The organism is Flavobacterium celericrescens, assembly GCF_011392075.1.
GTDB classification, from domain to species: Bacteria; Bacteroidota; Bacteroidia; order Flavobacteriales; family Flavobacteriaceae; genus Flavobacterium; species Flavobacterium celericrescens.
On record NZ_JAAJBV010000002.1, the window covers coordinates 346,030 to 403,700 of the forward strand.

The 57,671-nt window shown below is 32.1% G+C and carries 60 protein-coding genes and 2 tRNA genes (2 of these 62 only partly in view); 28 read left to right on the top strand and 34 right to left on the bottom strand.

What is annotated here, in order from left to right; all coding sequences use genetic code 11:
• The 11 genes from ftsY to G4L40_RS04380 all read right to left on the bottom strand — a co-directional run.
• On the bottom strand, positions 1 to 559 hold the 5' portion of the coding sequence (ftsY, locus tag G4L40_RS04330; protein ID WP_166235923.1) for a signal recognition particle-docking protein FtsY. 395 nt of this gene lie to the left of the window's left edge; only the first 559 of its 954 coding nucleotides appear in the window; its start codon is at positions 557 to 559; its stop codon lies beyond the left edge, outside the window.
• A gap of 124 nt (positions 560 to 683) precedes the next feature.
• On the bottom strand, positions 684 to 836 hold the full coding sequence (locus tag G4L40_RS04335) for a DUF4295 domain-containing protein (protein ID WP_113988621.1): 153 nt from the start codon (positions 834 to 836) through the stop codon (positions 684 to 686).
• Positions 837 to 844: 8 nt separating this feature from the next.
• Positions 845 to 1,027: a 50S ribosomal protein L33 gene (gene rpmG / locus G4L40_RS04340; protein WP_008253902.1), complete on the bottom strand. Its 183-nt coding sequence runs from the start codon at positions 1,025 to 1,027 to the stop codon at positions 845 to 847.
• 21 nt (positions 1,028 to 1,048) lie between these two features.
• Positions 1,049 to 1,291, bottom strand: coding sequence for a 50S ribosomal protein L28 (gene rpmB / locus G4L40_RS04345; RefSeq protein WP_008253904.1), 243 nt, complete (start codon positions 1,289 to 1,291; stop codon positions 1,049 to 1,051).
• 79 nt (positions 1,292 to 1,370) lie between these two features.
• Entirely contained in the window at positions 1,371 to 2,618 is a 1,248-nt protein-coding gene (locus tag G4L40_RS04350; RefSeq protein ID WP_166235924.1) for a CinA family nicotinamide mononucleotide deamidase-related protein, read from the bottom strand.
• A gap of 31 nt (positions 2,619 to 2,649) precedes the next feature.
• Entirely contained in the window at positions 2,650 to 2,994 is a 345-nt protein-coding gene (locus tag G4L40_RS04355) for an Hpt domain-containing protein (RefSeq protein ID WP_166235925.1), read from the bottom strand.
• Position 2,995: 1 nt separating this feature from the next.
• Positions 2,996 to 3,607 carry a fumarylacetoacetate hydrolase family protein gene (locus G4L40_RS04360; RefSeq protein ID WP_166235926.1) on the bottom strand — a complete coding sequence of 204 codons (612 nt, stop codon included), beginning with the start codon at positions 3,605 to 3,607 and terminating at the stop codon, positions 2,996 to 2,998.
• Positions 3,608 to 3,676: 69 nt separating this feature from the next.
• Complete coding sequence (locus tag G4L40_RS04365; protein ID WP_166235927.1) at positions 3,677 to 4,447, bottom strand: 3'-5' exonuclease; 771 nt, start codon at positions 4,445 to 4,447, stop codon at positions 3,677 to 3,679.
• 38 nt (positions 4,448 to 4,485) lie between these two features.
• Positions 4,486 to 5,052 (bottom strand): DUF2306 domain-containing protein, encoded by a 567-nt coding sequence (locus tag G4L40_RS04370; RefSeq protein WP_235922585.1) that lies wholly within the window; start codon positions 5,050 to 5,052, stop codon positions 4,486 to 4,488.
• Between the two features lie 65 nt (positions 5,053 to 5,117).
• A complete protein-coding gene (locus tag G4L40_RS04375) occupies positions 5,118 to 6,068 on the bottom strand; it encodes a YARHG domain-containing protein (RefSeq protein ID WP_166235929.1) in 951 nt (316 codons plus the stop codon).
• Between the two features lie 10 nt (positions 6,069 to 6,078).
• Positions 6,079 to 6,957, bottom strand: a complete 879-nt coding sequence (locus G4L40_RS04380) for a PPK2 family polyphosphate kinase (RefSeq protein ID WP_166235930.1) — start codon at positions 6,955 to 6,957, stop codon at positions 6,079 to 6,081.
• Positions 6,958 to 7,040: 83 nt separating this feature from the next.
• Between G4L40_RS04380 and G4L40_RS04385 the strand changes: the two genes are divergently transcribed.
• From G4L40_RS04385 to G4L40_RS04405, 5 genes are all read left to right on the top strand, one after another.
• Positions 7,041 to 7,862, top strand: coding sequence for a DUF6929 family protein (locus tag G4L40_RS04385; protein ID WP_166235931.1), 822 nt, complete (start codon positions 7,041 to 7,043; stop codon positions 7,860 to 7,862).
• Positions 7,863 to 7,925: 63 nt separating this feature from the next.
• Complete coding sequence (locus tag G4L40_RS04390; protein WP_133607877.1) at positions 7,926 to 8,459, top strand: RNA polymerase sigma factor; 534 nt, start codon at positions 7,926 to 7,928, stop codon at positions 8,457 to 8,459.
• Between the two features lie 2 nt (positions 8,460 to 8,461).
• Complete coding sequence (locus G4L40_RS04395; protein ID WP_166235932.1) at positions 8,462 to 9,358, top strand: hypothetical protein; 897 nt, start codon at positions 8,462 to 8,464, stop codon at positions 9,356 to 9,358.
• Between the two features lie 37 nt (positions 9,359 to 9,395).
• Positions 9,396 to 10,523, top strand: coding sequence for a carboxypeptidase-like regulatory domain-containing protein (locus G4L40_RS04400; protein ID WP_166235933.1), 1,128 nt, complete (start codon positions 9,396 to 9,398; stop codon positions 10,521 to 10,523).
• A complete protein-coding gene (locus G4L40_RS04405; protein ID WP_166235934.1) occupies positions 10,513 to 10,860 on the top strand; it encodes an FEKKY domain-containing protein in 348 nt (115 codons plus the stop codon). The genes G4L40_RS04400 and G4L40_RS04405 overlap by 11 nt, the downstream gene beginning before the upstream one ends.
• A gap of 40 nt (positions 10,861 to 10,900) precedes the next feature.
• Here G4L40_RS04405 and G4L40_RS04410 read toward each other — a convergent pair whose 3' ends face one another.
• The 10 genes from G4L40_RS04410 to G4L40_RS04455 all read right to left on the bottom strand — a co-directional run bounded on the left by G4L40_RS04410 (position 10,901) and on the right by G4L40_RS04455 (position 21,090).
• Entirely contained in the window at positions 10,901 to 12,535 is a 1,635-nt protein-coding gene (locus G4L40_RS04410) for an ABC-F family ATP-binding cassette domain-containing protein (RefSeq protein ID WP_166235935.1), read from the bottom strand.
• A 127-nt stretch (positions 12,536 to 12,662) separates the two neighbouring features.
• Complete coding sequence (locus G4L40_RS04415; protein WP_235922587.1) at positions 12,663 to 13,352, bottom strand: alpha/beta hydrolase; 690 nt, start codon at positions 13,350 to 13,352, stop codon at positions 12,663 to 12,665.
• 146 nt (positions 13,353 to 13,498) lie between these two features.
• Positions 13,499 to 14,113, bottom strand: coding sequence for a DEAD/DEAH box helicase (locus G4L40_RS04420; RefSeq protein WP_166235937.1), 615 nt, complete (start codon positions 14,111 to 14,113; stop codon positions 13,499 to 13,501).
• 76 nt (positions 14,114 to 14,189) lie between these two features.
• Positions 14,190 to 15,353, bottom strand: a complete 1,164-nt coding sequence (locus tag G4L40_RS04425) for a sigma-54-dependent transcriptional regulator (protein WP_166235938.1) — start codon at positions 15,351 to 15,353, stop codon at positions 14,190 to 14,192.
• A gap of 85 nt (positions 15,354 to 15,438) precedes the next feature.
• The gene (locus G4L40_RS04430) at positions 15,439 to 16,737 is read right to left on the bottom strand and encodes an ABC transporter permease (protein ID WP_166235939.1); all 1,299 of its coding nucleotides are present in this window, start codon (positions 16,735 to 16,737) and stop codon (positions 15,439 to 15,441) included.
• A 2-nt stretch (positions 16,738 to 16,739) separates the two neighbouring features.
• Positions 16,740 to 17,660 carry an ABC transporter ATP-binding protein gene (locus tag G4L40_RS04435; RefSeq protein ID WP_166235940.1) on the bottom strand — a complete coding sequence of 307 codons (921 nt, stop codon included), beginning with the start codon at positions 17,658 to 17,660 and terminating at the stop codon, positions 16,740 to 16,742.
• A gap of 159 nt (positions 17,661 to 17,819) precedes the next feature.
• Positions 17,820 to 18,938: a molecular chaperone DnaJ gene (gene dnaJ / locus G4L40_RS04440; protein WP_166235941.1), complete on the bottom strand. Its 1,119-nt coding sequence runs from the start codon at positions 18,936 to 18,938 to the stop codon at positions 17,820 to 17,822.
• 58 nt (positions 18,939 to 18,996) lie between these two features.
• On the bottom strand, positions 18,997 to 19,536 hold the full coding sequence (locus G4L40_RS04445; protein ID WP_394367761.1) for a nucleotide exchange factor GrpE: 540 nt from the start codon (positions 19,534 to 19,536) through the stop codon (positions 18,997 to 18,999).
• Between the two features lie 108 nt (positions 19,537 to 19,644).
• Entirely contained in the window at positions 19,645 to 20,550 is a 906-nt protein-coding gene (locus tag G4L40_RS04450; protein ID WP_166235943.1) for a TIGR01777 family oxidoreductase, read from the bottom strand.
• An 84-nt stretch (positions 20,551 to 20,634) separates the two neighbouring features.
• Positions 20,635 to 21,090 carry a DUF4442 domain-containing protein gene (locus G4L40_RS04455; RefSeq protein WP_166235944.1) on the bottom strand — a complete coding sequence of 152 codons (456 nt, stop codon included), beginning with the start codon at positions 21,088 to 21,090 and terminating at the stop codon, positions 20,635 to 20,637.
• Between the two features lie 235 nt (positions 21,091 to 21,325).
• Between G4L40_RS04455 and G4L40_RS04460 the strand changes: the two genes are divergently transcribed.
• The 4 genes from G4L40_RS04460 to G4L40_RS04475 all read left to right on the top strand — a co-directional run bounded on the left by G4L40_RS04460 (position 21,326) and on the right by G4L40_RS04475 (position 25,256).
• Positions 21,326 to 21,655: a PadR family transcriptional regulator gene (locus G4L40_RS04460; RefSeq protein ID WP_166235945.1), complete on the top strand. Its 330-nt coding sequence runs from the start codon at positions 21,326 to 21,328 to the stop codon at positions 21,653 to 21,655.
• 5 nt (positions 21,656 to 21,660) lie between these two features.
• Positions 21,661 to 23,409 carry a PspC domain-containing protein gene (locus tag G4L40_RS04465; protein WP_166235946.1) on the top strand — a complete coding sequence of 583 codons (1,749 nt, stop codon included), beginning with the start codon at positions 21,661 to 21,663 and terminating at the stop codon, positions 23,407 to 23,409.
• 3 nt (positions 23,410 to 23,412) lie between these two features.
• Positions 23,413 to 24,138: a head GIN domain-containing protein gene (locus G4L40_RS04470; protein ID WP_166235947.1), complete on the top strand. Its 726-nt coding sequence runs from the start codon at positions 23,413 to 23,415 to the stop codon at positions 24,136 to 24,138.
• 281 nt (positions 24,139 to 24,419) lie between these two features.
• A complete protein-coding gene (locus G4L40_RS04475) occupies positions 24,420 to 25,256 on the top strand; it encodes a GIN domain-containing protein (RefSeq protein WP_166235948.1) in 837 nt (278 codons plus the stop codon).
• 65 nt (positions 25,257 to 25,321) lie between these two features.
• Here the strand turns inward: G4L40_RS04475 and trxB are convergent, their stop codons facing one another.
• The gene (gene trxB / locus G4L40_RS04480; RefSeq protein ID WP_166235949.1) at positions 25,322 to 26,269 is read right to left on the bottom strand and encodes a thioredoxin-disulfide reductase; all 948 of its coding nucleotides are present in this window, start codon (positions 26,267 to 26,269) and stop codon (positions 25,322 to 25,324) included.
• A 134-nt stretch (positions 26,270 to 26,403) separates the two neighbouring features.
• Positions 26,404 to 26,478 (bottom strand) — tRNA-Pro (locus tag G4L40_RS04485).
• A gap of 189 nt (positions 26,479 to 26,667) precedes the next feature.
• On the opposite strand from G4L40_RS04485, the gene udk reads away from it, so the two are divergent.
• Genes udk through G4L40_RS04510 form a run of 5 tightly spaced genes read left to right on the top strand, consistent with a single transcriptional unit; the run spans position 26,668 to position 33,627 of the window.
• Positions 26,668 to 27,276, top strand: a complete 609-nt coding sequence (gene udk / locus G4L40_RS04490; protein ID WP_166235950.1) for a uridine kinase — start codon at positions 26,668 to 26,670, stop codon at positions 27,274 to 27,276.
• Complete coding sequence (locus tag G4L40_RS04495; RefSeq protein WP_166235951.1) at positions 27,276 to 27,632, top strand: FtsB family cell division protein; 357 nt, start codon at positions 27,276 to 27,278, stop codon at positions 27,630 to 27,632. Before udk ends, G4L40_RS04495 begins: the two co-directional genes overlap by 1 nt.
• A 21-nt stretch (positions 27,633 to 27,653) precedes the next feature.
• A complete protein-coding gene (locus tag G4L40_RS04500; RefSeq protein ID WP_166235952.1) occupies positions 27,654 to 29,018 on the top strand; it encodes a methylmalonyl-CoA mutase subunit beta in 1,365 nt (454 codons plus the stop codon).
• Positions 29,018 to 31,144, top strand: a complete 2,127-nt coding sequence (gene scpA, locus G4L40_RS04505) for a methylmalonyl-CoA mutase (protein WP_166236023.1) — start codon at positions 29,018 to 29,020, stop codon at positions 31,142 to 31,144. The genes G4L40_RS04500 and scpA overlap by 1 nt, the downstream gene beginning before the upstream one ends.
• An 11-nt stretch (positions 31,145 to 31,155) precedes the next feature.
• Positions 31,156 to 33,627, top strand: a complete 2,472-nt coding sequence (locus G4L40_RS04510; protein ID WP_166235953.1) for a toll/interleukin-1 receptor domain-containing protein — start codon at positions 31,156 to 31,158, stop codon at positions 33,625 to 33,627.
• A 26-nt stretch (positions 33,628 to 33,653) separates the two neighbouring features.
• Here G4L40_RS04510 and G4L40_RS04515 read toward each other — a convergent pair whose 3' ends face one another.
• Positions 33,654 to 34,214, bottom strand: coding sequence for a hypothetical protein (locus tag G4L40_RS04515; RefSeq protein ID WP_207785323.1), 561 nt, complete (start codon positions 34,212 to 34,214; stop codon positions 33,654 to 33,656).
• 74 nt (positions 34,215 to 34,288) lie between these two features.
• Between G4L40_RS04515 and G4L40_RS04520 the strand changes: the two genes are divergently transcribed.
• The 7 genes from G4L40_RS04520 to G4L40_RS04550 all read left to right on the top strand — a co-directional run bounded on the left by G4L40_RS04520 (position 34,289) and on the right by G4L40_RS04550 (position 40,962).
• Positions 34,289 to 35,416, top strand: a complete 1,128-nt coding sequence (locus tag G4L40_RS04520) for a methionine aminotransferase (RefSeq protein WP_166235954.1) — start codon at positions 34,289 to 34,291, stop codon at positions 35,414 to 35,416.
• 159 nt (positions 35,417 to 35,575) lie between these two features.
• Complete coding sequence (locus G4L40_RS04525) at positions 35,576 to 36,340, top strand: ParA family protein (RefSeq protein WP_166235955.1); 765 nt, start codon at positions 35,576 to 35,578, stop codon at positions 36,338 to 36,340.
• An 8-nt stretch (positions 36,341 to 36,348) separates the two neighbouring features.
• Complete coding sequence (locus G4L40_RS04530; RefSeq protein WP_166235956.1) at positions 36,349 to 37,248, top strand: ParB/RepB/Spo0J family partition protein; 900 nt, start codon at positions 36,349 to 36,351, stop codon at positions 37,246 to 37,248.
• A gap of 41 nt (positions 37,249 to 37,289) precedes the next feature.
• Positions 37,290 to 37,811 carry a DUF5683 domain-containing protein gene (locus G4L40_RS04535; RefSeq protein ID WP_207785324.1) on the top strand — a complete coding sequence of 174 codons (522 nt, stop codon included), beginning with the start codon at positions 37,290 to 37,292 and terminating at the stop codon, positions 37,809 to 37,811.
• Positions 37,812 to 37,855: 44 nt separating this feature from the next.
• Positions 37,856 to 38,566: a 4-hydroxy-tetrahydrodipicolinate reductase gene (dapB, locus tag G4L40_RS04540; protein ID WP_166235958.1), complete on the top strand. Its 711-nt coding sequence runs from the start codon at positions 37,856 to 37,858 to the stop codon at positions 38,564 to 38,566.
• A gap of 100 nt (positions 38,567 to 38,666) precedes the next feature.
• A complete protein-coding gene (gene lepB, locus G4L40_RS04545; protein WP_166235959.1) occupies positions 38,667 to 40,223 on the top strand; it encodes a signal peptidase I in 1,557 nt (518 codons plus the stop codon).
• Between the two features lie 127 nt (positions 40,224 to 40,350).
• Positions 40,351 to 40,962, top strand: coding sequence for a WbqC family protein (locus G4L40_RS04550; RefSeq protein WP_166235960.1), 612 nt, complete (start codon positions 40,351 to 40,353; stop codon positions 40,960 to 40,962).
• Here G4L40_RS04550 and G4L40_RS04555 read toward each other — a convergent pair whose 3' ends face one another.
• The 5 genes from G4L40_RS04555 to G4L40_RS04575 all read right to left on the bottom strand — a co-directional run bounded on the left by G4L40_RS04555 (position 40,963) and on the right by G4L40_RS04575 (position 45,975).
• A complete protein-coding gene (locus G4L40_RS04555; RefSeq protein ID WP_166235961.1) occupies positions 40,963 to 42,000 on the bottom strand; it encodes an endonuclease/exonuclease/phosphatase family protein in 1,038 nt (345 codons plus the stop codon).
• A 3-nt stretch (positions 42,001 to 42,003) separates the two neighbouring features.
• Positions 42,004 to 42,867 (bottom strand): rhomboid family intramembrane serine protease, encoded by an 864-nt coding sequence (locus tag G4L40_RS04560; protein ID WP_166235962.1) that lies wholly within the window; start codon positions 42,865 to 42,867, stop codon positions 42,004 to 42,006.
• A 35-nt stretch (positions 42,868 to 42,902) separates the two neighbouring features.
• Complete coding sequence (locus tag G4L40_RS04565; RefSeq protein WP_166235963.1) at positions 42,903 to 43,700, bottom strand: rhomboid family intramembrane serine protease; 798 nt, start codon at positions 43,698 to 43,700, stop codon at positions 42,903 to 42,905.
• On the bottom strand, positions 43,697 to 45,550 hold the full coding sequence (gene mutL, locus G4L40_RS04570; protein WP_166235964.1) for a DNA mismatch repair endonuclease MutL: 1,854 nt from the start codon (positions 45,548 to 45,550) through the stop codon (positions 43,697 to 43,699). Before mutL ends, G4L40_RS04565 begins: the two co-directional genes overlap by 4 nt.
• 351 nt (positions 45,551 to 45,901) lie before the next feature.
• A tRNA-Met gene (locus G4L40_RS04575) sits at positions 45,902 to 45,975 on the bottom strand.
• Between the two features lie 149 nt (positions 45,976 to 46,124).
• Between G4L40_RS04575 and G4L40_RS04580 the strand changes: the two genes are divergently transcribed.
• Both G4L40_RS04580 and G4L40_RS04585 read left to right on the top strand, forming a co-directional pair.
• Positions 46,125 to 46,517: an START-like domain-containing protein gene (locus G4L40_RS04580; protein ID WP_166235965.1), complete on the top strand. Its 393-nt coding sequence runs from the start codon at positions 46,125 to 46,127 to the stop codon at positions 46,515 to 46,517.
• A 47-nt stretch (positions 46,518 to 46,564) separates the two neighbouring features.
• Entirely contained in the window at positions 46,565 to 47,404 is an 840-nt protein-coding gene (locus G4L40_RS04585) for an aminotransferase class IV (protein WP_166235966.1), read from the top strand.
• Here the strand turns inward: G4L40_RS04585 and G4L40_RS04590 are convergent.
• The 5 genes from G4L40_RS04590 to G4L40_RS04610 form a co-directional block, all read right to left on the bottom strand.
• Positions 47,397 to 47,957, bottom strand: coding sequence for a YqgE/AlgH family protein (locus tag G4L40_RS04590; RefSeq protein ID WP_166235967.1), 561 nt, complete (start codon positions 47,955 to 47,957; stop codon positions 47,397 to 47,399). The genes G4L40_RS04585 and G4L40_RS04590 overlap by 8 nt on opposite strands.
• A gap of 117 nt (positions 47,958 to 48,074) precedes the next feature.
• Positions 48,075 to 48,353 carry an HU family DNA-binding protein gene (locus G4L40_RS04595; protein WP_111567791.1) on the bottom strand — a complete coding sequence of 93 codons (279 nt, stop codon included), beginning with the start codon at positions 48,351 to 48,353 and terminating at the stop codon, positions 48,075 to 48,077.
• A 177-nt stretch (positions 48,354 to 48,530) separates the two neighbouring features.
• Positions 48,531 to 49,478, bottom strand: a complete 948-nt coding sequence (gene fmt / locus G4L40_RS04600) for a methionyl-tRNA formyltransferase (protein ID WP_166235968.1) — start codon at positions 49,476 to 49,478, stop codon at positions 48,531 to 48,533.
• The gene (locus G4L40_RS04605) at positions 49,478 to 51,364 is read right to left on the bottom strand and encodes a RecQ family ATP-dependent DNA helicase (protein WP_166235969.1); all 1,887 of its coding nucleotides are present in this window, start codon (positions 51,362 to 51,364) and stop codon (positions 49,478 to 49,480) included. Before G4L40_RS04605 ends, fmt begins: the two co-directional genes overlap by 1 nt.
• 39 nt (positions 51,365 to 51,403) lie before the next feature.
• On the bottom strand, positions 51,404 to 51,943 hold the full coding sequence (locus G4L40_RS04610) for an AAA family ATPase (protein ID WP_166235970.1): 540 nt from the start codon (positions 51,941 to 51,943) through the stop codon (positions 51,404 to 51,406).
• 126 nt (positions 51,944 to 52,069) lie between these two features.
• Here G4L40_RS04610 and G4L40_RS04615 point away from each other — a divergent pair, with 126 nt between their 5' ends.
• From G4L40_RS04615 to G4L40_RS04635, 5 genes are all read left to right on the top strand, one after another.
• The gene (locus G4L40_RS04615; protein WP_166236025.1) at positions 52,070 to 52,354 is read left to right on the top strand and encodes a DUF493 family protein; all 285 of its coding nucleotides are present in this window, start codon (positions 52,070 to 52,072) and stop codon (positions 52,352 to 52,354) included.
• A gap of 6 nt (positions 52,355 to 52,360) precedes the next feature.
• Positions 52,361 to 53,062: a DUF4290 domain-containing protein gene (locus G4L40_RS04620; protein WP_166235971.1), complete on the top strand. Its 702-nt coding sequence runs from the start codon at positions 52,361 to 52,363 to the stop codon at positions 53,060 to 53,062.
• Positions 53,063 to 53,066: 4 nt separating this feature from the next.
• Complete coding sequence (murA, locus tag G4L40_RS04625) at positions 53,067 to 54,377, top strand: UDP-N-acetylglucosamine 1-carboxyvinyltransferase (protein WP_166235972.1); 1,311 nt, start codon at positions 53,067 to 53,069, stop codon at positions 54,375 to 54,377.
• A 70-nt stretch (positions 54,378 to 54,447) separates the two neighbouring features.
• Positions 54,448 to 55,215 carry a sulfite exporter TauE/SafE family protein gene (locus G4L40_RS04630; RefSeq protein WP_166235973.1) on the top strand — a complete coding sequence of 256 codons (768 nt, stop codon included), beginning with the start codon at positions 54,448 to 54,450 and terminating at the stop codon, positions 55,213 to 55,215.
• A 397-nt stretch (positions 55,216 to 55,612) separates the two neighbouring features.
• A protein-coding gene (locus G4L40_RS04635; RefSeq protein WP_166235974.1) for a LamG-like jellyroll fold domain-containing protein crosses the window boundary here: on the top strand, positions 55,613 to 57,671 show its start. 2,873 nt of this gene lie beyond the right edge of the window; only the first 2,059 of its 4,932 coding nucleotides appear in the window; its start codon is at positions 55,613 to 55,615; the stop codon falls past the right edge of the window.

The window sequence follows — 57,671 nt, forward strand, 5'->3', positions numbered from 1 at the left end:
CCACAGATGCTGGATCACTTCCCATTTGTTGTTTTACTATTGGCACACCTACTCTATCAGCCCATATTTGCAGTTGATCAATAGCTGCAGCTCTAAAAGTATCTGCGGCACCAAGAACTACTTTATAACCTGCTTTTTTGAATTGATATGCTAATTTTCCAATTGTTGTAGTTTTTCCAACACCATTAACTCCAACTACCATGATTACGTATGGCTTTTTATTTGTTGGTATTGCAAACTCAGTAGCTTCACCTGAGTTAGTCTCAGATAATAAGCTAGCAATTTCTTCACGAAGAATTCCGTTCAATTCATCGGTTCCTAAATATTTATCTTTGGAAACTCGTTCTTCTATTCTTTCAATGATTTTAAGTGTTGTATTTACACCTACGTCAGAAGACACTAATATTTCTTCTAAGTTATCAAGAACCTCATCGTCAACCTTAGATTTTCCAGCGACAGCTTTAGTAAGTTTAGAAAAAAACGATGTTTTAGTTTTTTCTAAGCCTTTATCTAAAGTCTCTTTTTTATCAGAAGAGAATATTTTTTTAAAAAAACTCATAGAATTTGGTTTGATTATTTATTCAAGAGATTGACAACATCAAAATCTTAATACAGCAACAAATGTAAAAATAAAAAAGCTACTTTCAAACGAAAGTAGCTTATCTATATAATTGTTTTATGAATTATTTCTTTTTCAAGAATTCATCAACTAATTCAGGAGCCATCACAGATTCAACGAATGTGTAAGCGCCAGTTTTTGGAGACTTAACCATTTTAATAGCTTTGGTTAATCTTTTAGAAGCTGTTTGTAAAGTTGCTACGGTTTTCTTTGCCATGACTTATCTTATTTAATTTCTTTATGTACAGTTACTCTCTTTAAGATTGGATTAAATTTTTTAATCTCTAATCTATCTGGAGTATTTTTTTTATTTTTTGTAGTAATGTAACGAGATGTTCCAGGAACTCCTGAAGTTTTGTGCTCTGTACATTCTAAAATAACTTGGATTCTATTACCTTTCTTTGCCATTTTGATATATATTATTGCGGATTATACAGATTTAACAAATCCGTTTGCTTTTGCATTTTTCAATACAGCAGCAATTCCATTTTTATTAATAGTTTTTAATGCAGCAGTTGAAATTTTCAACGTTACCCATCTATCTTCTTCAGGAATGTAAAAACGTTTTTTTACTAAGTTAACAGAGAATTTTCTCTTTGTTTTGTTCATAGCGTGAGAAACATTGTTCCCTACCATTGCTCTTTTACCTGTAAGTTCACAAACTCTTGACATTATTATTCAGCTTTATTTCGTTATCTAAAATCAGGGTGCAAAGAAACAAAATCGATTTCATATACACAACTATCTTTTATTATTTTTTTAAAAATTCTTTATAAATGAGTTCCAATGCTTTACTAACCGCCCTATCTATTACCTTTTCACGTGGCTGTCCAAAGTTAAACTCCTCAACAAACACATCATTTGGGCTTGCAATTGCAATAAAAACTGCTCCTAATTCCGCATCAGCATCACCTTTTAAAGGACCGGCATTTCCTGTCGTAGCAATTGCATAATCAGACTTTGTCAGTTTTTGAACACCTAATGCCATTTCTTTAGCTACTTCTGCACTAACCACTCCATATTTATCAATGACTTCCTTTGAAACACCTAAAACATCAATTTTAGTTTGAGTAGCATAACTTACCACACTTCCTTTGAAATAATTTGAAGCACCTGGAATTGCAGTCATCAAAGCTGCTATCTTACCACCGGTACAACTTTCTGCCGTAGCAAGTGTAAGCTTCTTTTCAGTTAAAATTTTCCCTAAAACAACTTCAATAGGTTCGTCTTCATTATAACCCACAATGATTTCATGAATTAACAAATCAAGCAATTGTACTTGTTTTTTTATTTCATTTTGAAGGATTTCTTTATCGTTTCCACGAGCTGTTAATCGCAATCTTACTTTTCCTGGACTTGGTAAATATGCTAATTTTATGAATTCTGGCAAATTATCTTCCCATGCTTCAATTTGCTCAGCTATTAAACTTTCTCCTCTCCCATAGGTCATAATTGTTTGATGCACAATGTATGGACGTTCAAACTTTTGTACCAAATTAGGAATCACCTCATTATCAATCAAATATTTCATTTCAAACGGCACTCCTGGCAAGGAAATAAAAACAGTATTTTCTTTTTCCATCCACATACCTGGTGCAGTTCCGGCTTTATTAAAAAGTACTTTTGCTTTTGTTGGCACCAAAGCTTGTTCTCTATTTATTTGCGTAATTGGACGCTTATAAAAACCTTCAATAATTTCTTTAACATGAAGCAAAACCGCTTCATCTTCAATTAAAGTATCTTCGAAATAATCACAAAATGTTTTTTTAGTAATATCGTCTTTTGTTGGTCCTAATCCACCTGTTATGATGACAACCTCAACCTCATTTTGTAGTTTTTGAAAGGTATTTAAAATATGCTCCTTGTCATCAGAAATTGATAACATTTCATGTGTAGCAATTCCAATTTTATCTAATGCTTTAGCAATATAAGACGAATTTGTATCTACAATTTGACCAATAAGAATCTCATCGCCAATAGTTACAATTGTGGCTTTCATAGGTAATATTTATAGTTTGGGAGTAATTGATTTATAACTTAAAATCTTTTTTGATTTCTTTAATTGCTAAATCAATTCTGTCTTTTAAAGATTTATAAACTTCTTTAATTTCTTTTCGTTTTCCTTCAGCTTTTGCCCATGTCATAATCTGAATATTTTCTTCATAAGCCATATCCATCCCTAGCAAATCTAATGTTGGTTTAATTTTATGACACGCAGAGTAAGTTCTTGTATAATCTTTTTCTTCAATAGCAGTCTTAATAGACTTCATTTCGGCTGGTACTTCTTCTAAAAACAAAGTAACAATTTGCAAGGCAAATTCAGTATCATTTTCTGATATTTCATACACTTTTGCTAAATTATACTGTAGCGCCATATTACTTAATTTGAATTTTAAACATCGATTTATTTTCAATAAAACCCTCTAAAACATCACCTTCAGTAACTTTAGCAACACCTTTAGGAGTACCCGTAAAAATAATATCTCCTTTTTTTAAAGTAAAATATTGTGAAACATAAGCAACTAGCTCATCAATTTTCCACAACATTAAATCTGTGTTACCAACTTGTACTGATTTTCCATTTGATTTTAACTCAAAGTTAATATTTTCTACAGAAGAAAAATCTTTTTTCGATAAAAAGGCACCAATTACCGCTGAATGGTCGAATGACTTCGCTTTTTCCCACGGCAAACCTTTTTCTTTTAACTTAGCCTGAACATCTCTTGCAGTAAAATCGATTCCTAAACCAATTTCGTCATAATACTTATGCGCAAATTTTGCATCAATATATTTTCCTACCTTACATATTTTTACCAAAATTTCTACTTCATGATGCACATCATCACTAAAAGCAGGTATGACGAATGGTGTTTTTTTTGGTAGAACCGCAGTATCTGGTTTCATGAAAATTACAGGTTCTGTAGGCTTTTCATTGTTTAATTCCGAAATATGGTCAACATAATTGCGACCGATGCAGATTATTTTCATAGTTCTAGTGATTAGTAAATAGTGAAAAGTAATCAGCGACTATTCACTAATTACTTTTCACTAATCACTCTATTTAGTATTTAACTTTCTTAATTTAATTCCTGTTAAAACTTTCTTGGTGTATAACGGAAAATCAGCATTTTGAATCCAACCAAAATAACCTGGCTCTTTATCAAAAACATCGTCTACCAAAGCACCTTTGTGTTTTCCGAAGGTAAAAATTTCTTTTCCCTCATTATTTAAAGCAATAAATCCAGCAAAATCAACTGATTTTTTACGAGTTGTAAATTCAGATAACGATTTCATATCGTTTTCTAAATTTTCATATCTGTCTAATTGAGATTTTAAGATTTCATACGTTGCCATCGTATCGGCTTCAGCACTGTGAGCATTTTCTAAACTTTGCCCGCAATAAAATTTGTATGCAGCACTCAAAGTACGCTCTTCCATTTTATGAAAAATAGTTTGTACATCTACAGAAACTCGGTTTTTCATATCAAAATCGACTTCTGCACGTAATAATTCTTCAGCTAAAAGTGGAATATCAAATCTATCCGAATTAAATCCAGCCAAATCAGAATCTTTAATCATATTATGAACTTGAGAAGCTAATTCTTTGAAAGTTGGTTCATTAGCAACTTTTTCATCCGTAATTCCATGTACCGCTGTAGTTTGTGGCGGAATTGGAATCGTTGGATTTACCAACCAAGTTTTACTTTCTTTATTTCCGTTTGGATATACTTTAAATATTGAGATTTCTACGATTCGGTCTCTTGCTACATCAATTCCAGTAGTTTCAAGATCGAAAAAGCAGATTGGGCGTGTTAATTTTAATTCCATAGCGATTTTATATCCTACAAAGATAATTGAAGATTTTTTTATTTACTAATTCTTGAAAATTTATAGTAAATAATTAATTCGGCAACCAATAAATTAAAGGTCCAACCTGACCAAGCTGCAATCCTGTATGCGTCCATTGGCAAAGGTTCAAAAAAGAAAACCAATAGATATTTGAATAATCGAAGTGAAATTGCCGATAATGTCAATGCAAAACTTCGAATGGCAAATTTTTGATGCTGAATTATCTCTTTTTTCAAAATGAAATACAATGATAGAAACGTAAATAATATCCAAAAAGTAGACAATAATAAAAAAGAAACTTGTGCAAACATACCGCCATTTGCATAATATGACATTACCAATCCGCTTGGCCCAGAAAATAACAACAGAATTCCAACGTATACTCTGCCTGAAATTCGATGTAATTTCATGTGCTTTTTTTGGATGTAATTTGAAAACTGCAATGCTCCAAAAAACATTAAAAATATACTTGTGTACACATGCGTAAAAAAAGCAATTTTGTAATGATTTAGAACAATTACTTCTTGTTTAATTCGCAAAAAAGCTACATCTGTATGATAAGGAATATATTGAAGCGTTATCAATAAAAGTAGATATGAAAAATAAATATATCCAATCCACAAAAGATATTTTGAATATTTAATCCACATTATCTTCCAAAAGTATCATAGTATTCTTCCGCATTTTTCTCATAGCGAAGTAGCAAATCGATGTTTTCCTTTTCGATTTCGGTTAATTCATCTTTAACATCTCCAAAAACAGGCATATACCAATTAAATTGCTCAAAATACATTCGCAATTGCTTATCGCGAAAAGCAAATCCATGACGTGCAAAAATGGAATTTCTAAGAATAAAAATATCGGCTTTTGATAAATTGGAAACAAAATCAGTCGTTAGCACTTCATTTGAAGCATTTTTTTCAAACAACTTTTCTGTAGTTGCATAATATTCATTATCAATATATTCTTCAACTTTTCCATCAACGGTGTCAGTTGCATAAACATATTCTTTTGATTTGTCTGTGTCAAAAAAAGTTACATCTAATTCTTGTGCTTTATCATAAACAAAAAGTTTCTTTTTTAAATCAAAATTTCGCTTATAAATCTTTAATTCAGACTGTGAATATGCTTCCCAATTTCCTTTTAAAATAGAATCTGTTTTTCTTATTTCTATAATAAACTTTCCGTCAGTTTTTGTTTTTTTGAACTCATCAACTTCCATTGTAAAACCAGAAGTGTTTTCGGATAACAAACCTTTGAACGGACTAATATTTCCAGCAGAAATCGAATGTCCTATAATAGAATCACCTTTAATTTCATCTATCGAAAATGTGATTTTTCTTGTAATTAAATTGGAATACGATTCATTTCCATAAATTGTATCCATTTCTTCATCCGATAAATTGGCATCAAAATCACCTACCCAATAACCTAACAAATCTTCTTTTGTGTTTACAACCAAACTATTACTAACCTTTGGTTCTGTAAATTGGATATCTTCAAAATCTTGTTCAGCAACAAATTTTACATCGTTTTTAATCGCTTCCCTACATCCGAATAAAGAAGAAATAAGCAATAATCCTATTAATTTAAATTTCATATTTTGAATACTATTTCGATGTTAACTGCGCTCTATACATTTCAATATTTGCTTTTACTTTTGGATCCAATTCTGGCTCAGTAATATCTTTTAAATTTTCTAATGCTTCCCAAATCACTTTAGCTACAATATATCTCGCAACACCTTTATCATCAGCAGGAACTATATACCAAGGAGCAAAATCGGTTGATGTTTTATTAATAGCTTCTTCATAATATTTCATGTAATCGTCCCAATGTTCGCGCTCTTTTAAATCGCCTGCACTAAATTTCCAATTATCTTCAGGATTTTCTAATCGTTTTAACAAGCGTTCTCGTTGTTCTTCTTTACTCATATGAAAATAAAATTTCAAAATTTTAGTTCCATTTTGCGAAATATGCTTTTCAAAATTTATAATTTGTTCCATTCGATTTTCCCAAAACTGAGGCGTGATGTCTTCAACTTTTTCAATTCCTGGCAAATTTTCAAACAAAATATATTCGGGATGCACTCGCGTTACCAATACATTTTCATAATGTGTGCGATTGAAAACTGCGAATTTCCCTTTTTCAGGCAAAGCTAAATAATGACGCCATAAATAATCGTGTTCTAATTCGGTTGAATTGGGTGTTTTAAAACTATGCACCACTACTCCACGCGGATTAAATTCTTTGAAAACTTCTCTAATCAAGCTATCTTTTCCGCTAGTATCCATACCTTGTAAGCAAATCAAAAAAGCATGACGGTTGTGCGCATACATGGCATCTTGCTTTTTAGAAAGTTTTTTCTGAATTTTATCTAAAGCTAATTCTTCTTGATCTTTATCGGTATCAATTGGCAACTTTGTAGTAAAATCAGTCAATTTAACGGCTCCTTTTACCTTAAAATCTTCAATATTTATATTTTCCATTCTAATTTCAATTTAATAATTGTAAAAATAGTAATTTTAGATGCTATTTAAAGCTTTTAAACCCAAAACACATTTGTAAAAATATGGAAAAATTTCAACTTCAAATCTTTTTAAATATTATCGGAATTGGTTCAGCTTCTGGAATCTTATTTCACAACAATTCATTATTCATTATTTCTGACAACAGCTCCTATTTATATGAATATACAATTGATTCAGAAGAGCTACATAAAATTGCTTTAGTAGAAAACCCAAAAGAAAATATTGCTAAAAAAGAAAAATACGATTTTGAATCTATTACTAAAAATGGAAATAAACTTTATATTTTCGGTTCGGGTTCTACAAATAATAGAAATCAAATGATGACTTTTTATTTGGAGACCCAAAAAACAAAAAATAGAGATTTGAGTGAATTATATGTTCAACTTCGTACGGTGGCTGATTTAAAAGAGGACGAACTAAATATTGAAGGCAGCATTAGTATTGAAAAAACAATGTATTTATTTCAAAGAGGCAATGGTTCACAGTCTAAAAACGGCATATTTGTTGTTGAAAATGACAAAACACAACCGATTAAATTCCATCCCATTTCACTTCCAAAAATTGAAAACGTAGAAACCACTTTTACGGATGCCATCAAGGTTCAAGACAAAATTTACTTTCTTGCTTCTGCAGAAGATACAAACTCAACTTATTTAGATGGAGAAGTTTTAGGTTCATTAGTGGGTGTTTTAAATCTAGAAACATTTGAAGTTGAAAAAACAATAATTATTTCAGACAAGCATAAATTTGAAGGCATCACACTTTACAAGGAATCTGAAACCGAATTAAATTTCTTATTATGTGAAGACAATGATACAGAAGTTTTAGAAGCAACTATATATAAATTGACATTAACTAAATAATTTTTACTTCCCTCCCAACCTTTTGTGAAATTTTATGCTCTATATAAAAAAGCAAGTTTACCAATGGATGTAAAACACATACAAGGCTGCCGAAAACAACACCGCGAAGCACAACGCTTGGTGTATGAAACTATGGCGCCAAAACTCTATCGTTTGTGTAAACGGTATTTAAAAAAGGAGGAAGAAATTGAAGAAGTATTGGCCGATGCTTTTTTTACCATATTCACAAAAATAGAACAACTAAAAGAAGACTTGGCTTTTGAAGCTTGGGCACGAAAAATAACGGTGAACAATTGCCTTTTACAGATTAAAAAGAACATCAACTTTAATTTGTATTTAGAAGATGTGAGCTACAATTCGCAACCCTTAGCCGACGAAGTTACTGATTTAGAGGAAGAAGATTTGCTCAATTTACTGAATTACATTCCCGATGGATGCCAAACGATTTTTAATTTGTTTGTGATTGAAGGCTATTCGCACAAAGAAATTGCAGAACAATTAGGTATTAGCGAAGGCACATCAAAATCGCAATTGAATGCGGCGAAAAGTAAATTAAAAGAATTGGTAAGAACTTTTTATTATCAAAAAGCAAAATAGTCATGGGAACAGAAGAAAAATTATATAAAAAAATACAACAAGCTGCCGAAAACGCAGAGCAAAAAGACTTTCCAAGCATGGAGAAAATTTGGGCGCGCGTGGAAGACAAAATGAAAACACAAACGCTTCAAAAAGAGAAACACTTGTGGAAAAAATTAGCGGTAGCAGCATCAGTAGTTTTGGTAGGAACGTTAGCCTTTTTCTTACTACAAGAAAATGAAACTGTCATTATTCCAGAAAACACAATTACTACGATTGATTCATCAAAAAACAATATTCCAACACCAGAATCAAAAAATGAATTAGTAAATGCAAATCCAGAAATTAAAAAAGAGGCTGAGCAAATTTTACAACAACAAATTGTAATTCAAAATAACATTGTAATCAACGATACTATCAATTACAAATCGAAAAAAGAAGTCCAACTTTCGACTCCAATTGCAATGGAAGAAGTTGACGAACTTGCTAAAACAAGTTTTGCACCAAATAACAGAAATGATATTTCAAATTCAGCTTCGGTTAATAATTCTGGTTATTTAGCAAAAGGAAGACGTTATGATGCTGTAAGTGTAATATCTGCTGAAGCAATCCAAGAAAATGACAAAAAAACAGCCAATGATGACTTAGTTCTTATTGATGGAAAATTGAGTAAAAAATCACCAAAAAATATTTCAAATGCAGATTATGAATCTGTTATTGAGCTTAAAAATCCATTATACTATATTAACGGAGTTGCTTATACAGAAGAAGAATTATATGGTGAAAATCCAACTAGCCCATATGCACCATTGAGCAAACAAAATATTGATACCATAGTTGTTTTACAACCTGAAAGAGCAATTCCAATTTATGGTGATAAAGGAAAAAATGGAGTTATTATAATTACGATTAAGAAATAGTAAAATCAAAAACAAGGACAATTTCAAAAATTTAATTATGAAAGCATTACTAAATTTATTTATTTTTTTATTCACAATAACAACTGTATTCGCTCAAGAAACAACTGATAATTCTCCTTTAATAGTTGTTAATGGAAATATTCTTCATAAAGATGTTCTTGAAGCAATTGATCCAAAAAACATCGAATCTGTAAATGTTTTAAAAGACAAAGCGGCAACTGCAGTTTATGGCCAAAGTGCGAAAAATGGTGTCATTCTAATTACTACAAAAGATATTTCAAAACGAGAATTGAAGAAATTATATAAAAAATATTCGGCAGAAAATTCAATAAACAAAGAAACTGACGTTTTTAAAATTTCTGGAACCGTTTACGATTGTGAAAAATTAGAACTTTCAGGTGTATACATTAAAAATCTAAACTCAAAAGCTGAAACACAAACCGATATTGATGGAAAATTTTCAATTGAAGTTAAAATAAATGATATTTTAGAGATTTCCTTTTTACAATTTAAATCACAAAAAATAAAAATTGAAAACAAAGAAAACCTTATTGTTAATCTCAAAGCAGAACAGCAAATTATACTGGAAAAACCAGTAATCTATCTTTATCCAACAGAAAAAAAAGCAATTGATATAAAACTCGATTTAAAAGGAGAATTGTTAACTACATTTCCAAAATACGATAAAAGCTGGGAAGTAATTGCAGAACCAAACGGACAAATTTTTGATAAAAAAACCAATCGTTATTACAGTTCGTTATTTTGGGATGGAACAATTGATTTTCCTTCAGCGCATTACAAATATGATGATGGTTTTATAGTTTCAAAAGATAATTTAACTGAATTTTTAATCAAAAAATTAGATCATATTGGTTTAAACAATCAAGAAACAAATGATTTTATTCAGTATTGGTTACCCATTTTAGAACGAAATAAATACAACTTTATTCACTTTTTAGTCAATGAAGAATGTAACGAAATTGCAACTTTAAACGTCAATCCAAAACCAGAAACTAGCATTAGAATCTACATGGAATTTTATGGTTTAGAGAACAGAACTATAATCAAAGAACAACAACTTCCAAAAACCGAAAGAAAAGGTTTTACACTTGTAGAATGGGGAGGAGCAGATGTTTCATCAAAAATTAGAGAAAATGAGTTTTAAATTATTCTTTTTACTTTTTCTTACTGCTTTTGGAATTCAAGCACAAGAAAAAAAACAAAACGACACGATTAAAATCGAAATCAATTCAAACACAAAAACCATATACGTTTTAGGCGGAATTGCTTCTGTAATCACTAAAGAAGATTTAGCTTTTGCTAAAAAACACAATATTCAATTTCATGATTTTGGTTGCATTGCTCCTACTAATTTTGAAGAATATGAAGTTAAAAACGAATTAGTTTTTGAATATCTAAACAAAACTTATGGAAAACAATGGCAAAAAGATATTAAAGCTAATGTTTTAGGTTTTGAAAAGTGGAAAAATAAAGAAATATAAAAAAAGCTCCTGTTGGAGCTTTTATTCTTATTTATAAATCTTACTTCTCAATTTCTTTCAATGAATCCATTTTCTTGTGCGCCAAGAAACCTTTGATATCTTCAAAATGTTCCTTAACACGTTTGTGACCAAATTCAAATACTTTTTCGGCCAAACCATCTAAGAAATCTCTATCATGTGAAACTAAGATTAAAGTTCCATCAAAATCACGTAAAGCATCCTTTATGATATCTTTCGTTTTCATATCTAAATGGTTAGATGGCTCATCAAGAATTAGAAGATTCACTGGTTCTAACAATAATTTAATCATTGCTAAACGCGTTTTTTCTCCTCCAGAAAGTACTTTCACTTTCTTTTGAATATCATCACCTTGAAACATAAATGCTCCCAAAATATTTTTGATTTGCGTACGAACATCTCCAACAGCAATTCTATCAATCGTTTCAAAAATAGTCGCATTTTCGTCTAATTGAGCGGCTTGATTTTGAGCAAAATAGCCAATTTGTGCGTTGTGACCAATTTCTACCGAACCACCATTAATTTCAATTTCTTTCATGATGGCTTTAATCATGGTCGATTTTCCTTCACCATTTTTACCCACGAAAGCTACTTTTTGTCCACGTTCGATAACTAAATTCGCATCTTTAAAAATCAAATGATCACCATACGATTTTTCTAAATCTTTAACAATTACAGGATATTGACCTGAACGTGCTGATGGTGGAAATTTTAACTTTAATGCCGAATTATCAATTTCGTCCACTTCAATAGGAACAATTTTTTCTAACATTCTAACACGTGATTGCACTTGCTCGGTTTTAGAAAATGTTCCTCTAAAACGTTCAATAAAAGCTTGATTGTCGGCAATGAATTTTTGCTGTTCTTCGTATGCTTTTTGCTGGTGAACGCGTCTATCTTTTCGTAATTCTAAATAGTGTGAATATTTAGCTTTGTAATCATAAATTCTTCCCATTGTTACTTCGATGGTACGATTTGTAATGTTGTCCACAAATGCTCTATCGTGCGAAATAACCATCACTGCTTTGGCTTGCGTAATCAAAAATTCTTCCAACCATTCGATACTATCCATATCCAAGTGATTGGTTGGCTCATCCAAAAGAATTAAATCAGGTTTTGTTAAAAGTATTTTCGCTAATTCAATACGCATTCTCCAACCGCCTGAAAATTCTTTTGTTGGGCGATTAAAATCTTCTCTTTCAAACCCTAATCCTTTTAATATTTTTTCAACTTCGGCTTCATAATTTACTTCTTCAATTGAATAATATTTTTCAGATAATTCCGAAACTTTTTCAATCAATTTCATGTACTCATCACTTTCATAATCAGTACGAACAGTTAATTGCTCGTTGATTTCATCAATTTCTTTTTTCATGTTCAACACCGAAGCAAATGCTTTTGATGTTTCTTCCATCACAGTACAATTATCTTCCGTTAACAAATGTTGCGGCAAATAAGCAATAACAGCATCACTTGGCGCCGAAATAACACCACGAGTTGGTTTATTTACTCCAGCAACAATTTTCAAAAGCGTAGATTTTCCTGCTCCATTTTTACCCATAAGGGCAATTTTATCAGTTTCATTGATGGCAAAAGTTACTTCGCTAAAAAGAGTGGTTCCGCCAAATTCTACGGCAATGTCGTTTACTGTAATCATTTTTTAAAGTAAAAAGTTAGAAGTAAAAAGTTAAAAGTCTTTTTACTGAAATTTTTGAAAGGTGCAAAGATAGATTAAATAGTGAATTTGGCAATTAACAATATGGTAATTGAAAAGAAATCTAATATTATTTCAACAAAGCTTTTAACTCACGTCGAAAATCGAGATTATCAGTTATTCCGATATGATCTTCATCTACCAACGTAAATAATAAATCCTCACTTTTAATTATTTGTTTTAATCTAATAGCGTTTTCAAGCGAGATTATATTATCCTTGTCACCATGAAAAATATAAATAGGTGCTTTAACTGTAGTAATATATTTATTCGTCTCAAATTTGAATTTTTTAAAAGAATCTGGAAAATATGGAACTCTACTTTTTGTAAATTCAGAAAAGTTATAAAATGGGGCTATTAAAAAAAGAGCATCAATTTTATTTTGAGCTGCCAACTGAGTTGCAATTCCTGTTCCTATCGAATAACCCGTGATAAATATTTTTTTATTTTGATACGATTTTGAAATTTTTTTAAAAACTAAATTAGCATCATTCATTACTTGAGCTTCATTTTCAATTACTCCTTCACTTTTTCCATAACCTCTATAATCAAGAATAAAAACATCATATCCTAAACTGGTATATGTTTCTGAAATAGAACCCCAGCCACTTAAATTTCCAGCATTTCCATGCAAAAAAAAGACCAGCCCTTTTGAGTTAATAGACTTGAAAAGAAGTCCGTTTAGTTTTACACCATCATAGGATTCAATGTAAACTTCATCAAAGTCATCTTGATAGTTAAATTCATAATCACTTGACAATTTAGAATTAACAAAGACTAACTCAGCTTGATTAAAATAAATATAACAAAAATAAAGCAAATAAATTCCTCCAAAAAAACTGAATAAAGAAATCATAAGAAATCGTAATAACCTCATTTGGAATTGCTTTTATTATTTTTATTTTATCAATCTTCCATTTCGAAGAATAATGGTTCAATCATTATTCTGTCGGCTAAAACTTCTACTCTTTCTGTGATTTGTGAGCAGAAAAACAAACGTTGTGTTTTTTCAGCACTCATTGAAAGTCTATGAATAATTGCGTCTTCTCTTTTGCGTAACATTTCTTCTACATCATCAACCACAAACATCTTAATTGTGGTCATATTAAAACCAGCTGAAGAAAACATTTCATTGATGCGAATTGGTGTTCCAATTAAAACATCTATTCCTAATGAAATTTGATTCTTATCATAATCGATATCTCCTTTTTCGTGCGCTCCAAAAACTCTTAAGTTATTATAACGGTTTAATTTCTTAAAAGTTTCAACTGCTTCAAGTACTTTTTCTTTGTCCTGAACCAAAACCAAAGCACGAGTACTTTCTCCTACTGGTTTTTCCATACGCTGAATAACATTCATCAAAATAGTTGTTGTTTTTCCGCTCTTTTTTGGAGATTGAATAACTGCATCGGCACCACTTTTTATAGTTGAAAAAGTTTCTTGTTGCATTTCATTTGCCTCGATTAAATTATTTTCAATCAGTGCATTTTGAAGATTTGGATTTATTTTTTTTAACTGCATTTTTTTTTGTAATTAGTGAATAGTGAATAGTAATTAGCAAACTATTCACTAATTACTATTCACTATTCACTTGATATTATTTACTTGCAAACAATTGTACGTCTTGTTCTGAAATTTCGCTTCCTCCTAAAATAATTAAGCGCTCTACTACATTGCGTAATTCTCGAATATTTCCAGTCCAATCATATTCTTGTAATAATTTGATGGCTGATTTTGAGAACGATTTTGGCGAAGTTCCTTGTTCGGAAGCAATCTTAGCCGCAAAATGCTCAATTAATTCTGGAATATCGTCTCTTCTATCATTTAAAGCTGGAACTTTGATTAAAATAACCGCCAAACGATGATACAAATCTTCTCTGAATCTTCCTTCTTCGATTTCCTTTTTTAAATCTTTATTCGTTGCAGCAACTACACGAACATTAACTTTAATGTCTTTATCAGCTCCAACTCGTTGAATTAAATTTTCTTGCAAAGCACGTAAAACTTTAGCTTGAGCCGATAAACTCATATCACCAATTTCATCTAAGAAAATGGTTCCACCATCTGCAGCTTCAAATTTTCCTGCTCTATCCTTTACCGCTGAAGTAAAAGCGCCTTTTACATGACCAAATAATTCGCTTTCAATTAATTCAGATGGAATTGCTGCACAATTCACCTCGATAATTGGAGCCGATGAACGTTCGCTTTTTTCGTGTAATTGATGTGCAACTAATTCTTTCCCCGTTCCATTTGGACCGGTAATTAAAACTCTGGCATCGGTTGGTGCTACTTTATCAATCATTGTTTTAATATGATTGATGGCTTCGCTATTTCCAATCATTTCGTAGTTTTTTGAAACTTTCTTTTTTAAGATTTTATTCTCAACTACAAGCTGTTTTCTATCTAACGCATTACGAACAGTGTTCAATAATCGATTTAAGTCCGGTGGTTTTGAAATGTAATCAAATGCTCCCAAACGCATTGTATTAATGGCTGTTTCTAAATCGCCATGCCCAGAAATCATAACCATTGGAATTTCGGGTTTGATTTTTTTAACAGCTTCTAATACCTCAACACCATCCATTTTTGGCATTTTAATATCGCAAAGAATTAAGTCATAATCTTCATTTTTGACTTTCTCTACACCTTGCAAACCGTCTTCTGCTTCTTCTACTTTGTACGAATCATTTTCCTCGGAAAGTATTTTAGTTAATACTCTTCGAATTGCTGCTTCGTCTTCTATGATAAGGATTTTACTCATTCTTTTTAGTTTAAAAGGTGAGAGTTTAAAAGTTTAAAAGGAAAAAACTCTTAAACTTTTAAACATATAAACTCTTAACCTCTTTTTAATATTTCAACCACTTGTATAATTCTTTCCAACTTGGTTTTTTGCCATACATTAAAATACCTACTCGGTAAATTTTTGCAGCAAACCAGACTACAAAGATAAACGTTCCATACAATAAAACTACAGAAAGTACCAATTGCCACCAGGGCACTCCAAAAGGAATTCGCATAAGCATTACAATTGGTGATGTTAATGGTATTATAGAAAAAATTGTTGCAACCGTACCATGTGGGTCGTTCATAACTGTAATAAAACCTACGTAGACACCCAACATTAGTGGCATGATAATCGGCAACAAAAATTGTTGTGAATCGGTTTCAGAATCAACAGCCGCACCAATTGCTGCATAAAATGAACTATACAGGAAATAACCTCCAATAAAAAATACCACAAAAGCAGCTAAGATTGTAGCAACGGGAATTTCATTTAAGTACATTTGAATTTTAGCCGTAAAACTCATAGCTAATTCTGCTTGCTCTGCAGACATTTGAGCTGTAGCAACAGGTTCTTGACTTTGTCCCATAAATAAAGTAGCCGCAAACATAATTACACCACCTAAAAGAATCCAAATTAAGAACTGAAGTATTCCAGCCAAAGATGTTCCTATGATTTTTCCCATCATCAATTGAAATGGCTTGACTGATGAAATAATAATTTCAATAATACGATTTGTTTTCTCTTCTATAACACTTCGCATTACCATATTTCCATAAATAATAATAAACATCATGATTAAATATCCAAAAGCAAAACCAATGAATATTTTAATCTCATTCAAATATTTAATCCCTTCTTCTCCTGAAAATTTTGCAACTTGTATGTCAGATTTGATTTTGGCTTTTTCAATTTTATCCGCATCAAACCCTAGTTTTTTTAAGTTCTCTTTATTTAATTTCGCTTCTATCGTTCCTTGTAAATGACTTAAAAATTCCATTTTAGGACTTTCGTCAGAAATATAAACTGTTTTTTGGGCTAGTTCATCAACATTTTGCACAACTGGAACATAAATTAAACCCTCGTATCCATTACTTGCTGAATCTTTTGCTTTTTCAATTGGCATTGAAGATAAATCAATGTAAAGTATGTCTTTGTTGCTTTTTAAATCGTTTACAAATACTTTAGCAGTATCATGAACACCAATTTTTTTAATTTCACCTTTATTTACACTAGATAAATAAGCAATTAAAAAAGTCATTCCAACTATTAATAATGGCCCTAAAAATGTCATTACTATAAATGATTTATTACGCACTTTGGCAATAAATTCTCTTTTTATAATTAAAGATAATATACTCATGATTATTTGCTTACAGTTTGAATAAAAATATCGTTTACACTTGGAATTTTTTCAACAAAATGCGTTACTTGTCCAAATTGTGTCAAAATAGAAAGTAATTCATTTGAACTGTGTTCGCCCAATTGTACTTCTAACTTTAAATCGTCATTTAGTGATTTAAAATTAGTTTGCCCAATTGTAAACTTTTGTGTTAAATGCACCATCAATCCTTCAATATTATTGGTTAACACGCCTACTTCAAAAGTATTTGAACGGTGTTGACGTTTTACATCTTCCAACTTACCTTCAATTAATTTATTTGATTTGTGAATCAAAGCAATATAATCACACATTTCTTCAACTGATTCCATTCGGTGTGTTGAAAAAATGATCGAAGTTCCTTTTTTGTTCAATTCAATGATTTCGTCTTTTATCAAATTGGCATTTACAGGATCAAATCCTGAAAAAGGTTCGTCAAGAATCAATAGTTTTGGTTGGTGCAAAATGGTTACGATAAACTGAATTTTTTGCGCCATACCTTTAGAAAGCTCTTGAATTTTTTTATCCCACCAACCTTGAATTTCAAACTTTTCAAACCAATATTTTAACTGCTTTTTAGCTTCTTCATGTGGCATTCCTTTTAATTGCGCCAAGTACAAGCATTGTTCTCCTACTTTCATGGTTTTATACAAACCGCGTTCTTCTGGCATATAACCAATATATTGCACGTGTTCAGGCTTTAACTTTTCACCATCTAACAAAACTACTCCACTATCTGGCATTGTAATTTGATTAATGATTCGAATAAGAGATGTTTTTCCAGCTCCATTTGGACCAAGCAGTCCATAAATACTTCCTTTTGGAACTTGCAACGAAACATTATTAAGCGCAGTATAATTACCATATTGCTTAACCACATTTTGTACTTCAAGAATATTACTCATAGTAAAGGTAAATTTGTTTGTTTAGTTAGTAGTATAAAACTGTATTTTGTTACAAAAAAAACCCACCCTTTATTGCTAAAGGATGGGAAAAATTGCTATGAAAAAGAAAAACTCACTCTCCTAAGAAAGTGAGTTTCAAATGTATTAAATTATATTTAATTATGAAAACATATCTTTAACTTTTTCAAAAAAAGATTTATCTGATTTTTCTGGTTTCGGAATAAAGTTTTCATCTGTAAGCATTTTCTCAAAAAATTGCTTCTGTTCTTTACTTAAAGTCTTTGGTGTCCAAACATTTACATGTACCAACAAATCCCCATTTCCGTATGAATTTAAACTCGGAATTCCTTTCCCTTTTAGGCGTAAAATTTTGCCTGATTGGATACCTTCTTCCAACTTAATTCGTACTTTTCCTGAAACAGTTTCAATGTCTTTTGAAGCACCTAAAGCGGCTTCTGCAACACTGATATATAAATCATAATGTAAATTTTCGCCTTCACGTTTTAAGAATTCATGTTCGATTTCTTCGATAGCTACAATTAAATCACCTGGAATACTATTACTTCCTGGCGCTTCATTACCTTTATTAGCCACTTTTAACTGCATTCCGTCAACAACTCCTGCAGGAATTTTGATAGAAACTGTATCGTCCTCTAACAACATCCCTTGTGCATCTGCTCCTGCTGGTTTTTGATCTAAAATTTGACCAGAACCACTACAAATATGACATGTAGTAGCTGTTTGCATTCTACCTAAAATAGTATTAGCAACTTTCATGATTTGTCCAGAACCGTTACAAGTTGGACAAGTTCTGTATGTTACACCTTTGGCTTGAACTTTACGTTTTACTTTGACTTTCTTTTCAACACCATTAGCAATTTCTTCCAAAGTTAATTTTACTTTGATGCGAAGATTGCTTCCTTTTACTCTACGTTGACCTCCGCCACCGCCAAATCCAGAAAATCCGCCACCGCCAAATGCACCGCCAAAAATATCACCAAACTGACTGAAAATATCATCCATGTTCATGTGATGACCACCGCCAAATCCACCACCATCAAAAGCTTGGTGACCATATTGGTCGTATTTTGCTTTTTTATTGGCATCGCTTAAAACTTCATAAGCTTCGGCAGCCTCTTTGAATTTTTCTTCTGCTTCTTTGTTACCTGGATTTTTGTCAGGATGAAACTCGATTGCTTTCTTACGATATGCTTTCTTTATTTCTTCGGCTGTAGCATTTTTTGAAATGCCTAATATTTCGTAAAAATCTTTTTTCATTATATCTTATATTATAAATGTAGAAAAAGACAAGTCATGACTTGTCTCTACGATAAAATTATTGTCCAATTACAACTTTAGGGAAACGAATAATTTTGTCTCCTAATTTGTAACCTTTTTCAATTACATCAACAATTTTACCTTTTAACTTATCGTTTGGTGCTGGAATTTGCGTAATAGCTTCAGCGAAATCTGCGTTAAAAGCATCTCCTACTCTAACTTCTACTTCTTCTAAACCTTTAGATACTAAAGTACTTCTTAATTTATCATGAATTAATTGCACACCTGTTACCAAAGCTTCATCATCAGATTTAGAGACTTGTGCCCAAGCTCTGTCGAAATCATCTAAAACAGGCAACATCGCTTGTAAAACTTCTTGATTAGCTGTTTTAAACAAATCGATACGCTCTTTAGCTGTTCTTCTTTTATAATTTTCGAATTCAGCAAAAAGACGCAAAAATTTATCCTTCTCGTTACTCAATTCTTCTTGCAATTGCTCTTCTACCGTTAATTCTGGTGTTGGAATTCCTTGATTTTCTGAAACATTTTCTTCACTAATGTTATCCTTTTCGATGTTTTCAGTACTTTCTTGACTCATATTTTTGAATATTTTTTTAAACATTTTTACTTTAGTAAATGGGATTGCAAATGTATTGCCAAATGTTTAAAAATGTCAAATTGTCAGGAAAAAAATATTTATAAAAGTTTATTTTAACAAATCATTCAGCGCTTTGTCTAAAGAAGCAAATTTGAATTGAAAGTTTTCATCCAATAATTTTCTGCAACTTACATGCTGACTTGAAAATAAAATTTCGTGCATTTCGCCAAGTATAATTTTCATAATAAACTTTGGGATATTTGGTAAAAATAATGGCTTTTCTAATGTTTTAGCAATTGCTTTTGTGAGCTCTGCATTTGAAACTGGATAAGGAGAAACACCATTGTAAATCCCAGACAACTCATTTTTGATTACATGATAAAAAACAGCTGCTAAATCATGAATATGAATCCAAGATTGATATTGTTCCCCCGAACCAAAAGCTGCTCCAACTCCATATTTAATAGGCTTTACCATTTCTTGTAAAGCACCACCATTTTTAGAAAGAACGATTCCAATTCTAATTTTTGAAACAGCTATTTCTAATTTTTGAAACTGGTTGACTTCGTTTTCCCATAGTTTTACAACGTTTCCAAGAAAAGAAACATCAACATCCAAGTCGGTTTCATGATAAATATTGGTTAAACTATCTGGATAGATTCCTACAGCTGAAGCCGAAACGATTTGCTTAACTTGATTTGGTGTTTTTTGAAGTGTTTGAAATAACAATCGAGTTGAGAGTACACGACTTTCAATAATTTCTTCTTTGTAAGATTTTGTCCATTTTTTAGCCACATTTGCTCCAGCTAAATGCACAATTACTTCAACATCTGTTAACGAAGCTGTATCTATTTCAGCTGTTTTTGGATTCCAATAAAACCCTTTATAATTAGCATTAGAAACTAATTTATTCTTTGAAGTAGATAAATAATGAACACTATGCCCGTTTTGCAATAACAAGCTCACTAATTCTTGCCCTACTAATCCTGTTGCACCTGTAATTAAAATGGTCATTTTCTTTTTCCTTTTTCTCAAAGTTACAATCAAAAACAGAACAATGAAAGTAAATTAACGTATGTTTAGGATTAGTTGGAAGTTTTAACCTCTTACCTTAATAGTCCACTCAAATTGCATTTCAGAAACTTGTTCGCCTTTTTCATTCTTACCTATTGAAGTTAACCAAATAGTCTGTCCTTCCTTGGTATCGATAGCATGTTGAATAGTTTCTTTTATTGCATTACCTTGATTACAAGTGAAAGTAATTCTCCCAGTTGCTTTTTTAGTAAAGACGCTTTTATTTTGAGCCACTAACATCGAAATGTTTTTCTTGCTCTCTTTTATTTGATACATTACTAAAGCACCAGTAGTAAACTCAGCCGCCATAGCTTGTACTGCAAAATACATAGAATTAAACGGATTTTGATTAAACCAACGATGCTTTACCGTTACTTCACAAACTTCTGGTGAAATTGACTTAACACGCACACCGCTCCAAAAAGCAGAAGGCAGTTTAAAAAAAGTAAAAAGATTAAGTTTTGCAGGTGTAAACTCCATAATTCATTGATTTATTTTGTAAAAATACAAAAAATACTATGCATTCCTACTATTTTTTAAAAACGTTAATTTTATGTTAAATATCATTACTATGCGTAACACAATACCTGCTTTTAGACTTATCTTTGTATAAGAAATTAATAGGTAATCTAATTTCAATCATCAAATCAATCATTTGCGCAAGCAAAAACAAATCAAAAAATGAACAGTTTAATTAAAAAAATCAAAAGGAATTATGAACATTGAAAACACTAAAGCGCAAATGCGAAAAGGTGTTTTAGAGTTTTGCATCTTATCTGTATTAAAAGAAAAAGACGCATATACTTCTGAAATATTAGACACGCTAAAAAACGCAAAATTACTTGTAGTGGAAGGAACAGTATATCCTTTATTAACAAGATTAAAAAACGATGGATTATTAAATTATCGTTGGGAAGAATCAACATCGGGACCACCAAGAAAATATTATGGATTAACCGAAGAAGGGAAAGATTTTTTACAAGAATTAAACGGCACTTGGAAAGAATTAGCAGATGCCGTGAACATAATAACTAGTCAAAACTAAGAGTCATGAACAAAACAATAAGTATAAATTTAGGAGGTTTTTTCTTCCATATTGATGAAGACGCCTATCAAAAATTATCGCGTTATTTTGATGCGGTGAAACGCTCTCTTGCTCCTGATGGAAGAGAAGAAATCATGAAAGATATTGAAAGTAGAATTGCAGAATTATTTCAAGAGCGCATTAAAAACGATAAACAAGTCATTGGCTTAATAGAAATTGACGCAGTAATTGGAATCATGGGGCAACCTGAAGATTATAAAATTGATGATGAAAAAACATCTTATCAATCAAATACTTCAACTTCATCATCAAGTAACTATTATTATCCATCGAAAAGATTGTTTAGAGATAAAGAAAATGGAATGCTTGGTGGTGTAATGGCTGGATTAGGTCACTATTTAGGAATAGATGCACTTTGGTTACGTATCATAATGGTAATTTTATTCTTTGGATTTGGTACAGGATTGTTTGTATACATTGTGTTATGGGTTTTAGTTCCTGAAGCGATTACTACCACTCAAAAACTTGAAATGAGAGGCGAACCAATTAATATATCAAATATTGAACGAAAAGTAAAGGAAGGAATTGATGATATTTCTTCAAAAATAAGCAATATTGATCATCAAAAAATTGCAAGTACAGCAAAATCAGGAGCTGAAAAAATAGGTTCAACTTTTGAAGAAATTTTTAAAACAATATTCAAAATATTTGCAATATTCGTAGGTGCAATCATCGTACTAGTAGCTTCATTTTCGCTTCTTGGATTTATTATTACAGGAATAGTTATGATGTTTTCTTCTACAATGCCAGACAATTATATTTTAAACAATATTCAAACGCCTATTGGATTAGAAACGCCACTTTGGGTACAAGGTATATTAGTTATTTTGGTTTTCGGAATTCCTTTTTTCTTCTTGCTTTTATTAGGATTAAAGTTATTAGTAAACAATTTAAAATCAATTGGAAATATCGCTACTTATACCCTAATTGCGCTATGGGTTATTGCTCTGGGAATTGCAATTTCATTAGGAATTAATGAAGCAACTCAAATGGCATATGAAGGAAAAGTGGTTCAAAAAGAAGAAATCATTTTAACTCCAAATGACACTTTAAACATTAAATTCAAAAATAATGATTTCTATTCAAAAAATAGTTACCATGAAACTGACTTTAAATTAACACAAGACGAAAATAAAAACGAGATCATCTATTCAAATAATGTTACCATAGAAATTATGGAAACGGATGAAATGGTGCCATATATTCAAGTAGAAAAATTAGCTCGTGGAAAATCTGCAGCTGAAGCAAATAAAAGAGCTGAAAAAATTAAATATGGATACAAAATTGAAGGAAATACATTAATTTTAGATAATTATTTAATTTCTGCTATTGAAAACAAATTTAGAGGTCAGGAAGTAGCATTGTACTTGTATTTACCAAAAGGCACATTATTTAAAACTAACAAAAACTTTGACCATTTTGATCGATCTGACAACGATTTCTTCAACTTACACTATAGTTCTTCGGATTATATATATAGAGTAGATAAAGAAAAAGTGAAATGTTTAAATTGTCCTCTTTCAGAAAATGAATATGGAGATATTGAAAACAATGAAATGGTTAACGATTCAACTTCAACAATTATTTATGACGAAAATGGTGTTCTGATAAAAAAAGAAATCAAAGAAGTAAAGGAAGAAGTTCAAAACGTAAAAATTGAAATTGATACTAAAAAAGAAACCAAAACAAAATAAAATATGAAAACTACATTCAAAATATTGGCTCTTTTCATATTAGTAGCACTAACATCATGCAACGCTAATCTTAACTTAGGTAACGGCATTGATGGAAGTGGCAATATTATTACTGAAAAAAGAACTATTGATGAAGCTTTTGACAAAATTTCGTCAAGTACTGGAGTTACGGTCATTGTGGAGCAAGGCACACCAACAGATGTTGAAGTAGAAACCGATGACAACTTAATGCAATATGTAATTACAAAGGTTGAAAACGGAACTCTAATTGTTAAAATAGAAGGAAATATAAATACTATGTCCTCTATAGATGTAAGAGTAAAAATGAATTCAATTACAGGACTAGAAGCATCAAGCGGTTCATCAATTACTTCTAAAAACACCTTGAAAGGAAATACAATTGCCGTAAAATCAAGCAGTGGAAGTGAAATTGAAGCCTTGTTAGAATATGAAAATGTAAGTTGCGAATCATCGAGCGGAAGTAATATTACTGTTTCTGGAAAAGCATTAAAACTAGAAACCGCGTCATCAAGTGGTAGCGAAATCGATGCCAAACAATTAGCAGCAAATGACGTTTTTGCTCAATCGTCAAGCGGAAGTTCAACTTCTGTAAAACCAATCGTAAAATTAGATGCAAAAGCTTCCAGTGGTAGTTCAATTTATTATGTACAAACACCTAAAACAATTAAAAAAGAAGAAACATCTGGTGGAAGTGTTGAAGGAAACTAACAAACTATAACCTATTCATTATCAAATTAATTCAGTTCATTTAACAAATAATTAGTATAAAATTAACAGCCTGAATTAATACAAAGAATTATTTTTACAGAAACAATACAACTAAACAAACTAAATTCGACTCTCATGATAAAGTTAGTTATTCAAATAATAGAATTTGTATTTACTTTTATCGCAAACTTGATAGAATCTATACTATAAATACAAAATTAAAACATCAGTACTTTCACTGGTGTTTTTTTTTATATTTGTAAAAACAAATTCGAATTAAAATGTTTAAAAAAATCCCATTTCTATTAGTTGCTTTACTAGTAACATCTTTTTCTTTGGCCCAAAAGAAAGAAAAAATTAAAGGTTCAAAAATAGTAACTGTAGCCATTAAAGAAATAAAAAGCTTTGAAAATATTGAAGTTTGCGACAATTTTGAAGTATTATTAGTTAAAGGTGATAAACCTTCTTTAGAAATAGAAGCTGATGACAATCTTCACGACATCATTAATTTTGAAGTAACAGGCAATACTTTAAGAGTAACTTCTTTAAAAGAAGCATCGGGTGTTAAAAAATTTGCCATTCGTATCAACTATTCAGATAGTTTAAAGTTAATTACTGCCAGAAATGAAGTAGAAATAAAAGCACTAGCTGATTTAGAATTAGACAATATTACTATTAAAAACTACGACAATTCAAAATCATTTTTAAATGTAAAATCAAAATATTTTGCCTTAGTTTTAGACGACAAAGCAGAAGCAGAAATTAATGTTAAAGCAGAAAGCACAAATCTTGAATTAAGCAAAAGTAGCGAACTAAAAGCGCTTGTTGCTTCTCCAGAAGTTAAAATTGATATGTATCAAAAAAGCAAGGCTACTATTGAAGGTAATGCTGCAAATGCAAAAATACGATTAGACAATAGTAGTAATTTACTAGCACAAAAATTCGTAATTGGAGATTTAGAACTAGACACCGAGAGTTATGCAAAATGTGAAGTAAATGTGAGTAAAGAAATCACTATTGAAGCTGCAGGAAAATCAGAAATTGAATTATTTGGCGAACAAAAAATTACTATAGAAAAGTTTACTAACAACACGACACTTTATAAAAAAGAAAAATAACAATTCATTATAAACAAAAAAATCCGACACTTTTGTCGGATTTTTTTTGTTTTCTTTATTGTGAGTTATTCCTTTGAAGCAATATATCTTTCCGCATCTAAAGCCGCCATACAGCCTGTTCCAGCAGCAGTAATTGCCTGACGATATACATGATCTGCCGCATCACCCGCTACAAACACACCTGGAACATTTGTTTTTGAACTTCCTGGAACATTTACGATATAACCAGTTTCGTCTAACGTAATATAGTCTGCAAAAATATCCGTGTTTGGTTTGTGACCAATTGCTACAAAAAATCCTGTAGCTGGAATTTCAACAACTTCTCCTGTAGCTCTATTTTTAGCTTTAACTCCAGTAACAACTTGTCCGTCTCCTAAAACCTCTTCTGTTTCAGTATGCATTAAAATATCAATGTTTTCTGTTTTTTGAACACGTTCAGCCATAATTTTAGAAGCTCTAAATTTATCACTACGCACTAACATTGTTACTTTTTTACATAATTTAGATAAGTAATGTGCTTCTTCACAAGCGCTATCTCCTGCTCCAACGATTACTACTTCTTGATTTCTGTAGAAAAACCCATCACAAACCGCACAAGCCGAAACGCCACCACCTAATTTTAAATAATGTTGTTCAGATTCTAATCCTAAATATTTAGCCGAAGCTCCAGTAGAAATAATTACCGTTTCTGCATGGATTTCAATTGTATCATTAATCCAAACTTTATGAATAGCTCCAGAGAAATCTACTTTTGTAGCCCAACCATCGCGAATATCAGAACCAAAACGTTTTGCTTGCTCTTGTAACTGCACCATCATTTCTGGTCCGGTTACACCTTCAGGATAGCCTGGAAAGTTTTCCACCTCATTGGTTGTTGTCAACTGACCACCTGGTTGTTGTCCTTGATATAAAACAGGATTCATATTTGCTCTAGCCGCATAAATAGCCGCAGTATAACCTGCTGGACCAGAACCTATAATTAAACATTTTACTTTTTCAATTGTATCTGACATAACTTTATTCTTTTAAGAGTAGCAAATGTAAGTTTTTAATTAAAATTATTTCTTAAAAATAAATTAGTTTTAACTATCTAAGTATAGTTTTTTAAAATAAAAAAACCTTCCTGAACAATCAAGAAGGTTTTTTGTCGGGGTGGCAGGATTCGAACCTGCGGCCTCCTGCTCCCAAAGCAGGCGCGATAACCGGGCTACGCTACACCCCGTAAATGAGGTTGCAAATATATAACTAAATTCTATTCTAACAAATAAATTAAATATTTTTTTTGAAATTAAATAAACACATCAAACAACCTATATTTTTTTAGCACTTATTCCCAAAACTTTCTCATCAAAACAAAAAACACATAGAATATTATTTCTATTTTTGCTAAAACAAAACTATTCAACATTTTATGCTAATTATTGGAATTGCCGGTGGCACCGGAAGTGGAAAAACTACAGTTGTACATCAAATTATGAATGAGTTACCTTCTTCTGAAGTAGGTATCATTTCACAAGATTCATACTACAAAGAAACACATCATTTGAGTTATGAGGAACGTACAAAAATCAATTTTGATCATCCAAGAGCGATTGATTTTGAATTGTTAGTAGCACATCTTAAAGAGTTAAAAGCTGGAAAAACAATAGAACAACCGGTTTACTCTTTTGTAACACACGACAGAACAGATGATAAAATCATCACACACCCAAGAAAAGTAATGATTGTTGAAGGTATCTTAATTCTCACAAATCCAGAATTAAGAGATATGTTTGATATTAAAGTATATGTGCATGCTGATTCTGACGAACGATTAATTCGTCGTTTAAAACGTGATATTGCAGAGCGTGGCCGTGACATGGAAGAAGTTTTGAATCGTTATCAAACCACTTTAAAGCCAATGCACGAACAATTTATCGAACCTACAAAAGCGTTTGCTGACATTATCATTCCTAACGATAAATACAATACGGTAGCTATCGATGTAGTTCGTGCTGTAATCAACCAAAGATTAGTATAATGAAAAAATTAAAGAATTTAATTACCAATTATCCGTTCCTAAAAATTTTAGCGAACCGCTATGTTTTGGTGTTAATTTTCTTTACCATTTGGATTTTGTTTTTAGACAATTACTCCTATTTAGAACACCGTGTTTTAGATAAAGAAATTGAAGAAATTGAAGACAATATCAACTACTACAAAACTGAAATCAAAAAAGATAGTGCCAGCATCAAACACTTAAAAAACAATGATAGAGTCGAAAAATATGCTCGCGAAAAATATTACATGAAACGCGAAAATGAAGACATCTACATCATTGAATTTGAAGACGACAAAAAAGCCGAAAAAGAAGCTGAAGCCGAAAAAAACAAATAGTAACAATTAAATACATAATTCGTGGCTAACAACAATTTATTTTCCGATTTTGAAGCCGTTTCTTCCAAACAATGGAAGCAACAAATTCAATACGAACTAAAAGGTGCTGATTACAACGAAACCTTAGTTTGGGAAAGTCCAGAAGGGATTAAAGTAAAACCGTTTTATCACAATGATGAAACTGAGGTGAATTTGAATGCCATCACTCCTTCTAAACCTTTTGCAATTGTTCAAAATATTTTTGTTCACGATGTAAAAAAATCGAATGCTCGTGCTTTAGAAACATTACAAAGAGGAGCAGAAAGTGTTCGATTTACTTTAGAAAATGACACCATTTCTATTGAAGAATTAATGCAAAATCTTCCGTTAGAAAATGTAAATTATTATTTCAATTTGCCATTTTTATCAATCGATTTCGCAACTAAAATCAACGATTTTGCTTCAAAAAATAAAGCCAACACCTTTATTCAAAATGACCCAATCGGGCAATTAGTAAAAGACGGAAATTGGTTTGAAAATCTTGAAAAGGATTTTGAAAAACTAAATACAATTGCTTCAAAAACAACTGTTCCATTTTTAACTATTTCAAGCGGAATTTATCAAAATGCAGGAGCAAATATCGTACAACAATTAGCTTACACTTTAGCGCAAGCAAACGAATATTTCAATAGAATTCCAGCTATCAACCAACCGATTACAATTGAAGTTGCCGTTGGAACGAATTATTTTTTCGAAATCGCAAAACTAAGAGCTTTACGCCTTTTATTCAATACATTAGCAGCAGAATACAATCATAATTTCGATTGTCATATCGTAGCAACTCCAACAAAACGCAACAAAACCTTATACGATTACAACGTAAACATGTTGCGTACGACTACTGAGTGTATGAGTGCAATTCTTGGTGGAGCGGATGCAGTTGCGAATTTAGCTTACGATGCCATTTATCACAAAGACAACGAGTTTGGCGATAGAATTTCGAGAAACCAATTGTTAGTTTTAAAACACGAAAGTTATTTTGATAAAGTGAATAACGCTTCTGATGGAGCTTATTACATTGAAACGTTAACAGAGCAATTAGCTGAAAAAGCGTTGGAATTATTCAAAGACATCGAGAAAAATGGCGGATTGATTTCGCAATTAATTGATGGAACTATCCAAAGAAAAATCAACGAAAGCGCGCAAAAAGAACAAGAACTTTTCGATTCAGGTAAAGAAGTTTTATTGGGAACCAACAAGTATCCAAACAAAAACGACCAAATGAAAAACGATTTGGAATTGTATCCTTTCGTAAAACAAAACGCCAGAAAAACGTTAATCACACCGATTATCGAAAAACGTTTGGCTGAAAAATTAGAACAAGAACGATTATCTCAAGAGCAATAATCATGAGAAAAGATATACAACATTTAAAGTTAGAAGTTAAAAGTCAGAAATCAGAAGTTTCTGAAAAACAACACTTCACAACTGCCGAAGGCATCGAAGTAAAACCAACTTATACTAAAGAAGATATTTCCAATTTAGAGCATCTTGGTTTTGGAGCTGGTTTTGCACCCAATTTACGCGGACCTTACGCAACTATGTACGTTCGCAGACCTTGGACGATTCGTCAATATGCGGGATTTTCTACAGCAGAAGAAAGTAATGCTTTTTACAGAAGAAATTTAGCTGCAGGACAAAAAGGTCTTTCGGTTGCCTTCGATTTAGCGACTCACAGAGGTTACGATTCTGACCACGAACGAGTGGTTGGTGACGTTGGAAAAGCTGGAGTAGCGATTGACTCGGTGGAAGACATGAAAGTACTTTTCGACCAAATTCCGTTAGGAGAAATGTCGGTTTCGATGACGATGAATGGTGCGGTTTTACCAATTATGGCTTTCTATATCGTAGCTGCGGAAGAACAAGGCGTTACTCCTAACCTATTGTCGGGAACGATTCAGAATGATATTTTGAAGGAATTCATGGTGCGAAATACTTACATTTATCCACCAACGCCTTCGATGAAAATTATTGCGGATATTTTTGAATATACGAGTAAAAATATGCCAAAATTCAACTCGATTTCGATTTCGGGTTACCACATGCAAGAAGCGGGAGCTACTGCTGATATTGAATTGGCGTACACTTTAGCAGACGGTTTGGAATACATTCGCACTGGTTTAGCAGCTGGAATGGATATTGACACCTTCGCTCCTCGCCTTTCGTTTTTCTGGGCGATTGGAATGAATCATTTTATGGAAATTGCTAAAATGCGTGCCGGTCGTATGCTTTGGGCAAAACTATTAAAACAATTCAACCCAAAAGACGAAAAATCATTAGTTTTAAGAACGCATTGCCAAACTTCGGGTTGGAGTTTAACAGAGCAAGATCCTTTTAATAACGTTGCCCGAACTGCGATTGAAGCAGCAGCTGCAGCCTTTGGAGGAACCCAATCGTTACACACCAATGCTTTGGACGAAGCGATTGCTTTACCAACCGATTTCTCTGCTCGAATTGCGCGTAATACCCAAATCTTTTTACAAGAAGAAACCAAAATTTGCAAAACAGTTGACCCTTGGGCAGGAAGTTATTATGTAGAAAGTTTAACAGCTGAAATTGCTGAAAAAGCTTGGGCATTAATTGAAGAAGTAGAAGCGCTTGGTGGAATGACGAAAGCCATTGAAGCTGGAATTCCAAAACTACGAATTGAAGAAGCTGCAGCTCGCAAACAAGCTCGTATCGACAGCAGTCAAGATATTATTGTTGGGGTGAATAAATACCGTTTGGAAAAAGAAGATCCGTTACATATTTTAGATGTGGATAACCAAATGGTGCGCAAACAACAAATTGAACGTTTAGAACAAATTAAAGCCACTCGAGATAACGCTAAAGTTGCCGAATGTTTAGCAAAATTAACTGAAAGCGCGAAAAATGGTGGTGAAAATTTACTATCTTTAGCAGTAGAAGCAGCACGAAACAGAGCTACATTAGGCGAAATTAGTGATGCTTTAGAAGTAGTTTTCGGAAGATATAAAGCACAAATTAGAAGTTTTAGCGGCGTGTATAGTAAAGAAATTAAAAACGACGAAAGTTTTGAAAAAGCAAAACAATTAGCCGACGCTTTCGCGAAGAAAGAAGGTCGTCGTCCTCGTATTATGATTGCGAAAATGGGACAAGACGGTCACGATCGTGGCGCCAAAGTAGTAGCAACAGGTTATGCCGACGTAGGTTTTGACGTAGACATTGGTCCGTTATTCCAAACGCCACAAGAAGCTGCGAAACAAGCGGTAGAAAACGACGTACACATTTTAGGTGTTTCTTCATTAGCAGCAGGACACAAAACTTTAGTACCACAAGTAATTGAAGAACTAAAAAAATACGGAAGAGAAGACATTATGGTAATTGTTGGTGGAGTTATCCCAGCACAAGACTATCAATTCTTATTCGATGCCGGAGCTGTAGCGGTTTTTGGTCCTGGAACTAAAATTAGCGATGCCGCGATTACGATTTTGGAAGTTTTATTGGAGGAGTAAAAAAAGAACATATGGCAAAAGCGTTTTTATCACATAGCAGTTTTCAAAAAGAATTAGTAACAAAAGTTTCACAAGATTTAGGAAGTAAATCAATAATTGATTCAAAATCTTTCGAAGAAGGCATGAAAAATCTTGAAGAGATTTTAATCGCATTAGATTCTACAGATTTATTTGTCTTATTCATTAGTGACGAATCTCTTAACTCAAAATGGGTTAAAGAAGAAATATTAATTGCTAAAGAAAAACTCGATGAAAAATTTATCAAAAGAATTTTTCCAATAATAATTGATAAAAACATTACTCACAATGATAGTCGAATCCCGGAATGGATGGCAGATGAATACAATCTAAAACCTATTTTACGTGAAGGGAAAATTGTAAAAGTAATCAACAGGAGACTTAGAGAAATTATTTGGGAAAAACATCCCAAAATAAAACTCCGCGACCAACTTTTTGTTGGTAGAAATGACCAGTTAAACAAATTTGAGGAAAGAATAGATGATATAAATAAAGAAAATCCTATTGCTATCTTCACAACTGGCTTTAGTAAAATTGGTAAAAGAAGTTTTATGAAAAAAGCTCTTTTAAAGGCAAATATTATCTTCAAAGAATCATATGACTTTCCAATCATTTCTTTAACATCAAGAGAAAGTATTGAAGACTTTATTATTAAAATCTATGATCTTGGCTTTTCTGAAAAAAGAGAATTTCCAAACTTTTTAGAAATCGGGCTAGAGAAAAAGATTGAAATTGCTCTAGAACTTATTGCTGATTGCCAAATTTCTAAAGAAATAATTCTAATTGAAGATAATGGTTGTTTGATTACTCCTGAAGGTCTATTGGTTAATTGGTTCACAAATATTCTAAAAAGTGTAAATTCAAAGGGACTTCAACATGAAGTAACACTATGCATTTCTTCAAACTATAGATTAAGACAGCACACAATAATTAATTTTGACGAAGTATTTGCTTTAGAATTGCAAGAATTAAATAATAAGGAAAAAAGTGGTCTTTTAAAAAGATGTGCGCAAATTTTTGAAATAGATATTGATACTGAGCAGTTGAAAACATTGTCTGATAATCTAATTGGATTTCCAGAACAAATCTTTTACTGTATCAATTTCATAGAAAGCACTTCTGTAAAAGAGGCAATTGAACAAATAGAAATCATTCAAGATTATAACAAAGAAAACTTCAGACGAATTGTTGACGAAATTGAAAAAGATAGTCTTACAAAAAACGTGTTATCGATTTTAACTGAATTTGATTTCATCAGTTATGAATTGCTTTCTGAAATAACCGAGCAAGCTTCAGATTCAATTTTAGAAGACTTATTAAGAGAATTAAACAATAGAGCTGTAATTGAATATATTGGAGCCGATAAAGATTATCTTAGACTAAATGAAGGTATAAAAAACTTCTTAATGAGAGCTAATTACTCAATAGACCAAAGTATAAAAGATAAATTAAAAAAACACATAGAAAAATTCACCAAAGAAGATAATATGGTCGAAAGTGATGTTTCTGACTTCTTTTACTCACTAAAAGGTGCTTTATTGAATGATTATAAATTTCAAAACAAACTACTTCTACCTTCTCACTATCTAAAAACAATGATTTTTTTATACGAAAAGGATAAAGATTATAAAAAAGTAGTGATATTGGCTGATAGAGTTCTTGAAAAAGAAGCTAAAATTGATTTAAGTCTTTTAAGAGAAATCAAAAACTGGTTATGTTTAGCTCTTGCTAGATTAAAAGATGATAGATTTAAGACAGAAGTTCAATTCTTCTATGAAACTCCTGAATACCATTTCTTATTCGGATTTTATTATAGAATGATATCCAAACCTGAATTCGCACTTGAACAATACAATATTGCCATTAAAAAAAGACCTAATTTTTCAAGAGCACAAAGGGAATTAGTACAAGTTTTATTGAATCTTGAGTTATTTGATCAAGCATTTGACCAAGCTAAATTTAATTATGAGAATTTCAAAGACAATCCATATCATATCCAAGCATATTTTGATTGTCTTGTAAGAAGATCCCCAAAAGAAAATGAAGCTAAACTACTGTTCTTAATTGATGAACTAAGAAAAATCAATACCCCGAAAGCAAAAGAAATGGCGCAAATGGCTGAAGCAGATTATTATCTTTTTGTCAGAGAAAATAGTGCTAAAGCATTAGAGGTTATTAATGAAACGATTAGAGAATTTGGAATCAAAAATTTTAGTTTGAGAAGAAAATTCAATATTTTAGAAAAGTCAAATAACATTCAAGAGATGGAAAATGTTGTAACAGAATATGAAAGAAAATACGCCTCTCAAAACACAAATGAATTGAACATTTTAAATGTAATGAAAATAAAACTTTCAGCTCACAAAGGGCAGAAAGAAGAATCAATACGAATACTAAACACTAAATTATCTTATATTCCACAAGAATATAGAGACCATTTACTAGAAGTTATACAGAAGATTTAACAAAAAACCAGCTCAACAGCTGGTTTTTAATTTATTAAATCCATCGCCTTCACACCTTCCAAAAAATCAATACTTTTCACTTCTTCAAAAAAGTCGATTTCGGTTTCGTGAGGTAAAAAATCGGAGATGATACGCACGATAAAATCTTGTGGTTTTTTCAAAAATTTAAAAGTGTAATCTTCCATATTGACAACCATTTTTTCGGCTAAATCGGTTGTTCTTACAAACTTATCGGAAGTTAAAGAAGACAAACAAGGTAAATTTAGCTTTGGTTTTTCGGTAATGATAGGTTTTCCGTTTTCAAACAAACCGCCTTCGTAACCGTATAGCGAGGCATTGGTAATTTCGATAGGTTTTCCTAAATGCAAATAATCGGGTAAATGGGCTTCTTTTCCTACTACCGCAGCAAAACCCATTAACACACAAATATCGTGTGGTGGCAGTTGCATCATCGCCTTAGCCGTACTTTCACGACCAATTCCAGAAACGATTACTTCGTACGTATGATTCAAATTCGGAATTCGAGCTAAAGCGTTTAGGACTTTTTCTCGCTCAATTTCCTTCGGTGTTAATATGATTATCTTCAAAATCTCAGAATTAAATCACAAAATAAAGTAATTTGAAGAAATTAGAGCGTGTATATTTTTTATATTTTTGTTTCATGTCAAAACTACCTAGCATCACCAACAGTATTTTTTCCGTAATGTCGCAATTAGCGAATCAACACGGCGCTATTAATTTATCGCAAGGATTTCCCAATTTCCCAGAAGACGAACGTTTGTTGCAAATATCGGAACGTATTATTCGAGATAATATTCACCAATATACGCCAATGGCGGGTTTGCGTTCGTTATTGGAAAAAATTGCGAATCAAACCTTAAAACAATACGATAGAAAAGTCAATACAGCAAACGAAATGTTGATTACCGCTGGCGCTACACAAGGCGTTTTTACAGCGATTAATACGTTTGTTAATCAAGGTGATGAAGTATTGATTTTAGATCCAAGTTATGACAGTTATGAACCTTCGGTTTTAGTTGCCAGTGGAAAACCTGTTCGTGTTTCATTAAACGATGATTACACACCCAATTTCAACCAAATTGAAAGCGCAATTTCGACTAAAACGAAAATGATTGTCATCAACAATCCGCACAATCCTACGGGAAGAATTTGGACCGAACAAGATTTTGAAGCTTTAGAAACCATTTTAGAAAAACATCCTCAAATCCTAGTTTTGGGAGACGAAGTTTATGAATATATTACGTTTTCGCAACCGCATATTTCGTTTAATACACGTCCAAAATTAGTCGAAAGAACGATTATAGCTTCTTCTTTTGGAAAATCGTTACATGTAACGGGTTGGAAAGTTGGGTATTTAATTGCTCCTGAACATCTTATGTACGAAATGAAGAAAGTGCATCAGTTTTTGGTGTTTAGTGTGAATAGTTTTTCGCAACATGCTATTTCAGAATACTTGGATGTGGTTGATTTTAGTGAAGTTTCCAAAATGTACCAACGCAAACGCGATTTGTTTCAAAACCTAATTAAAGACAGTCGTTTTGAATTGATACCTTGTGATGGAACGTATTTTCAAGTGGTGAATTACAATCAAATTTCGAATAAAAACGATGTAGATTTTGCTAAAGAATTGATTGTAAATCATGGCGTGGCTTCTATTCCGATTTCGGTTTTTTATAACGATAATACGGATAGACACATGCTACGTTTTTGTTTCGCGAAAACCGATGAATCTTTGATGGCGGCGGCTGAAAAACTAAATCAAATTTAAATCCTACAAATTGGTTTTATTTTGAAGTTTTAAGTCATTTTAAAACAAAAAAACAAGCTAACATTCAGCCAAATAACACTTTAACCCATTGTTAACAAAATTGCCTTGAAAAAACCATAAATAATTGTATTTTTACGGCTTAAAATTTTCAATAATCAAATGGGTAAAATCATTGCAATTGCCAATCAAAAAGGTGGTGTAGGAAAAACAACTACATCTGTTAACTTAGCAGCTTCTCTTGGTGTTTTAGAAAAAAAAGTACTTTTAATCGATGCTGACCCACAAGCTAACGCAAGTTCGGGCTTAGGAATCGATGTAGAAAGTGTGGAAATTGGTTCGTACCAAGTTTTAGAACATAGTGCTACTCCAGAAGAAGCAACGGTTTCTTGTTCGGCACCAAACGTTTCGGTGATTCCAGCTCATATTGACTTGGTGGCTATCGAAATTGAATTAGTAGACAAAGAAAATCGCGAGTACATGCTTAAAAAAGCATTGGAAAGTGTGAAAGATAAATATGATTACATCATTATTGACTGTGCTCCATCATTAGGATTATTGACATTAAATGCTTTAACAGCGGCAGATAGTGTTGTAATTCCTATTCAATGTGAATATTTTGCGTTAGAAGGTTTAGGTAAATTACTAAATACAATCAAAAGTGTTCAAAAAATCCACAATCCAAGTTTAGATATTGAAGGATTATTGTTAACTATGTACGATTCTCGTTTACGTTTATCAAATCAAGTGGTGGAAGAAGTTCAAAAACACTTTAACGATATGGTATTTGAAACGGTAATTCAAAGAAACATCAAATTGAGTGAAGCACCAAGTTTTGGCGAAAGTATTATTAATTATGACGCTACAAGTAAAGGAGCTACTAATTATTTGAACTTAGCAGAAGAAATTATTAAGAAAAATCAATAATATAGAAGATGACAAAAGCGGTAAAAAAACAAGCCTTAGGTAGAGGTTTATCAGCTTTATTAAAGGATCCAGACAACGATATCAAATCAGTTGAGGATAAAAATGCTGATAAAGTAGTAGGAAATATTATTGAATTAGATATCGAATCGATTGAAATTAATCCATTTCAACCGAGAACAAATTTTAACGAAGAAACCTTACAAGAATTAGCCAAATCTATCAAAGAATTAGGTGTAATTCAACCAATTACTGTTCGAAAATTAGAATTTAATAAATTCCAATTGATTTCAGGAGAACGTCGTTTGCGTGCTTCAAAATTAATCGGATTAAAAACGATTCCAGCTTATATTCGCTTGGCTAATGATAATGAATCATTGGTTATGGCATTGGTGGAAAACATCCAACGTCATGATTTAGACCCGATTGAGGTGGCTATTTCGTACCAACGTTTAATCGAAGAAATCAATTTAACGCAAGAAGAATTGAGTGAGCGCGTAGGTAAAAAACGTTCTACGATTACCAATTATTTACGTTTGTTGAAATTAGACCCAATCATTCAAACTGGAATGCGCGATGGTTTTATTTCAATGGGACATGGAAGAGCGTTGATTAACATTGACAATCAAGATGTTCAGAGCGATATTTATCACAAAGTGGTAACACAAAATCTTTCGGTAAGAGAAACCGAAGCTTTGGTTAAAAATTACCAAGATAGTTTAAAACCAAAAACAGCTAAACCTGCAAAAGGCAACTCTTTTGACATCAAAGAAGATGAGAAAAAAGCATTTGCAAATTATTTCGGAACAAAAGTTGACGTTAAAGTTGCGGGTAATGGAAAAGGGAAAATCACGATTCCGTTTCATTCGGAAGAAGATTTTAATCGTATTTTGAAACTAATCAATTCTTAGTGAGAGTCTTTCGCTACATAGTAATACTAACCTGTCTTTTTTTGAGTTTACAAGGAAATGCACAGGAAGAAATGTCATTGCGCCCTGCTGATACTGTAAAAACAGTTATCAATCCGAATGCACCTGCAAAAGCAGCTTTTTATTCGGCATTGGTTCCTGGATTAGGACAAGCGTATAACAAAAAATATTGGAAAATACCTATTGTTTATATTGGATTAGGGGTTGGTATTTATTCTTATACTTGGAATCAAAAAAAATATCACGGCTTTAGAGATGAGTATAAAAAACGTTTAGACGGAACTTCTCTAGGTGAAGCCGACCCAACTTATGGAGATTTTACAAATGATAAATTAATAAGAGGTCAAAAATTTCACCAACGAAATAGAGATTTATCGGCATTAATTACTGCAGGAATATATATATTAAATATTGTTGATGCCAATGTTGATGCGCACTTAATGCAATTCAACGTAAATGATAATTTATCTGTTAAACCTGATTTGAATCAAAACGAATTGGATTACAAATACAATTATGGTTTAACACTTACCTATAATTTTTAACAAAAAATTGGGTAACAATTTCTTAAAAACCCAACTAATTCATCATGAAAATAGCACTTTTAGGTTACGGAAAAATGGGAAAAGTTATTGAACGAATAGCTTTAGAACGCGGTCATGAAATTGTATTAAGAAAAGACCACGATTCTTCATTTAACGGATTAGAAAATGCAGATGTTGCCATTGATTTTAGTGTACCAGATAGTGCCGTTGCTAATATTTCAGAATGTTTAAATAATGACATTCCTGTAATTTCTGGAACTACTGGTTGGTTGGCAAATTATCCGAAAATGGTTGAATTGTGCGAAGAAAAAAAAGGAAGTTTTATTTATGGTTCCAACTTTAGTTTGGGTGTAAATGTATTTTTTGAATTGAATGAATATCTGGCTAAAATGATGGCAAATTTGAAACAATATAAGGTTTCAATGGAAGAAATTCACCACACACAAAAATTAGATGCACCAAGCGGTACAGCAATTACACTAGCAGAAGGTGTTATCAAACATACTGATTATGCAAATTGGACATTAGAAACTCCAATTAGTAATGAAATTCACATTGAAGCAAAACGTATTGAAAATATTCCTGGAACGCACAGCATTTTTTATGATAGTGAAGTTGACCAAATAGAAATCAAACACACCGCGCACAGCAGAGAAGGATTTGCATTAGGAGCCGTAATTGCTGCTGAATGGTTGATTGGCAAAAAAGGAGTTTTTACAATGAAGGATGTACTATTTAATGGCTCTAAGCTATAAGCTATAGGCTATAGGCTATAGGCTTTAGGCAATAAGAAATAATAATAAATAAACAAAGCTTACAGCATATGGCTTAAAGCTTATCGCAAAAATAAAAATTATGGAAATATCAGGTTGGTTACTTTTTATCTTATTCGTTCAATTAATTCATGGAATTGGAACTTGGAAATTATATATAAAAGCAGGTAGAAAAGCATGGGAAGCATTTATTCCGGTATATAACGGAATTGTGTTGATGCAAATGATTAATCGTCCAAAATATTGGATATTATTGCTGTTTATTCCGGTTATCAATTTGTTTTTGTTTCCAATTATTTGGATTGAAACACTAAGAACTTTTGGCAAAAAATCAACTAGCGACATGCTTTTAGGTGTGTTTACATTAGGTTTTTATATTGCCTACGTAAATTACATGCAAGAAGTAACGTATCATGAAAAGCGAGATTTAAAAGCACCAAACAAAACAATGGATACATTAGGTTCATTGTCTTTTGCTATTATTGTGGCTACTTTAGTACATACTTACTTCATTCAACCTTTTACGATACCAACTTCATCTTTAGAAAAATCATTATTGGTGGGAGACTTTTTATTTGTTAGTAAATTTCATTATGGTGCTAGAACTCCTATGACACCAATTGCTGCACCAATGGTTCACGACACTTTACCATTTGTAAAAGTAAAATCGTATGCTGCTAAACCACAATTGCCTTATTTTAGATTTCCTGCCTTACAAAAAATAGAACGCAATGATATTGTAGTTTTCAACTGGCCAGCTGATACTTTATATCACATGTACAAAGCAGCAGACAAAAGATATGACAAGCCAATTGACAAAAAAACCAATTATGTAAAACGTTGTACCGCAATACCTGGTGATAAAATTGAAATAAAAGATGGTATAATTTTCATTAACGGAAAAGAATCTATACTTCCTGAAAGAGCTAAACCTCAGTATTCATACAAAGTAGCTTGGGACGGAAAGACACAAGTAAATTTAGATTATTTAGCAAAAGAATTACACATTACCGATGGCTTTGGTCAAATAGCTAATGACACTTTAATTTTTAGCGCTTTACCAAATGAATCAGTAGAGCGAATTAAAAATGTTCCTGGAATTACAAAAGTAGAGCGTATTATCCATAAAGAGACTGATAAAACAATTTTCCCTGGTACAAAAGCTTGGAATGTAGATAATTTAGGTCCAATATATATTCCTGAAGCGGGAAAAACAGTTGAACTTAATAAAGAAACCTTACCTTTTTATAAAAAAATAATTAGCGAATATGAAGGTAAAGACTTAAAAGTGACTGGTGATGAAATCAGAATTGATGGTAAAGTAGCTACTTCATATACTTTTGAGCAAGATTATTATTGGATGATGGGAGACAACCGTCATAACTCTTTAGATTCACGCTATTGGGGATTTGTACCTGCTGATCACATTGTTGGAAAACCTATCTTTATTTGGATGAGTATTGATGGTATTAATGATGGTATTAAAAACTGGAGCATACGTTGGGACAGATTATTCACAACGGTTAGCGGAACTGGACAACCACAATCTTATTTTAAATATTTCTTATTCGCTTTAGCAGGATATTTTGCTTTTGATTATTTTAGAAATAAAAAGAAGAAGAAGAAAGAAGACGCTTAATCTAACCCATTTTTGTCATTTCGACGAAGGAGAAATCACTTGAAATTATTCACTTTATGCGATTTCTCCTTCGTCGAAATGACAATTTTAATTTTATATTTGTTAGCACAAAAACTATTTACCCAAAATGAACATTCTCATACATCCTACATACTTTCCGTCGATTAGTCATTACATTGCAATGCTTCAGTCGGATTCGGTTACATTTGAAATGGAAGACAACTTTCAAAAGCAAACCAATAGAAACAGAATGTATATTTATAGTCCTAATGGAGTGCAATTATTAAATGTTCCTGTAAAACATGGTATTAACAAACATCAGAAATATAAAGATGTTCGAATTGAAAATGACTTTAGCTGGCAAAAGAATCATTTCAAATCGTTAGAAGCCGCTTATAGAACTTCGCCTTTTTTTGAATATTTTGAAGATGATTTTCGTCCACTATTTGAGAAAAAACACGAGTTTATCATGGACTTAAATTTAGAAATATTTGCATTAGTAAATAGTTCATTAGGTATCAAAATAGAAGCACAAAAAACCGCTGAATACTTTCACGAAGTTACTGACTATACTGATTATCGTTCATTAGTTAATGGAAAAAAAGATACCACGCAAATTGAAGAATACACACAGGTTTTTAATGAGAAACATGGTTTTATAAACAACTTAAGTATCTTGGATTTGTTGTTTAACGAAGGTCGCTACGCGGTCGATTATTTAAAAAATCAGCAATTATAGTTATTCTTTTGCATTGATTTTTAGTCGGGCTAATTGTGGAAAATGGTCACTTTGAATGAAAAAATCTAGTGAAGAAAACTCTTTGACTTCAATGTTTTTTTCTACAAAAATATAGTCAATTCTAGCTGGATAATATTTGTAGTTATATGACTTTCCAAAACCAGAACCTGCTTCTTCAAAAGCGTCTTTTAAATCGCCTCTAATTGTTCGATACACGTAAGAAAACGCACTATTGTTCATATCGCCACAAATAATTTTAGGATGGTGGCACGATAAATAATGTTCTTTAATTAATTCCGATTGGTGTTGTTGTTGACTAAAAGCTTTACTAATATTCTTAAAAATAAACTTTGAACGTTTTTCATCCATTTCTTCGTTAATATCGGCACTAATTTTAACTGATTCTAAGTGCATGCTATATACTCGTAAAGTATCTTTATCTTTTAAAATATCAGCATAAATTACGCTATTAAACGAATTAGGAAACTCAATTTCACCAGAATTTATAATCTTAAACTTTGAATAAATCGCTTGACCAAATTTCAATCGATCCCCTTCTAATTTGATTAATTTATATTTATACATATTCACATTTACGTCTTCGTTTGGTGAATAATCTTGCAAACATAAAATATCGGGTTGCTCATCTAACAACAAGTTCGAAATCTGAAAAGGGACATCATCATTAGGCAACCATTCATATAAGTTAAATAAACGAACATTGTAGCTCATCAATTTAAAATCGGTTTCTTCATTTGGTAAATTGGTTTCTGAGAACTTGTAAAAACGGTGTAAAAAAGAAATTCCGAGTAACAATACCATTCCAGAAAGTAGCATTTGTCTTTTTAATTGCAATAGCCAATACACAAAAAACAGAAAATTAAGCAATAAAAAAAAGGGAAGTATTAGCGTTAATACGCTTAAAAACGGAAAAGCTTTAGGTGCTAAAAAAGGCAATGTATAGGCAACAAAAGTAGCTATAGTAAGTACTATATTAAGGAAAAACATTATTTTACTCAACCAACTTTGTTTCTGCATTTTTTATTTACCTGCTTTGAACAAGAATTCTTTTTCTTCTTTTGTTAAACTATCATAACCCGATTTACTAATTTTATCCAAAATTTCGTCAATTTGCTTTTGGGTAAAATCTTTATTCTGTTGAAACGAATTTACGGTTTTTTTTGTGGTATTGCGATGTACTTTTTTAAATGGTGTTTTTTTTGTGGGCTTAAAAGCATTTGCAAGTACATCTAAAAAAGCTGAAATAGGCTTTGTTAAATCGGTTCCAGATTTTAAAAACTTTATGTAAACAAACCCAAAAAGTGCTCCACCCAAATGTGCAATATGTCCGCCCGTATTTTCTAATGGTAGCTGAATTAAATCTATCACTAGAATTACAAATGCTATGTGCCAAAGTTTTACTATTCCTATCAAGGGAATTCGCAGTAACATAAAAGGAGCGTAAGTTGCAGCAGCAATCAAAAGCGCCATAATAGCCCCACTTGCTCCTACTAATGATGATGTCTTTCCTAAGATAAAATACATTGAAACAAAGGTTAGTCCTGAGCAAATTCCTCCTAGTAAATACACCCCAAACAATTGCTTATCGGTAAAATAGATATTGAATAATCTTCCTGAAAAATGGAGTACCAATAAATTAAAAATCAAATGAAAAATAGTTGCATGAAAGAAATTAAAGGTAATCAACGTCCATGGCTTGGCTAAAAATTCAGTTGTATTTGAAGGTAAGGCTACAAAATCGAAATAACTAAAAGCAACATTAGAAAGCTTCAACACGACTTCTAAAAGTGAGAACCCAACAAAAAGACCAATGTTCCAAAAGATTAACTTTTGTACCATTCCTCCTGTTTTGTATTGTAGTTTTAAATCGTCTAAAATGTTCATCTTTTCTCTTTGTTCTTTTTTCTATCTTCTAAAAACTATCTATCCCATCGGTTTTGATTGAATTGATTTTTCTTCCAATACCACATCATAATAAAACCTACTAAAGCACCACCTACGTGCGCAAAATGGGCAATTCCACCACCAAAGATACTGTAACCCGTTACGCCAGAAAACAAATCTAACAATACGATAGTAGGCACAAAATATTTGGCTTTAATAGGCACAGGAATAAACATCAAAGCTAACTCTGCATTTGGAAACATAAAGGCAAAAGCAACTAATAAACCATAAATTGCTCCAGAAGCTCCAACCGCAGTTGATTGATTACTACATGCTATTTCAAATAATGTTGCAAAATTATCACTACTAAAATTATACTTATCAAGTAAATGTTTAGTTGACTCATATAATAAATCTGATCTAAAAGTATTTCCATCTCTCATCTCTGCATTTAACATTGTGTACATATCAGCTTTTGATACAGATAAATTAGAAAGTTCGTTTAACAAAGAATGTATTTCATAATAATTCACACCTGAATGAATTAAAGCTGCACCAATTCCGCAAGAGAAATAAAAGAATAAAAACTTTTTAGGACCCCAAAAATGTTCTAAGGCACTACCAAATGACACCAAAGCAAACATGTTAAAGAAAATATGCATTAAACCGCCATGCATAAACATGTGGGTAATTGGTTGCCATAATTTAAAACTATCGCTTTCAAAATAGTGCAAGGCTAATAAATTAGTTGCTTGAGGCACAAAAATAGCACCTACAAAAAATAAAACATTTAATATTAACAACTGTTTTACCGTATCGGTCATGTTCATCATAGTGCAAATTTTTTATCTAAATCATCTACGGTTATTGTGATAAAGGTAGGTTTTTGAAAAGGCGAAACATTTGGTTCTTTACAGGCAAATAACGAATTCACTAGGTTTTCTTGTTCCTTTTCAGATAAATAGGTTCCTGTTTTTACTGCTAAACTTTTTGCCATTGATTTAGCTATGCTGTCACTTTGTGAAAAACTGCTTTCTGGAATTTCGTTTTTCAAATTGCTTATTAATTCTTCCAATACAATTGACACTTCACTTTCTGTCATTGCAATTGGCAACCCTGAAATTTGGACTGCATCTGTTTTAAACGCATCAAAAACAAAACCTGTATTTTCTAAAGTAGGCTCTAGTTCTTTTAATAACTGCATTTCATCTGTAGAAAAATATAATTCTAAAGGAAATAAAAGTTGCTGGCTCGAAGCTTTTTGAACGGTAATATTAGTTAAAAATTGTTCATATAAAATGCGTTGGTGTGCCCTTCCTTGATCGATGACTAGCATACCCGATTTGATAGCACTTACAATATATTTTTTATGGATTTGATACGTAGCATTGGTATTAGATTCTACCGTTTCATCGTCAAATAATTTTCCCGTTACTTCTTCACTTTCAAAAGAAAAAGAAGCAATTTCATCGGTATCTTGTTTGAGTCCAACATACAAACTTTCCCAATTAGCAGTATTGGATTCCTTTTTATAACTTCCAAAAGAAGCTAAAGCTTTAGCGGGTTTATCGGTAGCAAAAGGATTAAAACCTGAATCTACCTGAATAGTTGGAAAATCAGCAACTTTATCTTTGTATTGGTAAGGTGTATCTAGATTAGCATCGCGTTCAAAATCTAAAACAGGAGCAACATTAAACTGTCCTAAACTATGTTTAACTGCTGATCGTAAAATAGCATATATTGACTGTTCGTCGTCAAACTTAATTTCAGTTTTTGTAGGATGAATATTAATATCAATAGTATGCGGAGGCACTTGTAAATACAAGAAATAACTCGGTTGGTTTCCTTCTTTTAATAAACCATCATAGGCACTCATAATAGCGTGATGCAGATAGGCACTTTTGATGTATCTATCATTTACAAAGAAGAACTGCTCTCCTCTACTCTTTTTAGCAAATTCGGGTTTTCCTACAAAGCCTGTAATATTGATTAGCTCGGTCTCTTCAGAAACGGGTACTAATTTTTCATTGGTTTTTCCACCAAAAATATTCACAATACGTTGACGGTAATTGGAACTTGGTAAATTATACAATTCGCTGCCATTGTGAATCAAGGTAAACGAAATAGAAGGATGTGCCATTGCTACGCGCTGAAATTCATCCATTACGTGTCGAAATTCAACCGTTTCCGATTTTAGGAAATTTCGTCTAGCTGGGATATTAAAAAACAAGTTTTTTACAGCAAACGAAGTTCCTTTGGGCAAAACAGCTATGTCTTGTTTAATTAATTTACTTCCTTCAATAATGATGAGATTGCCTAGTTCTTCTTGGTCCTGCTTGGTTTTCATTTCCACGTGAGCAATTGCTGCAATAGAGGCTAATGCTTCACCACGAAAGCCTTTGGTGTGTAAATCAAATAAATCTTCCGCATGTCTAATTTTAGAAGTGGCGTGGCGCTCGAAACATAAGCGGGCATCGGTAGTATTCATACCTAAGCCATTATCAATTACTTGAACTAATGTCTTTCCAGCTTCTTTAACGATTAATTTGATCTCTGAAGCTTTGGCATCGACTGCGTTTTCTAACAATTCTTTTACCACCGAAGCTGGCCGTTGAACGACTTCTCCTGCAGCAATTTGATTGGCAACATGATCGGGTAAAAGTTGGATAATACTGGCGGCCATTTCTATTTTTTTCTCTGTAAATAATCTGTTTCTTGCAAAAATAATGAATTATTAATGGTTAAATTATAAAAAAATCAAAACAGTTTGTTAGAATTATGATTTTTATGCTCCCCAGAAAATTAAAAATATAAGTACAAGCCATTTACAGTAATAAATTATTAGCAATTTAAAAATGATAACTCAAGATAAAAAAGCAGCTATCTCTATGCGATTCTGCTCTTTAGTTTACGCTTACTTTTCTTCAGAAGTATGTTCAAAAACGTGTTCATTTTTCAAATATCGTAAAATTTTTGACATAAAAAAACGGATTAGCAAACACTAATCCGTTGATTTTAAAATACTTATTTTTCGTAGCGAAGACGGGAGTTGAACCCGTGACCTCAGGGTTATGAATCCTGCGCTCTAACCAACTGAGCTACCTCGCCAAATGTTGGTCTCACATCCTTGTTGAATGCGGGTGCAAATATATAACTATTTATATTCTTTGCAAATATAATTTTACAAAAAATAAATAAAATCTTTTTTTGTATTTTCAATTAATTCTCTATATATTTCCAACCTTAAATTTTATGAAATGAGTGTAAAAATAAAATATGAATTAGAATTTCCAATTCAGTCTTCGCCACAATTATTATATCAATATATATCAACGCCTTCTGGATTATCGGAATGGTTTGCGGACAACGTAAATTCTAGAGGTGAATTTTTTACTTTTATCTGGGATGATTCAGAAGAAAAGGCCAAACTAGCTTCAAAAAAGTCGGGAGAACGCATAAAATTCAAATGGTTGAATGAAGATGATACAGAAACAGATTACTTTTTTGAAATGAAAATTTTGGAAGATGAAATCACAAAAGATGTTTCCATTGTAATTTCGGATTTTGCCCATGAAGATGAATTAGACGAATCCAAATTGCTATGGGAAAATCAAATTTCTGATTTAAAACATGTATTAGGTTCTGTTTAAACTAAATTATAAAGAGTATATTTGTCCCGATTTAATCGGGATTTTTTATGGTAAATTATAACGGAACTATTCAAGAAAACAGTAGTGTTTTAATCGATTCAAACAGAGGTTTTTTGTTTGGAGATGCTCTTTTTGAAACTATAAAAGTACTTGACAACAATGTGTTATTTCTTGAAGATCATTATTTTAGACTGATGGCTTCTATGCGAATTTGTCGTATGGAAATTCCAATGCATTTTACTATGGAATTTTTTGAAGAGCAGATTTTAAATCTAACAAATTCATTACCTAAGTCTAGTTCGTTTCGAGTTCGATTTTCAGTTTTTAGAAATTCGGACGGATTTTATACACCAATTAGTAATGCTATTGAATTTATTGTCAAGGCAATTCCTTTTGAACATTCGGTTTATACTATCGAAAAATCTAACTATGAAGTAGAATTATACAAAGATTTCTATATTACAAAACAATTGCTATCCACTTTAAAAACGAACAATAAAATGCTTCAAATTGCGGGAAGTATTTTTGCCAAAGAAAATGGTTATGATACCTGTTTGGTTTTAAATGACGAAAAAAATGTAGTGGAAGCTTTGCAAAGTAATTTATTTATGAAATCAGGGAATATTGTGGTTACGCCACCTATTGCTGATGGTTGTTTAAATGGAATTATGCGAAAGCAAATAATTGAGATTTTGAAAAAAACAGAAGCAATAACATTTAAAGAAGCTAGTATTTCTCCGTTTGATTTGCAAAAAGCAGATGAATTATTTCTTACCAATGTAATTTCGGGAATTCAACCCATAACGAAATACAGAAAAAAAGAATTCACGTCCGATTTTTCAAAAGATTTATTAGTTAAATTAAATGCTAAAATAAGACTTAATTAAGCGCGGGATTTTCGGGAGCATTTGAAAACAGCACATATTCGCCGCCTTGTTCAATAATTTTTTCTTTCCAAAATTGATTACTGGATTTTGAAAGCAGTTTATTTTTAAGCGTGTTTTCGGTAACAATCCATGCGTTTTCATGCATTTCAAGTTCTAATTGATTCACGCTCCAACCGCTATATCCAAGAAAAAAACGAATATTGTTTTTGCTGATTTTACCTGTATTGATAAGGTGTTTTGTAGTTTCGAAATCGCCACCCCAATAGATACCGTTTGAAATTTCGATACTATTCGGAATAATTTCTGGAATATTGTGAATAAAGTACAGGTTATCCTGCTCTACTGGACCGCCATTATAGATTTTAAACGCAGCATCGATTTCAGGAATCAAATCATTAATGGAATAATTTAAAGGTTTATTTAAGATAAAACCGATTGAACCTTCGTCATTATGCTCTGCAAGTAAAATTACAGAGCGATTAAATGAAACATCGCCTAAAATAGAAGGCTCAGCTATAAGTAAGTGACCTTTTTTTGGTAAAGTTGATATCATATTTCTGCAATTTTATTACCTAAAGTTATCAAAAAAAGTTTACAAAATCAAATAAAATCGATTATAAACAAAAAAGTCCCGACATAATCGAGACTTTTATACTGTATAATCAAAAAATTATTTTTTGTTTACTGCTCCTTCTAATTCAGCACCAGCTTTGAATTTTACTACATTTTTAGCAGCAATTTTGATAGTTTTTCCAGTTTGAGGATTTCTACCATCTCTTGCAGCTCTTTTAGATACTGACCAAGATCCGAAACCTACTAAAGAAACTCTTCCACCTTTGTTTAAAGTTCCTTCAACATTGCTTAAAAATGATTCTAAAGCTAATTTAGCAGCTGCTTTTGTAATACCAGCAGAAGCTGCCATTGCATCGATTAATTCTGATTTGTTCATGATTAAAGTTATTTATAATTGGTTAAACTTAATTATTATATGACAAATTTAGCGGTATAATTGAGCTGTGCAAGCATTTGACAAACTTTTCGATAAAAATGTTAATAAAATAGCTCAAATGTTAATAACATTGTTTGTTTTTTTAAAATTTAGGCTCAATTATAGCGTTTTCAGGGCTTACAGCGCGATGGCGTTTTCTGAAAAAGTTATTCCATTTAAAAGTTCGTGCGCTAGCATTCTTTTCTTTCCCGGAAATTGTAAGCTAGTAACTTTTAGCACACCATCTTTAGTAGTAATAAAAATTTCTTTTTTTGTAGTGCTAACTTTTCCAACTGCATCAATATGCACTTTTTCTTCGAAAGATGCTGCGTAAATTTTTACATTCCACTCGTTTTCGCCATCTTTAATATAGGTCCACGCTGCTGGATAGGGCGACAAACCTCTAATTAAATTAAAAATTGCGGTTCCAGATTGGCTCCAATCTATTTTGCAGTTGTCTTTATTTAATTTGTAAGCAGTTTTTATCGCTGGATTTTCCGTTTGAATTGTTGTAGTAGCTTCTCCTTTTTCTATTAATTGCAAGGTTTCAATGACTGTTTCACTTCCTAATTGCATTAATCTATCGTGCAATTCTCCAGCAGATTCATTAGCACCAATGCTTGTTTCTTTACTCAAAATCATCGCACCGGTATCAATTTTGTCATCAATAAAAAAAGTGGTTACACCCGTTTTGGTTTCTCCATTAATAATTGCCCAATTGATAGGAGCAGCACCACGGTATTGGGGCAATAAAGAGGCATGCAAATTAAAAGTACCTAATTTTGGCATTTTCCATACTACTTCAGGCAACATTCTAAACGCTACAACAACTTGTAAATTTGCATCCAAACTTTTTAACTCAGCTAAAAAATCTTCCGCTTTTAAGTTGGTAGGTTGCAATAAACGCAAGTTTTTAGAAACCGCATATTCTTTCACTGCACTTGTACTTACTTTTTGACCTCGACCTGCGGGCTTATCTGGTGCTGTAATTACGCCAACGATTTCATAATTATTTTGATAAATAGTATCCAAAATACCCACAGCAAAGTCGGGTGTTCCCATGAATACAATTCGAAGTTTTTCCATTATAATGTGTAATATTGATTGTGTGAATTAATAGCAATTTTGTTGTGTTCTAACAATAATTGCAATGCAAAGATAGTGGCTTCAGCAGAAATTTGAAGCGAATTTTCAATTTCTCGTGAAGATAAATTTCCTTTTTGTAATAATTGTAGAATCAAATCTGTTGTCGCCAAAGGATTTTGTTTCTTTTTAGTGATACAATAGGAACAAATACCACAATCAGTTGTTGTTATTTCGTCAAAATATGCAAGTAACAATTTATTCTTACAACTATCTTCATTAGAAATATAATCAATTACACTTTGAAATTGATCTTGTTTTAATTGATTTTGATGTTCTAAAAATTTAGCAATTCGGTTAATTGTTAAATCGTCCTCACGCACTTCATTAAATGTTATTGCACTATCATTGTTTTTAGCATGCAAAGCAATACAATTGTTATTGGCTAATTGTTCAATTACTTTAACAACATTCGCTTCTGAACAATTCGCTTTTTTAGCAACTAGATGTGGATTAATTACTGTTTCTATATCAAAAATTCCGGAATAGGTTCTCAAAATGGTGGTAATAATAGCCTCATCATGCGGATGTAAACTAATGTAGCGAAGTACTTCTTTACTTGGTATGATAAATTGCAAGCTCATTTTCTCCGAAGATTCATTCTGAAAAGTCAATACCCCTTGCCTATCTAAAAATTGCAGTGCATTAAACACTTTTAAAATTGGGAAATTGTAGTGTGAACAAAACTGATTCAAGTTAAAGGCAAAACTTTCGTTAAAGCCATCTCCATAAGCGATTTGAAAAAAGTTATTCAATTTCACATACACTTCACGAACAAATTTTTTATCGGGTAAAACATCAATAAATTGCCTTTTTGTGTATTCGATATCACCTAAATTGGTTAAAATAATTGCGAAAGCTTTCTCACCATTTCTTCCTGCTCTTCCTGCTTCTTGGTAATAATTTTCGATATTTTCCGGCAGTTGAATATGAATAACCGTTTTTACATCGGGTTTGTCAATTCCCATTCCAAAAGCATTTGTAGCCACCATAACTTGGGCTTTATTTTCTAACCAAGACTGCATGTTTTTTTCTCTCTCTTTTGCAGGCAAACCTCCGTGATAAAAAGTAGCCGTAAATCCTAACTGCTGTAATTGTTGAGATGTTTCAATACATGCTTTTCGATTGCGAACATACACAATTGAAGGTTGTGGATTTTTGGTTAAAATTTGTTGTATTTTAAATAACTTATCTTCTGTTTTAATAACATGATAAGCTAAATTATCTCGCGAAAATGATTTGGTAAAAAACTTGGTATTCTCTAAGGCTAAGCTTTCACATATATCCTTTTGAACACGTTTAGTTGCAGTGGCTGTTAAGGCTAAAAAAGGTGTTTTAGGAAATGCAGTTTTTAGTTGGGAAATTTTTAAATACGCGGGTCTAAAATCGTGTCCCCATTGGCTTACACAATGCGCTTCGTCAATGGCAATTAAATTAATAGGCAATTGTTTCAATCGATCTACAATCCAATCGTGTTGTAGTCTTTCTGGCGAAAGGTATAAAAATTTGTAATTTCCGAATTGGCAGTTGTCTAATATATCAATTACTTCATCCTGAGAAATACCACCCGTTAAGGCAATTGCTTTTATGTTTTTACTTTGCAAATTTTGCACTTGATCTTTCATCAAGGCAATCAAAGGCGAAACTACCAAGCAAATTCCGTTTAAAAGTAAAGCTGGAATTTGAAAACAAACCGATTTACCACCCCCCGTTGGCAACAGAGCGAAGGTGTCGTTCCCCTCTAGAACCGATTCTATAATTTGTTCTTGTGGGGGTCTAAAACTTTCGTGTTTCCAATATTTTTGAAGTAATAATAAGGCTTCTGGCATGTAATTAAAGCTTTTAGAAACACTAAGGTACAAAAAGTTTTATTTTGTAAGATGTTTCACAATAAAATCAATACGTTTTTCAACGGTATCTCTTGGAACCTCAACAATTGAATAACCATACTTTTGGTAAGTTTCCATCAAATGTTCATGAATTAAAACAGCTTGTTCATAGTTTTCATATCGTTCTGCATCACTTACATAAATATCTTTCCAAGGAGGCAATACAAAAATAGAAGTATAGGTATGGTCTTTGCAAGCTTGGTCAAAAAAGGCAGGGTAAGAATCGCCAATGTAGTGCATATATGCCAAAACATCTGGAATTCCACGGTCTAAGAATACAATTGGAGCATCTTCGTTTTGTGCGGAACGAAATTGTTTTTTTCTACCTTCCAAAAGCAATTCGCTAAACAACAAAGGTTTTTCAAGAAACAATTGTTCAATGCCTTGTTCTTGTGCTTCTTTGATAACTTCACGCGAAATTTCTGGATAGCAAGTATATCCTTTTTCTTTAAGTGCTTCAATTAAGGTTGTTTTTCCCGAGCTAGGTCCACCAATTAAAACCACAATTTCTTTATTCATAAACGAAAATCTAATTGGCAAAAGTAAGTTTTTTTAAAAATCTAATCAACTTAAAAATTTTATAAGTGCTAACAATATAATTCTGAACATAAAAAAGTATATTTGCTTTTCAATTAAGAAATGATGATGGATAAGAAAACAGAAGATTTTTACATTCGATTAAAAGAAGAATTGTCAAACTCAACACTTTGGCCTTCAGAGTATTTATTTAAATTTATTTTGCCTTCAGATAATCATAGTATTGCCAAAATAGAAGCAGAATTTAACGATATGGGTGCTGTAATAAGCACACAACAATCTAAAACAGGAAAGTTTACAAGTGTTTCAATTAGTGTATTGATGCCTAGTGCTCAAAGTGTAATTGATAAATATATTGCTGTTTCAGATATTGAAGGCATCATTTCATTATAAAAAATCATGACAGAAGAAGTAAGTTATTTAGAATATAATTCGCAACGCTCACATTTGATTATTCCCGAGTATGGAAGGCATTTGCAAAAATTAATTGACCAAGCAACGGCAATTGAAGACAGAGAAGAACGAAACAAAGCAGCAAAGTATATCATCTCTGTAATGGGTTCGTTAAATCCACACCTAAGAGATGTGCCTGATTTTCAACACAAATTATGGGATCAGCTATTTATAATGTCTGATTTTAACTTAGAGGTAGATTCACCTTATCCAATTCCATCAAAAGACATACTCACCCAAAAACCCGAGCGTTTAAAATATCCTCAAAATTTCCCAAAGTATCGTTTTTATGGCAATAACATCAAATACATGATTGATGTAGCCAACAGCTGGGAAGAGAGTGAATTAAAAAATGCGTTAGTTTTAGTTATCGCTAATCACATGAAAAAGTGCTATTTGAGCTGGAATAAAGATACCGTAACTGATGAAGTAATTTTTGAACATTTGTTAGAGCTTTCGGGTGGAAAGTTAAATCTTTCAAAATCAAACGAAGAGCTTTCAAATACACACGATTTGATGAAAGTCAACAAAAAAGTGTCTAACAAAACACAGTTCAGTACAAACAAACCCGGCATTGTAAAGAAAAACAATAACAATAAAGGGCACTTAAACAAAAACAATAAAAATACATTCAAAAAAAATAGTTAATTACATGGGAACATTTAAAATTGAAGGGGGCAAATCGTTAAAAGGAGAAATTACTCCTCAAGGAGCAAAAAATGAAGCTTTACAAGTTTTATGTCCTGTTTTACTAACTTCTGAAAAAGTAAGAGTTACCAATATTCCAGACATTATTGATGTAAACAAATTGATTACACTTTTAGGTAATCTAGGCGTTAAAATTCAAAAAAATGGCCCAGGCGATTATACGTTTCAAGCAGATGAAGTCAATGTAAATTATCTAAAAACAGAAGCTTTCAAAAAAGAAGGCGGCAGTTTAAGAGGTTCTATTATGATTGTAGGTCCATTGTTAGCTCGTTTTGGTTGCGGGTACATCCCAAAACCTGGAGGTGATAAAATTGGACGTCGTCGTTTAGATACCCATTTTGAAGGATTTATTAATTTAGGTGCCAAGTTTAGATACGAAAGAGAAGACCATTTTTATGGTGTGGAAATTGACGGAAGACTACAAGGTTCTTATATGCTGTTAGACGAAGCTTCTGTAACAGGAACGGCAAATATTGTTATGGCAGCTGTTTTAGCAGAAGGAACCACTACGATTTACAATGCAGCTTGTGAACCTTATTTACAACAATTATGTAAAATGCTAAACGCAATGGGAGCTAAAATCTCAGGCGTAGGATCAAATTTATTAACTATTGAAGGAGTAGAAAGTTTAGGCGGTTGCGAACACAAAATTTTACCTGACATGGTAGAAATAGGTTCGTGGATTGGTCTTGCAGCAATGACAAGAAGTGAAATTACAATTAAGAATGTAAGTTGGGATAATCTAGGGCAAATTCCTAATGTATTCAGAAAATTAGGTATTACTTTAGAGCGAAAAGGTGATGATATTCACATACCAGCTCACAAGGACGGGTATGAAATTAAAACCGATATTGATGGTTCGATTTTAACTATTTCTGATGCACCATGGCCTGGATTTACACCAGATTTATTGAGTATTGTATTAGTAGTTTGTACCCAAGCAAAAGGTGATGTATTAATTCACCAAAAAATGTTTGAAAGTCGTTTATTCTTTGTGGATAAGTTAATCGATATGGGAGCAAAAATTATGTTGTGTGACCCACATAGAGCTGTGGTTATGGGGCATAACTTCGAATCACAATTAAAAGCAACAACAATGAGTTCGCCAGACATTAGAGCCGGAATTTCATTGTTAATTGCCGCTTTAACAGCAAAAGGAACTTCAACCATTCAAAATATTGAACAAATTGATAGAGGTTACGAGCGCATTGACGAAAGACTTCGTGCGATTGGAGCTAATATTGTAAGAGTATAATTTAGTATTCAGTGTTCAGTCGCAGTAAGCAGTATTGCTGTGACTGAACACTGTGACTGATTACTATAAAATGGAAACCTACATTATCCTTTTTCTTTGTATTGCTTCTTTCGTAGCAGGTTTTATTGATGCCATTGTAGGTGGCGGAGGCTTAATTCAAACACCTGCCGCTTTAATTTTGTTACCTAATATTCCTGTTGCTTCCATTATTGGAACCTTAAAAATCCCTGGTTTCAGTGGAACTACTATGGCAACCTATCATTATTTGAAATCGTCAAAAGTGAATTGGAAGCTATTCTTTGTAATGGCAATTTTTTCATTTGGTTTTGCCTATTTGGGTTCAAGTTTACTCAATGTAATGCAGAATGATTTTATGAAACCTTTGCTTTTTGTCGTTTTAATTTTATTATTACTATACACCTATTTCAAGAAAGATTTTGGACAATTTCAAGTAAATAAATTATCAAAAAAGCAAACTTATATTTATGGTTGCATAATTTGTGTTTTTTTAGGTTTCTATGATGGATTTATTGGTCCGGGAACTGGAAGTTTGTTAATTATGGTGTTTATAGCTGTTTTAGGTTTTGATTTTTTAAAAGCCAACATCTATGCAAAATTGGTCAACTTGGCTACCAACATCGGCTCCATCGTTTTATTTATTTTAAAAGGAAAAATTATTTGGTCTCTAGCAATTCCTATGGCAATTTGTAATGTTACTGGTTCATGGTTAGGCGCAAGATTAGCCATTTCAAAAGGAAATGGATTTATACGAATATTCTTTTTAATCATTGTAGGAATTGCTTTGTTGCGTTTTGGTTATGATGTGTTTTTAAAATAAATGACTTCTCCTCTCCTATTTTCAAACCAGAATGAATTTATAAAAAATAAAATACTGCAAAAAAAAGCATTTTCTTTAAGCAACTTTATTTAGCTGATTCATTTTCTCTTTCAAAGAATTTCATCATAAACCATTGATTACTAAAAGATAAACACTATTTACTTGTTGGAATTTTAGCTATTCCAAAACACAAACACTTATGCTGAAATTCACAGCAGTTATTAATTATCAATAGGCATTCAAAATTATATTATTCAACTTTGTGCTACAGTGAAATAATCCATAGCGCCTTTAAAATTCATATTTTTTTTCTAATTACACCCCAAAATAGCATTTATACCCAAAAATCTATTCACTGAAATGAACTAAATGAATACTAATTTTAATGCAATGATTTATGGAAAAGAAAATTACCTCAACTACAAGCCATTTTCTATGGGCAATTTTATTCTGGTACTGTGGACAAATTGTATGTTACTCGCAAACCTTAATAACTTCACAAGGATTTGACAGTAGTGCTGCTGACACATGGAATTATACGAGTTCTATAAATATGGGTACCATTGGAACAAATACATCCCGATTTGTTTCAACACCTAACTCATTGCGCTTTGGCGGTTCTAATTCATCAATTGTTGGGCTTTTATTTAATGACCCTACCATTTCGTTTACTAATACAAATATTAGCGCGTATACTAATGTAAAGGTAACCTTACATTTTTCTTGTGACGGAACTCCAGATGATAGTGATGATTTTTATTTAGACGTTTCCTATAACAATGGTCTTACCTATACCTCAACAAAATTAATTGATGGAAAAAATGACACATCAGACAATTTAGCTTTTTCTCATTCGGCCGCTGCTGGAATTACAGTTGGTTCTTCATACACATTAAATATTCCAAATGGAAATACACAAGTTTTAGTAAGAATACGATTTGATGAAAGAGATAACCAAAGCAATACAGGAGATTATTATTTTATAGACAATGTAAGTCTATCTGGCACTCCTATTGGGAGTTTTATTAATGTAACAGGAACAAATAATAATGTAGTATCATACAATTCATCTGCTATCACAACAAATGGGACCGACTTTGGAACTACACAGATTGGAGCTACTCCAATTATTAAGACTTTCACCATTAAAAACATAGGCTCAAACACTATTAATTTATCAGGTAGTCCAACTGTTCAAATAAGTGGAAGTAGTGCTTTTAGTGTGTCTAGTTTTCCTTCAAGTACAATTAATAGCGAGGCTTCAACCACGTTTCAAATCACTTTCAATCCTATAACATTAGGCGTGAAAACCGCTACTGTTTCCATTTCAAGCAATGCTGATACAAATAACCCCTATCTTTTTGAAATAAAAGGCGAAGGTATTCAAACCTTTTTTGACAGCGATGACGACGCAGTATTTGACAACATTGATATTGATGATGATAACGATTGTATTCAAGATGCTACAGAGGAAAGTAATTGTAACTTAATGAATGGTCCAAAAGTAAATTATAAATTTTTACATGAGACTTTTGGTACAGGAGCTAGAACAACAATTAATACTACCTATAATGCTATTACAACCTATTGTTATGAAGATGGTACAGCAGGAATAAATACACCTGAGTGTCCAAATTTAAGTACAGTAGATTTGAATGATGGTAAATATACTGTTGGGTCCTCAGCACAAATTGCTTCATGGGCAGCAGCATATTGGCATCTAGGAGGTGATCATACAGGAGATACCAATGGAAGGATGGCGATTTTTAATGCTTCATACACACCTGGTATTTTTTATACTGCAACCATTTCTGGGGCATTACCAAACATTCCTATAACATATAGTTTTTGGGTTTTAAACCTAGATAGAACAGATGCTCCAGGGATTGCCACCAGATTGAGACCGGATGTAAGAGTAGAATTTAGAGATATGAATGATGGTTTAATAACTTTCATAGAAACTGGAGATATTACACCTACCACCGCTGGTAATTTGGCTGGAGATTGGCAGCATTTTACAGCAGATTTAGTACTAAACGTAAGTGCTTTCAAAGTAATTTTTATCAACAATGAAACAGGAGGTACTGGAAACGATTTAGCCTTAGATGATATTTTAATATCTCAAACTTTATGTGACTTAGATAGTGATGGAGTAGCAGATGTATTCGACTTAGATTCTGATAATGATGGCTTACCAGATATTGTTGAAGTAGGTTTAGGAAATCTAAGCGAAGGCAAAGCCTATGTAGTAAATTGGGTTGATGCAAATTCAAATGGAATGCATGACATTGCTGAATCTCAATTGGTTCCTGATACTGATGGTGACGGAGTTCCAAACTATTTAGATTTAGATAGTGATAATGATAGTATTTTTGATGTAGACGAATCATGGGCAGAAAACATTAATGCTTATGTAGGCTATGAAAATGGAGATGGTGATATCGATGGCGATGGAA

What these genes read in the sequence shown, in the direction of transcription:
- G4L40_RS04560 (WP_166235962.1), bottom strand. Translation starts at nt 42,867, where the DNA reads ATGAACATTTTAGACGATTTAAAACTACAATACAAAACAGGAGGAATG.
- G4L40_RS04585 (WP_166235966.1), top strand. Translation starts at nt 46,565, where the DNA reads ATGGTAAATTATAACGGAACTATTCAAGAAAACAGTAGTGTTTTAATC.
- G4L40_RS04450 (WP_166235943.1), bottom strand. Translation starts at nt 20,550, where the DNA reads ATGACCATTTTAATTACAGGTGCAACAGGATTAGTAGGGCAAGAATTA.
- mutL (WP_166235964.1), bottom strand. Translation starts at nt 45,550, where the DNA reads ATGGCCGCCAGTATTATCCAACTTTTACCCGATCATGTTGCCAATCAA.
- G4L40_RS04595 (WP_111567791.1), bottom strand. Translation starts at nt 48,353, where the DNA reads ATGAACAAATCAGAATTAATCGATGCAATGGCAGCTTCTGCTGGTATT.
- fmt (WP_166235968.1), bottom strand. Translation starts at nt 49,478, where the DNA reads ATGGAAAAACTTCGAATTGTATTCATGGGAACACCCGACTTTGCTGTG.
- G4L40_RS04365 (WP_166235927.1), bottom strand. Translation starts at nt 4,447, where the DNA reads ATGGAATTAAAATTAACACGCCCAATCTGCTTTTTCGATCTTGAAACT.
- lepB (WP_166235959.1), top strand. Translation starts at nt 38,667, where the DNA reads ATGGAAATATCAGGTTGGTTACTTTTTATCTTATTCGTTCAATTAATT.
- G4L40_RS04445 (WP_394367761.1), bottom strand. Translation starts at nt 19,536, where the DNA reads ATGAGTCAAGAAAGTACTGAAAACATCGAAAAGGATAACATTAGTGAA.
- G4L40_RS04380 (WP_166235930.1), bottom strand. Translation starts at nt 6,957, where the DNA reads ATGGAAAATATAAATATTGAAGATTTTAAGGTAAAAGGAGCCGTTAAA.
- G4L40_RS04550 (WP_166235960.1), top strand. Translation starts at nt 40,351, where the DNA reads ATGAACATTCTCATACATCCTACATACTTTCCGTCGATTAGTCATTAC.
- G4L40_RS04510 (WP_166235953.1), top strand. Translation starts at nt 31,156, where the DNA reads ATGGCAAAAGCGTTTTTATCACATAGCAGTTTTCAAAAAGAATTAGTA.
- G4L40_RS04390 (WP_133607877.1), top strand. Translation starts at nt 7,926, where the DNA reads ATGGATGTAAAACACATACAAGGCTGCCGAAAACAACACCGCGAAGCA.
- G4L40_RS04375 (WP_166235929.1), bottom strand. Translation starts at nt 6,068, where the DNA reads ATGAAATTTAAATTAATAGGATTATTGCTTATTTCTTCTTTATTCGGA.
- dapB (WP_166235958.1), top strand. Translation starts at nt 37,856, where the DNA reads ATGAAAATAGCACTTTTAGGTTACGGAAAAATGGGAAAAGTTATTGAA.
- G4L40_RS04400 (WP_166235933.1), top strand. Translation starts at nt 9,396, where the DNA reads ATGAAAGCATTACTAAATTTATTTATTTTTTTATTCACAATAACAACT.
- G4L40_RS04395 (WP_166235932.1), top strand. Translation starts at nt 8,462, where the DNA reads ATGGGAACAGAAGAAAAATTATATAAAAAAATACAACAAGCTGCCGAA.
- G4L40_RS04350 (WP_166235924.1), bottom strand. Translation starts at nt 2,618, where the DNA reads ATGAAAGCCACAATTGTAACTATTGGCGATGAGATTCTTATTGGTCAA.
- G4L40_RS04465 (WP_166235946.1), top strand. Translation starts at nt 21,661, where the DNA reads ATGAACAAAACAATAAGTATAAATTTAGGAGGTTTTTTCTTCCATATT.
- murA (WP_166235972.1), top strand. Translation starts at nt 53,067, where the DNA reads ATGGGAACATTTAAAATTGAAGGGGGCAAATCGTTAAAAGGAGAAATT.
- G4L40_RS04520 (WP_166235954.1), top strand. Translation starts at nt 34,289, where the DNA reads ATGTCAAAACTACCTAGCATCACCAACAGTATTTTTTCCGTAATGTCG.
- rpmG (WP_008253902.1), bottom strand. Translation starts at nt 1,027, where the DNA reads ATGGCAAAGAAAGGTAATAGAATCCAAGTTATTTTAGAATGTACAGAG.
- G4L40_RS04405 (WP_166235934.1), top strand. Translation starts at nt 10,513, where the DNA reads ATGAGTTTTAAATTATTCTTTTTACTTTTTCTTACTGCTTTTGGAATT.
- G4L40_RS04435 (WP_166235940.1), bottom strand. Translation starts at nt 17,660, where the DNA reads ATGAGTAATATTCTTGAAGTACAAAATGTGGTTAAGCAATATGGTAAT.
- G4L40_RS04455 (WP_166235944.1), bottom strand. Translation starts at nt 21,090, where the DNA reads ATGGAGTTTACACCTGCAAAACTTAATCTTTTTACTTTTTTTAAACTG.
- G4L40_RS04360 (WP_166235926.1), bottom strand. Translation starts at nt 3,607, where the DNA reads ATGAAAATAATCTGCATCGGTCGCAATTATGTTGACCATATTTCGGAA.
- G4L40_RS04525 (WP_166235955.1), top strand. Translation starts at nt 35,576, where the DNA reads ATGGGTAAAATCATTGCAATTGCCAATCAAAAAGGTGGTGTAGGAAAA.
- G4L40_RS04580 (WP_166235965.1), top strand. Translation starts at nt 46,125, where the DNA reads ATGAGTGTAAAAATAAAATATGAATTAGAATTTCCAATTCAGTCTTCG.
- G4L40_RS04610 (WP_166235970.1), bottom strand. Translation starts at nt 51,943, where the DNA reads ATGAATAAAGAAATTGTGGTTTTAATTGGTGGACCTAGCTCGGGAAAA.
- G4L40_RS04615 (WP_166236025.1), top strand. Translation starts at nt 52,070, where the DNA reads ATGGATAAGAAAACAGAAGATTTTTACATTCGATTAAAAGAAGAATTG.
- G4L40_RS04430 (WP_166235939.1), bottom strand. Translation starts at nt 16,737, where the DNA reads ATGAGTATATTATCTTTAATTATAAAAAGAGAATTTATTGCCAAAGTG.
- G4L40_RS04460 (WP_166235945.1), top strand. Translation starts at nt 21,326, where the DNA reads ATGAACATTGAAAACACTAAAGCGCAAATGCGAAAAGGTGTTTTAGAG.
- G4L40_RS04495 (WP_166235951.1), top strand. Translation starts at nt 27,276, where the DNA reads ATGAAAAAATTAAAGAATTTAATTACCAATTATCCGTTCCTAAAAATT.
- G4L40_RS04355 (WP_166235925.1), bottom strand. Translation starts at nt 2,994, where the DNA reads ATGGCGCTACAGTATAATTTAGCAAAAGTGTATGAAATATCAGAAAAT.
- G4L40_RS04470 (WP_166235947.1), top strand. Translation starts at nt 23,413, where the DNA reads ATGAAAACTACATTCAAAATATTGGCTCTTTTCATATTAGTAGCACTA.
- G4L40_RS04475 (WP_166235948.1), top strand. Translation starts at nt 24,420, where the DNA reads ATGTTTAAAAAAATCCCATTTCTATTAGTTGCTTTACTAGTAACATCT.
- G4L40_RS04605 (WP_166235969.1), bottom strand. Translation starts at nt 51,364, where the DNA reads ATGCCAGAAGCCTTATTATTACTTCAAAAATATTGGAAACACGAAAGT.
- G4L40_RS04425 (WP_166235938.1), bottom strand. Translation starts at nt 15,353, where the DNA reads ATGAGTAAAATCCTTATCATAGAAGACGAAGCAGCAATTCGAAGAGTA.
- udk (WP_166235950.1), top strand. Translation starts at nt 26,668, where the DNA reads ATGCTAATTATTGGAATTGCCGGTGGCACCGGAAGTGGAAAAACTACA.
- G4L40_RS04555 (WP_166235961.1), bottom strand. Translation starts at nt 42,000, where the DNA reads ATGCAGAAACAAAGTTGGTTGAGTAAAATAATGTTTTTCCTTAATATA.
- dnaJ (WP_166235941.1), bottom strand. Translation starts at nt 18,938, where the DNA reads ATGAAAAAAGATTTTTACGAAATATTAGGCATTTCAAAAAATGCTACA.
- G4L40_RS04335 (WP_113988621.1), bottom strand. Translation starts at nt 836, where the DNA reads ATGGCAAAGAAAACCGTAGCAACTTTACAAACAGCTTCTAAAAGATTA.
- G4L40_RS04620 (WP_166235971.1), top strand. Translation starts at nt 52,361, where the DNA reads ATGACAGAAGAAGTAAGTTATTTAGAATATAATTCGCAACGCTCACAT.
- G4L40_RS04420 (WP_166235937.1), bottom strand. Translation starts at nt 14,113, where the DNA reads ATGCAGTTAAAAAAAATAAATCCAAATCTTCAAAATGCACTGATTGAA.
- G4L40_RS04530 (WP_166235956.1), top strand. Translation starts at nt 36,349, where the DNA reads ATGACAAAAGCGGTAAAAAAACAAGCCTTAGGTAGAGGTTTATCAGCT.
- G4L40_RS04590 (WP_166235967.1), bottom strand. Translation starts at nt 47,957, where the DNA reads ATGATATCAACTTTACCAAAAAAAGGTCACTTACTTATAGCTGAGCCT.
- G4L40_RS04565 (WP_166235963.1), bottom strand. Translation starts at nt 43,700, where the DNA reads ATGATGAACATGACCGATACGGTAAAACAGTTGTTAATATTAAATGTT.
- trxB (WP_166235949.1), bottom strand. Translation starts at nt 26,269, where the DNA reads ATGTCAGATACAATTGAAAAAGTAAAATGTTTAATTATAGGTTCTGGT.
- rpmB (WP_008253904.1), bottom strand. Translation starts at nt 1,291, where the DNA reads ATGTCAAGAGTTTGTGAACTTACAGGTAAAAGAGCAATGGTAGGGAAC.
- G4L40_RS04630 (WP_166235973.1), top strand. Translation starts at nt 54,448, where the DNA reads ATGGAAACCTACATTATCCTTTTTCTTTGTATTGCTTCTTTCGTAGCA.
- G4L40_RS04385 (WP_166235931.1), top strand. Translation starts at nt 7,041, where the DNA reads ATGGAAAAATTTCAACTTCAAATCTTTTTAAATATTATCGGAATTGGT.
- G4L40_RS04410 (WP_166235935.1), bottom strand. Translation starts at nt 12,535, where the DNA reads ATGATTACAGTAAACGACATTGCCGTAGAATTTGGCGGAACCACTCTT.